Raw genomic sequence first — 57,671 nt, 5'->3', positions numbered from 1 at the left:
ACCGACACCCACCGGATCGCGCAGTCCGTGCGCCGGGTCGTGGGCCGCTGGGTCGCCGAGACCTACCGGCGCAGGCCGATGATCGTGCCGACGATCATCGCCGTCTGACCCGCTGGGGCTGCCTTCGGGCGGCCCCAGTCCCGTTCCGGGCTTGTTTCGTTCGAAGCACTTCCCGCTCGAAACACCCGCGCCCCGCGGTCCCCGCGCCCTGGAACCCCCGAGTCCCGCGGTCCCCGAGCCCCGGAGGCGGCCCGCCCCCGCTCCGGCGCTCGCCGAAAATGTCGTACCCCCCGCGTAGCGTTCAGTTCGGGGGGCCTTCACGACCGGGGGACCCCTGGTCCGCGTGGCGCGGGCAGGTCAGCGCATGGCCGGACGCACCCAGGGCCGGCCAACACGCCGAGCCGGACGCACCCAGGGCCGGTCAGCAGGCTGAGCCGGACGCTCGCCGAGCCTGGCGCACGCTGGGCTGGACGCACGCTGGGCTGGTCAACACGCCGAGCCGGGCGCAAGCAGGGCCAGTCAACATGCCGAGCCGGACCGCACGCTGGGCTGGTCGACTCGCCCCAGCCGGCCGCAGGTTGGGCGTCGCGTACTGGCCCGCACATCGGCCGGCGACACCGTCAGGGTTGGCCGCCCGCTTTGCGGATCCGCGACCGCAGCGCGCGCCGGGCCAGCGGTCCGAGTTCTTCGACGACCTCCACCAGCGCGCCGAGCTGGTCGAGCGCCTCCAGCGCGCTGCCACCGCCCTCGGGGTCGACCCCTTCGTACAGCTCCAGCCCGATGAACGCCGCGGACAGCGCCCGGCTCAGGCTCGGCGGGTCGACCAGGTCGGCCAGCGGCGAGTCGCGCAGCAGCCGGGAGAGGACCGCCTCGATCTCGGTCACCCACAGCGCGAGCCCGTCGGCGGTGACCTTGCCGAGCACGGGGTCGGTCTGCCCGGCGGCCAGCAGCTGCGCCAGCACGGCGACGTTGCCCTCGGCCCGTTCGGTGGCGTGGATCTCCCGGCCCGCCACGAGCAGTTCCCGCAGCGAGCCGACGGTGGCGAACCGGTCCCGGTACTGGGCGACCCGCCGTTCGGTCGTGCGGCGGCAGGCCTCCGCGAGCAGGGCGTCCATGCCGCCGAAGTGGTAGAAGATCAACGCCTGGTTGACGCCCGCCGCCGTCGCGATGGTCCGCGCGGACGTGCCCGCGATGCCGTGGGACCGCAGGGTGCCGATGGCGCTGTCGATCAGCCGGTCACGGGTCTCGGCCCCGCCGCGGCCTCGTGCCCTGGTCTGCGGGACGGCGTCGCTCATGCGTGCCGGTCTACCAGACACCACCTCGCGGTGAGCGCGGCGCCCGTCCCCGCGAGCGCCGCGGCCAGCCCGGCCACGATCCCGGCGTTGAGCTCGGCCGCGACCCACAGGGCGAAGGCCGCCGTCACCGCCATCGCGATCGCGGTCAGCAACGCCTGCGCCCAGGCCAACGACAGCCGCGCCCGCGCCGCTCTGAGCAGGAGCAGCACCGGTACCGACACCACGACGGCCGCCAACGCGGGCACCGCGCCGTACCCGACCCCGAAGACCACCAGCAGCACCGTCGTGGCGGCCGCCCGGCCGACGTCGTCACCGAACCCGCCCGCCTCCGACCACCCCTGCGCCACCGCGGTCAGCCCGACACCCACCGCCACCACCCACCCGAACCACCGCGCGGACGGCGTCCCGTCCGCCGACGTCAGCCGCGTGACGATCATCGCCACCAGCACCACCGGCACCCCGACGACCAGCACCCGCGCGGCCAACGACACCTCCGTCGCCCCGAACAGCACCGTCAGGCACGCGATCACCGCCCCACCCACGACCCCGGTCCCGAGCGCCGCCACGGCGATCCGCACCGCCATCCCCACCGGCCGCGTCCCGACCAAGGTCCACCCGTCACGGGACGGCACACCCACCCCTGCCCGGCTCCCACCGCTGGTCAGCTCCACGGTTCTCTCCTCTGCTCCCGATGTTTGAGCGGTCGCTCAAATCAACGGTAGCGCTAGTTGAGCGATCGCTCAACCAAGGATTCGCGAGAGCACGTCAGGCCATGCCGGCCCAAGCCGCCGCACACGACCCGCTCGCCGAAAAATGTCGTACCCCGCCCGTACCGTGTGCGTCGGGGGATCCTCACGACCAGGGGACCTCTGGTTGCGGCTGGGAGTCGGTCGCGGAAAGTCCGGCGCCGCGAGCCGGGGACGGGTGTCGGCACCGCGAATCGGGCCAAGAGGACGGCTCTGGGGGAGCCGGGGACCGCCGCAACTCGGCGGGCGTGTGGATCAAGCCGCCGCAACTCGGCTGGCGTGTGGGTCAGCCGCGGGAACTGGGCCTGGGAAACCAGCCGCTGCGAGTCGGTCGCCGGGACTTGGGGTCACGCGTGTGGGCCAGCCGCGGGAACTCAGCCCGAAAACCGGCGCCGTGAGTCGATCCCCGTGGCTCGGCCCTTGGAGGTCGGCTGTGCGAACTCGGCCCACGAGAGCCAGGCGCCCGCGAGCCGGGCCGGCCGCGGAAGCTCAGCCGCAGGCGGTGCTGGAGCCCGCCGTGGCGGCCGCCGTCAGCCGGTTCACGATCCGCTCCAGGGCCAGCAGGTCCTCGGCGTCCAAGGTCGCCAGCAGCCCGCGGAAGTGCTCGGTGCCCGCGGCTTCCAGTTCCGCCACGAGGGCGCGGCCCGCTTCGGTAGGCTCGACCAGCCGGACGCGGCGGTCGTGGGGGTCTTCGCGCCGGAGCACCAAGCCCTGGTTCACCAGCCGGTCCACCAGGCCGGTCACCGTCGCGGACCCGACGCCGAGTCCGCGGGTCAGCTCCTGTCCGGACAGGCTGCCGCCCATGGAGAGCATGAGCAGCACCTTGAGCTGCTGCATCGTCAGGTTGACCTGCAACAACGGGTTCGAGTGCGTGGAAGCGACATGTCTTTGCAACCGCCTCTGGGCGTGCACGACCCGGTCGACGAGCTGACCCTTCTCCGCGTCCCGCACCGCCTGAAGGTAACAGCTCGAACAGGGTCGGCTAATCTTTCGCCTCACACTAAATGTCTGTCCCAGGCTAAACGTCTAGCTGGAGTCGCCGCATGACCTCGTTGGCCAGACTGAGCCTCGCCAACCGCGCCTTGGTGGCGTTGGTGGCGGTCATCGCCACCGCGTTCGGGATCTACGCGATCCCGTCGCTCAAGCAGGAGCTGCTGCCCTCGTTGGAGTTCCCGGCCGCCGTCGTGGTCGCGCCGTTCCCCGGTGCCAACCCCGAGCTGGTCGAGGAGCAGGTGGCCAAGCCGATCGAGACCGCCGTGCGCGGCGTCGCGGGTGTCACGGACGTGACCTCGACCTCGCGGGACGGCTCGGCGACCGTGCAGGTGCAGTTCGACTTCGGCCTGCCCGTCGCGGACGTGGTGAACGACCTCCAGCAGGCGTTGACCCGCATCCGCGCGCAGCTGCCGCAGGGCGTCGACCCGCAGGTGATCGCGGGCAGCACGGACAACCTGCCCGCGGTCGTGCTCGCGGTCAGCTCGGACACCGACCAGCGCGAGCTGGCGGACCAGGTGACCAGGACCGTCGTGCCGGAGCTGCAGGCGATCGCGGGTGTCCGCGAGGCCGCGGTGACCGGCGCGCGCAAGCAGAACATCACCATCACGCCGGACCAGGCGAAGCTCGCCGCGGCGAAGGTGGCGCCGACGGCGATCCCGGAAGCGCTGCGCTCCAACGGGATCTCGATCCCGGCGGGCACGCTGACCGAGGCGGACAAGAGCCTGAGCGTCCAGGTCGGCGGCAAGCTGTCCACTTTGGACGAGGTGCGCGAGCTGCGCGTCTCCGGCGCCCGCCTCGGCGACGTCGCCGCCGTCGAGCAGGCGCCCGCGCCCGCAACGTCGATCACCCGCACCAACGGCAAGGACAGCCTCGGCATCTCGATGACGCTGGCGCCGGACGGCAACGCCGTCGCGCTGTCGCACGCGGTGCGCGACAAGCTGCCGCAGCTCGCCGCGACCCTCGGGTCCGGTGCCGCGCTGACGATCGTGTTCGACCAGGCGCCGTTCGTGGAGAAGTCCATCGAGGGCCTCACCTCCGAGGGCGCGCTGGGTCTGCTGTTCGCCGTGCTGGTGATCCTGGTCTTCCTGTTCTCGTTGCGCTCCACCCTGGTCACGGCGGTGTCGATCCCGCTGTCCGTGCTGGTGGCGCTGATCGCGCTGTGGATCGGCGACTACTCGCTCAACGTCCTCACCCTCGGCGGTCTGACGATCGCGATCGGCCGGGTGGTGGACGACTCGATCGTGGTGCTGGAGAACATCAAACGACACCTGTCCTACGGGGAGGACAAGCGGCGCGCGGTGCTCGACGGCGTGCGCGAGGTCGCGGGCGCGGTGACGGCGTCGACGTTGACGACGGTCGCGGTGTTCCTGCCGATCGCCGTCGTCGGCGGCCTGATCGGCCAGCTGTTCTCCGCGTTCGCCATCACCGTCACGGTCGCGCTGGTGGCGTCGCTGCTGGTGTCGCTGACCGTGATCCCGGTGCTGGCGTACTGGTTCCTCAAGCCCGGCAAGGAAGACGGCCCCGAGGCGGCCGAGCGCGAGCGCCGCAACGTCCTGCAGCGGGTCTACGTGCCGATCCTGCGGTTCGCCACCCGCAGGCGCCTGGTCACGGTGCTGATCGCGGTGGCGGTGTTCATCGGCACGCTGGGGCTCGTCCCGTTGCTGCAGACCAACTTCATCGACTCCTCGGGCCAGAACACGTTGAGCCTCAAGCAGGAGATGCCGGTCGGCACGAGCCTCGCGGCCACCGACGCGGCGGCCAAGAAGGTCGAGGCGGTGCTCGGCGACCTCGACGCCGTCGAGACCTACCAGGTCACGATCGGCTCGCAGCAGGGCTTCGCGGCGTTCGGCGGCGGTGGGAACCCGTCCACGGCGTCGTTCTCCATCACGTTGAAGCAGGACACCGACACGCCCGCCGTGGAGGCCGACCTCCGCAAGCGCGCCGAGGCGCTGACCGACGCCGGTGACATCACCGTCGGCGCGGGCGGCGGCGGTGGCGGCTTCAACGCCAACACGGTGGCCGTGTCCGTCACGGCGGCCGACGCGGACGTGCTGCGCACGGCGTCCGACCAGGTCCGCGAGGCCGTGCAGGGCACGTCCGGGCTCACCGACGTGACCAGCGACCTCGGCGACAGCGCCCCGCGCGTCCAGGTCACCCTGAACCGCGCCGCCGCCGGTCCGCTCGGGCTCACCGACGCGGCCGTCGGCCAGTTGGTGTCGCAGGCCTTCCGCGGGACCACGATCACGCAGCTCACCATCGACGGCGAGCTGCAGGACGTGGTGCTGCGCGGCGGCCCGGCGCCCACGGACCTGGAGCAGGTCAAGGGGCTGCCGCTGGCCGGTGGGCTCAAGCTCGGCGACGTCGCCGCGGTGACCCAGGTCGACGGTCCGGTGCAGATCAAGCGGGTCGACGGCGACCGCAGCGTGTCGGTGTCGGCGACCGCGACGGACCAGAACATCGGCGCGGTGACGGCGGAGCTGCAGAAGAAGCTCGACGCCCTGACGCTGCCCGCGGGCGCCGCGTTCAGCATCGGTGGGGTCAGCGCGGACCAGCAGGACGCGTTCGGCGACCTGGGGCTCGCGCTGCTGGTGGCGATCGCGATCGTGTTCCTGATCATGGTGGTGACGTTCCGGAGCCTCATCCAGCCGTTGATCCTGCTGGTGTCGATCCCGTTCGCGGCCACCGGCGCCATCGTGCTGCTGCTGGCCACGGACACCGCGCTGGGCGTGCCCGCGCTGATCGGCGTGCTGATGCTCGTCGGCATCGTCGTGACGAACGCGATCGTGCTGATGGACCTCATCAACCAGTACCGGGCGCAGGGGATGGGGATCCAGGAGGCGGTGATCGAGGGTGGCCGCCGCAGGCTGCGGCCGATCCTGATGACCGCCGCCGCGACGATCTTCGCGTTGGCGCCCATGGCGTTGGGGATCACCGGCAGCGGCGGGTTCATCTCGCAGCCGCTGGCGGTCGTGGTGATCGGCGGCCTGGTCAGCTCGACGCTGCTGACCCTGGTGCTGGTGCCGACGCTGTACACGATGGTCGAGAACACGAAGGCGCGCTTCGGCCGCAAGAAGCCGGTCGAGGCGGACGAGCCCGAGCGGGAGCTGGTGCACAGCGGGTGATCCCACCCGATCTCCGCCGAACGGCCCCGTCCTCACCCGAGGACGGGGCCGTTCGGCGTCCTATCCGCCGGGCGGGCCGACCAGCGCGCGCCACGGGCTGGTGCCGGTCGTCGGGCGGGTCGGGTCGTGGAACCTCGGCAGGTCGGGTTCGTCCAGGCGCAGCGGGACGAGGCCGGTGGTGATGGCGGTCATGATCCGCTCGTGCGCCCGGCGCGCGTCGCCCGGCTTGCCGTCCACCAGGTCCGCCAGGTCCACGGGGGAGCCGAAGTGGACCTTGAGCGCGGGGCGGGTGCGGATGGAGTGCCACCAGGACGTGAGGTAGGGCAGGAAGTCGCGCCAGCCCGCGGGGTGCAGGTTGCCCCAGTACATGGCCTCGTGCGCGCCCCACTGGCTGACGGGGACGACCACCGCGCCGCTGCTCAGGGCTATGCGGGCCACGCCGGTCTTCGCGCGTTCCGGCCACATGCCGGGGTCCAGGGAGATGCGGCCCTCGGGGTACACGGCGATCGGGTCGCCGCCGCGCCGCAGGGCCTCGACGCTGCGCTGCATGGCCTCGCCCGCGTTGGCGGAACGGCGGTCGACGCGGAGGTGGCCGGAGCGCCTGAGGAGCGGGCCGAGCACGGGGGCGTCGAGCAGGCCGCCCGCGAGCATGAAGCGGGGGGCCACGCGGATGCGGCGGCAGGCGGCGACCAGCACGAGCGGGTCGAGGTTGCCGATGTGGTTGGACGCGAGGAGCAGGGGACGGCCGCGCAGTGACGCCGGGATGTCGCCGGTGACCTCGAGCCGTCCGGTCACGCCGACGACGACGCGGTCGACCGCGATCAGCGCGCGCCACAGAAGGGGGGTGGACACGGCGGGGAGAGTACGGCGTGTCGACGGTTCGGCGTCGGCGTTCCGGGCAACCATGAGGCTGGACCTTCTCATGCCCGCTCGGGTGTGCGGCCGCCGGTGACCGCTGTGGTGCCGGTGTGACCGGAATGACTGGTGTGACGAAAAGGAATACGGTAGGGCGCTATGGCGGGCCGGACTGGGACCTCGGGCAAGGGCACGACACGTGGCAAGACCGGGTCGAAGCCCCGGACGAGCACGGCCCGGCCACGTGCCAAAACCGCGGCCCGCAAGCCGCCCGCCCGCAGGCCCGCGCGCGGTCGCGGCTCGTCGTCGGCGGGGCTCGGGCTGGGCCTGGGCAACGCGTGGCGGCTGCTGGGCCGGGGCGTCGGGGGTGTCGTCCGCACCATGGGCCGCACCAAGGACCTCGACCCGGCGCACCGCCGTGACGGTCTGGGCCTGCTGCTCATCGCGCTGGCCGTGATCACCGCCGCGGGCGTGTGGTGGCGGGCGGGCGGCCCGGTCGGCGCGTGGGTCGACGTCGCCGTCCGCAGCTGCGTCGGCAACGCGGCCATCGTGGCGCCGGTGGTGATGCTGGCGATCGGCGTCGTCCTGATGCGCACCGACCCGCAGCCGGAGTCCCGGCCGCGGCTGGTGATCGGCGGACTGCTCCTCGGCATCGCCGTCCTCGGCCTCCTGCACCTGTTGGGCGGCCTGCCGGTCGAGCCCGTCGACCGGCGCACGGCCGGCGGCGCGCTCGGCTACCTCTCGGGCGGCTTCCTGGCGCAGGGTCTGACGGTGTGGGTCGCGGCGCCGCTGCTGATCCTCGTCGGCCTGTACGGCTTGCTGGTGCTCTGGGGCAAGTCCGTGCGCGACGTGCTGGACGGGCTGCGCCCCGGCGACGTCGAGGAGTTCGACGCCGAGGACGACCTCGACGACCTCCCCGAGGAGGGCAAGACCGTCAAGCTGCGCAGGCCCGCGCGCAAGCGCACCGCCGTCGTGCGCGACGACCAGCCCGAGCTGCCGCTGGACGAGGAGGACGAGACCCCGGTCCCGCCGCCGCGCCGCGCACCGGCCGCGCAGGTCAAGGAGCGGGCGCAGGTCGTCGAGAAGGCGCCCAAGGAAGCGCTCGTGTCGCGCGCGGTCGAGGGCGACTACAAGCTGCCGCCGCCGACCGTGCTCAAGCACGGCGACGCGCCGAAGACCCGCAGCAAGGCCAACGACCTCATGATCGAGGCCATCTCCGGCGTGCTGGACCAGTTCTCCATCGACGCCCAGGTCACCGGGTTCACCCGCGGCCCGACGGTCACCCGCTACGAGGTCGAGCTCGGACCGGGCGTGAAGGTCGAGAAGATCACCGCGCTGACCAAGAACATCGCCTACGCCGTCGCCACGGACAACGTGCGGCTGCTCGCGCCGATCCCCGGCAAGTCCGCGGTCGGCATCGAGGTGCCCAACAGCGACCGCGAGATGGTGCGGCTGGGCGACATCCTGCGCGCGCCGAGCACGATGGGCGACAACCACCCGATGCTCATCGGGCTGGGCAAGGACATCGAGGGCAACTTCGTCACGGCGAACCTCACGAAGATGCCCCACCTCCTGGTGGCGGGCTCGACCGGGTCGGGCAAGTCGAGCTTCGTGAACTCGATGCTGGTGTCGCTGCTGGCGCGGGCCACGCCGGACGAGGTCCGGATGATCCTGATCGACCCGAAGATGGTCGAGCTGACGCCGTACGAGGGCATCCCGCACCTGATCACGCCCATCATCACCCAGCCGAAGAAGGCGGCCGCCGCGCTGACCTGGCTCGTGGAGGAGATGGAGCAGCGCTACCAGGACATGCAGGTCAACCGGGTGCGGCACATCGACGACTTCAACCGGAAGGTGAAGTCCGGCGAGATCACCGCGCCGCCCGGCAGCGAACGCGAGTACCGGCCCTACCCCTACATCATGGCGATCGTCGACGAGCTGGCCGACCTGATGATGACCGCGCCGCGCGACGTCGAGGACGCGATCGTCCGGATCACCCAGAAGGCCCGCGCCGCGGGCATCCACCTGGTGCTCGCCACGCAGCGGCCGTCGGTGGACGTGGTGACCGGCCTGATCAAGACGAACGTGCCGTCGCGGCTCGCGTTCGCCACGTCGTCGCTGACCGACTCGCGGGTCATCCTCGACCAGCCGGGCGCCGAGAAGCTGATCGGCATGGGCGACGCGCTCTACCTGCCGATGGGCGCCTCGAAGTCGGTGCGCGTGCAGGGCGCGTTCGTCGGCGACGAGGAGATCACCGAGATCGTCGACTTCGTCAAGAACCAGGCGCAGCCGGAGTACACCGACGGCGTCACGGCGGCGAAGGCCGGGGAGAAGAAGGAGATCGACGCCGACATCGGCGACGACCTCGACGTGCTGATCGCGGCGACCGAGCTGATCGTCACGTCCCAGTTCGGGTCGACGTCGATGCTCCAGCGCAAGCTGCGGGTCGGGTTCGCCAAGGCGGGCAGGCTCATGGACCTGCTGGAGACGCGCGGCGTGGTCGGCCCGTCGGAGGGCTCGAAGGCCCGCGAGGTGCTGATCAAGCCGGACGAGCTGGACTCGGTGCTCTACCTCATGCGCGGCGGCGGCGGACCCGAGTCGGACGACGAGGACTGACCGGTGCGGGGAGGGCCTGCCCGGCCCTCCCCGTCAGCCGGGGACTACCTGGCGAAAGCCGCGGACTTGGCTTCCACGTTGAACTTCGTGACGGCGTCGGCGGTGCTCACCGAGCTGGCGCCGAACTCGCGCACGGCCGCGTAGTACAGGTCCGCGGTCCGGTTGCAGGCCCAGTTGCCCGCGCACTGGAAGTACATGTCGGCCTTGAAGTTGTTGTCGATCCGCAGGCGGCTGGTCTCGTTGAACCGGCCCTGCCTCTTGTAGTTGCGGTACCCGAAGTCGTGGCGCTGGCACGCGGGCAGGAACTTGAACCCGAACGGGTTGTCCGGCGACCACGAGCAGCCGTCGTCGGACCAGTCGAGCTGGTCGGCGTTCGGCCGCTGGGCCTTGAGGGCACTGAACTGCGCCAGGGTCTTGCTGAACAGGTAGTTGTCGGTCACCGCGGCGGCGTCGATGGCCTGGGCGGTACCGGCCCCGATCACCAGCGCGAACACGGCGATGACCGCGGCGACGGTGTTGCGGGACGTGCGGCGCAGGGATGTCGCGAGCAAGGTGGTGCCCCCTCGTGAGTAGGTGTGACGTGGTTCATACCTCTACTCGGGCCACCTATGGCACCCCTATACGGCGGACACCGCTCCAACGACGGGTGAACCTCTCCGTCACCCCCGGCGCACAGGCCCCCACCTCGAAGGGGGTGGCCCGGTGCGGGGAGCGTGCGAGCCGGACCCCTCAGCCGGCTCGACCGCTTCGGACACCCGCACCGGGCAGGAACCTGTCGTGGCTACTGACGTCCGGCGGACCGGTCGGTTGCGCCCGCGCTCAGGCCCGCGCCTCGTCGTGCTCGTCCCCGCGGTCGAGGAACCGGCGGATGGCGGGCTCGTCGGGGGCCTCGGCGGCCAGCTCCGGGTCGACGAGGCGTTCGGCGATGGGCACGGCCTCGTCCACCCAGGCCGGGCGGAAGTCGGCGCCGGGGAGGAGGCCGTGGCGGCCCGCGAACGCCTCCGCGGCCTCGCGGACGGACTCGCGCAGGGTGCCGATGACGACGGTCTCGGCGGTGTAGGTGAGCTCGACGAGCAGGGCCCGGACGCGGTCGAGCTGGTCGTCGTCGCCCGCGGCGAGCTGGGGCCAGAGCTTGCGCTCGAAGATCTCGACGAACTCCGCGGCGATCCTGCCGGTCTCGGCGCGCAGCAGCTCGAACTTGTCCAGCACGTCGTCGCTGGGCAGCCCGATGCCGGTCAGCCGGTTGCCCGCCTCCAGCGCCCACCGCCTGCAGTGCGGCCACCCGTGCCGCCACCGGACCAGCCCGAGCTGCGCCGCGCGCCGCAGCAACCTCGGGCGGACGTCGCCGAGGGGGACGAGCCTGCTGATGTCGCGGACCCGGATGCGCACCCAGTCGTCGGGGCCCTCGGCGTCGCCGACGCCCAGCACGGCGGCGACGCTGGCCCCCTTCTCGCGGGCCGCGACGAGCTCGGCGATGGCGGGCAGGGAGAAGCCCCTGCTCTGGAGGCGCTGCACGAGCGTCAGCCGTTCGAGGTGCGTGTCGTCGTAGTGCGCGACCCGGCCCTGCCTGCGCGGCGGGTGCAGCACGCCCTTGGTCTGGTACATCCGGATGGTGCTGCTCGGCAGGCCCGCGCGGGCCGCCAGCTCGTCGACCGTGAACTGCTCGCCGCTGGGTGAGGACACGCGCCCATGCTGCGCGCCCGCCACTCGCACAGTCAAGACTCTTCTAATGCCAGCTCGAACGGTTAGAGGTGCAGCAGCATCCGCGAGTTGCCCAGCGTGTTCGGTTTCACGTAGGACAGGTCGAGGAACTCCGCGACGCCCTCGTCGACCGACCGCCGGATCTCCTCGTACACCTCGGGCGACACCGGGGTGCCGTCGATCTCGACGAAACCGTGCCGTGCGAAGAAGTCCGTCTCGAACGTCAGCACGAAGATGCGCGACAGCTGGAGCTCGCGCGCCACGGCGACCAGCTGGGCCACCAGCCGGTGCCCGAGCCCCTGGCCCAGCGCCAGCGGGTCGACCGCCACGGTCCGGATCTCGGCCAGGTCCTCCCACAGCACGTGCAGCGCGCCGCACCCGCGCACCACGCCGTCGACCTCGGCCACCCAGAACTCCTGCACGTCCTCGTACAGCGTGACCAGGGGTTTCGCCAACAGCACCTTCCCGACGTACTGGTCGACCAGTGCCTTCATCGCCCGCACGTCGCTGGTGCGGGCCCTTCGCACGACTACGCCACTGCTCACGACCGCTGAATTTAGTGCCGCGCCGGAACTTCGCCGATGTCACGTGTCCCACTGGTGAGGTGGGAGTGAATTCCAGCCAACCCACCCCGGCCGGTTACGCTGGGCCCGTGTCCACTCCCACCACGTCCAAGCGCGTCGCCATGCTCACTCTCGGGTGCGCCCGCAACGAGGTCGACTCGGAAGAGCTCGCCGGTCGGCTGACGAACGGCGGGTGGGAGCTGGTCGACACCGACGGCGGTGACGCCGACGTCGTGGTGGTCAACACCTGCGGTTTCGTCGAGTCGGCGAAGAAGGACTCCATCGACACGCTGCTGGCGGCGTCCGACAGCGGCGCGAAGGTCGTCGCGGTCGGCTGCATGGCCGAGCGGTACGGCGCGGAGCTGGCCTCCAGCCTGCCCGAGGCCGACGCGGTGCTGGGCTTCGACCACTACGCCGACCTGGCCGCCCGCCTGGACGACGTGGCCGCGGGTCGCTCGATCGAGTCGCACAAGCCGGTCGACCGCCGCACGCTGCTACCGCTCACCCCGGTGCAGCGCCCCGCGGCGGCCGCCAAGGACGACGTCCAGGTGCCCGGCCACGGCTGGGGCCCGACGAAGGTCATGCGCAAGCGCCTGGACTCCTCCCCGGTGGCGCCGCTGAAGATCGCGTCCGGCTGCGACCGCCGCTGCTCGTTCTGCGCCATCCCGTCGTTCCGCGGCGCGTTCGTGTCGCGCCACCCCGACGAGGTCGTGGCCGAGGCGCGCTGGCTGGCCGAGCAGGGCGTGCGCGAGCTGTTCCTGGTGAGCGAGAACTCCACCTCCTACGGCAAGGACCTGCCGCGCGAGCTGGGCGGCGGGAGCGCGCTGGACGTGCTGCTGCCCCGGCTCGCCGCGATCGACGGCATCGACCGGGTCCGGGTGTCCTACCTCCAGCCCGCCGAGACGAAGCCCGGCCTGGTGAGGACCATCGCCACCACGCCCGGTGTCGCCCAGTACTTCGACATGTCGTTCCAGCACTCCAGCGAGTCCGTGCTGCGCCGCATGCGCCGGTTCGGGTCCACGGACTCGTTCCTCGGCCTGGTCAAGCAGATCCGCGAGCTGGCGCCCGAGGCTGGCATCCGCAGCAACGTGATCGTCGGCTTCCCCGGTGAGACCGAGGAGGACGTGGCCGAGCTGGAGCGCTTCCTCACCGAGGGCATGCTCGACGCGGTCGGCGTGTTCGGCTACTCCGACGAGGACGGCACGGAGGCCGAGGACCTGCCCGACAAGCTCGACGCCGACACGATCACCGCCCGCGTGACCCGGCTGACCGCGCTGGTCGAGGAGCTCACCACGCAGCGCGCCGAGGACCGGGTCGGCCAGGAGGTGGTCGTCCTCGTCGAGCACGAGGAGGACGACGAGTCCGACTGCGTCGGCCGCGCGGCCCACCAGGCCCCCGAGGTCGACGGCGAGTGCGTGATCATGGACGCCGAGGGGCTGAAGGTCGGCGACATGGTGCGCTGCCTCGTGGACTCCTCCGAGGGCGTGGACCTGGTCTGCACCCCGATCGAGGTCCTCCCGCGCGGCGGTCCCCGATGACCGACGTGGGCGGCGACCCGTCCACGCCCACACCGGTGCCGCTGCTGAACATCGCGAACGTCCTGACGGTCTCGCGGCTGGTCCTGGTGCCGGTGTTCCTGGCGGCGCTGTTCGCCGCCGACGGCCACCAGACGTCCTGGCGGCTGGCGGCGTTCGCGGTGTTCGCGGTGGCGTCGTTCACCGACCACGTGGACGGCAACCTGGCCCGCAAGCACGGGCTGATCACCGACTTCGGCAAGATCGCCGACCCGATCGCGGACAAGGCCCTCACGGGGGCCGCGCTGGTCGGGCTGAGCCTGCTCGGCGAGCTGCCGTGGTGGGTGACGGTGCTCATCGCCGTCCGCGAGATCGGCGTCACGCTGCTGAGGTTCTGGGTCATCCGGCACGGCGTCATCCCGGCCAGCCGGGGCGGCAAGGCGAAGACGCTCGTCCAGATCCTGGCCATCGGCCTCTACGTGCTGCCGCTGCCGTCGTTCCTGAGCCCCGTGGCCACCGTCCTGATGGGCGCGGCCGTGGTGCTGACCGTCGTCACCGGCGTCGACTACGTGATCCGCGCGGTGCGGCTGCGCGCCCGCGGCCGCCGGGCCGTGGCGGGCGCGTGACCGCCCCGGCCACCGTCGTCGCGCTGCTGCGGGAACGCGGCCAGACCGTCGCGACCGCCGAGTCCCTCACCGCGGGCATGGTCACGGCCGCGCTGACGTCCGTACCGGGTGCCAGCGCCGCCGTGCGCGGTGGACTGGTGGTCTACGCGACCGACCTCAAGCACGCGCTCGCGGGCGTGGACGGGGCCCTGCTGGCCGAGCACGGCGCCGTGCACCCCGAAGTGGCCCGCCAGTTGGCCGAAGGCGCGCGGACGCGCTGCGGTGCCGACTGGGGGCTCGGGCTGACCGGGGTGGCCGGTCCGGACCCGCAGGACGGCGTCGGACCGGGCACCGTGCACATAGGTCTGGCCGGCGGGACGGGGACGGAGGTCAGATCGATGACTCTGGGTGGCGATCGTCACGAGATCCGTTCCGCGTCCGTCGACGCGGCCCTCACCCTCCTGCTGGAGGGCCTGACCAGCACTTCCGGGTGAACTCGCGGTGAAAGTCGGTGACCGCGCCGGGAACTCGCGGGCCACGCCACTCGTTCGCCCTTGGCGGACGTGTCCCGAAGTAACTGCCCGTTGTCCGGGTGTATCGGTAACGTGGGGGCACGGCCGGCCGGAAGGAGGCGCGCGATGACCGTGCTGCTACGCGAGGCGATCGGTGATCGGCTCCGCCATGCCCGCACCACCCAACGCCGCACGCTGCGCGAGGTCTCCAGGACCGCCCGTGTCAGCCTGGGGTACCTGTCCGAGGTGGAGCGTGGCCGCAAAGAGGCATCCAGCGAGCTGCTGGCCGCCATTTGCGAGGCGTTGGACCTGCCCCTGTCCGAACTACTGAACCGGGTCGCCAGCGACATGGGCGCCCTGGAGCCGGTGACCAGTCCGGCGGCGCTCACCAAGCGCCCCGAGCCCGCCAAGGCGAGCTTGGAAGCGGGCACCCTGGTGCCCGCGGTGATCGGCAACGACCTGTCCGACCTGCGGCTCCAGCCCGTGCTCAGCCACAGGTTGTCCACGTCGATCAGCCCACCGCGCGGTGCCGTGGTGGCGGCCTGATCCACACCAGCGATCACAGCGCCGAGTCGGGGACACCCCTGCTCGGCGCTGTCGCGTACAACGAGTTGGCCACGCCGGGTGGGGGTTGTCGACCATCCCCGCACGCGACGAGGCAGGATTGACCCGCCGACGACGAAAGTCGCAGGGGTGGTCTCAGGGTGATCCCGGAGATCTCCCCGTGTCGGTGGAAGCAGCGCGGCACAACTGACACGATGGAACCAACACCGGCACCGGGTCGTTGCCAATCACGAGCGCGAGCCAGGAAGTACGGAGAAGGCAGGCGTAGGAGATGGCCAACCCTTTCGTGAAGGCGTGGAAGTACTTCATGGCGTCGTTCTCGTCGAAGATCGACGAGCACGCCGACCCCAAGGTGCAGATCCAGCAGGCCATCGAGGAGGCGCAGCGGCAGCACCAGGCGCTGTCGCAGCAGGCCGCCGCGGTCATCGGCAACCAGCGCCAGCTCGAGATGAAGCTGAACCGCCAGCTCGGTGAGGTCGAGAAGCTCCAGTCGTCCGCGCGCCAGGCGCTGGTGCTGGCCGACGAGGCCAGGGCCAAGGGCGACGAGAAGAAGGCCTCCGAGTTCGAGAACGCGGCGACCATGTTCGCCACCCAGCTCGTCACGGCCGAGCAGGGCATCGAGGACCTGAAGACGCTGCACGACCAGTCGCTGCAGGCCGCCGCCCAGGCGAAGCAGGCCGTCGAGCGCAACGCGATGGTCCTGCAGACCAAGCTCGCCGAGCGCACCAAGCTGCTCAGCCAGCTGGAGCAGGCCAAGATGCAGGAGCAGGTCTCCTCGTCGCTGCGCCAGATGTCCGAGCTGGCCGCACCCGGCAACACCCCCTCGCTGGACGAGGTCCGCGACAAGATCGAGAAGCGGTACACGACCGCGCTCGGCTCCGCGGAGCTGGCGCAGAACTCCGTGCAGGGCCGGATGCTCGAGGTCCAGCAGTCCACCACCCAGATGGCGGGCTCCTCGCGACTCGAGCAGATCCGCGCCTCCATGGGTGGCGGCAAGGTCGCGGGCGAGGTCACCAGCGGTGCGTCCACCAGCGCGGCCGCGAGCATCCAGCAGGAGATCGCCGCGCGCGTGCAGCAGCAGTCGCAGCAGACCCAGCAGCTGCCGCAGCAGAACCCGCCCGCAAGCCAGGGCTGACCGGGGACGTCGATGAGCTACCCGATGGGGCCCCGCAAGAAGACGCCAGGCGAGATAGCCCAGATCGTCACCGGCCAACTGCAGGGCCCCGTCGCGGACCAGGTTCGTCGACGCCTCGAGAACTGGAACAACCCGGTCGCCAAGCTCGACCGGCGGCACAGGCGCGCGGGCCGCGTCATGACCGTCTGGTTCAGCGTCCTCGCGGTCCTCGCCGTCATCGGCCTGTTCACGTTCCTCGGGGTCTTCCCGGTGGGCGTGGGCGTCGGCGCGGCGGTCGGCGGTGCCGTGTTCGGCGTCCTGGCGATCCGCACCGGCGGCAAGATGCGGGAGATCCGCGCCGCCAAGCAGCAGCTCGCCCTGACGGCACCGCCGGTGCGGGTGCCGCTGCCCGCCCGGACGTCGGCCGCCCGGCAGCCGATGGAACGGCTGGACGAGGCGGAGGCGACCCTCGGGGAGCTGCTCCGCCAGCTCGACTCGCCGTCGCTGACGTCGGTGCCCACGGAGTCCGTCGACCAGGCTCGGGCGACCAGCCTGGAGGCCGCCGCCGCGATCCGGTCGGTGTCCGCCCAGCTCCAGGCCGTCGAACGGGCGCGGGACATGGCGCCACCGCTGAACCGGGGGCCGCTGGTCGAGGGCGTCCGCCGCCTGCGCGAACAGCTGGACGAGGGCGTGGACGGCTACTGCGTGCTGGTCGGCGCCGCCGGGAACGCGCTGGCGGCCAGCACCGCGGTGGACCAGCGGCACGCGCTGAACGACGCCACCGACCACCTGGCCGGGCTGGCCTCGGCGCTGCGCGACCTGTCCCGCTAGAGCCCCGGAACCGGCGCCGTCGGGGCGCACCCGGGCAGATCGAGTGATCCACACCCCGGTAGGCTGACACCCGCACATCGACTCGGGACCATCCGTCCCAACCCTTTGCATCACGTTGCGTAGTCAACTTGCGCCCACGTCGTGGTCGGTATGGCAATCCTTAGTGCCTTCGTGTGATTATCAGACCGTTATATAGCCTCATCGGCTACGTGGCGTGGCAGGATTCCAAGGTCGGACAGGGGCGTTCGACGGAGCTGCCGGGAGGGCATTGAGTGGCGTTGTGGACCGTGCACGGCGATGGTCGGGTCACCGACGGTGAAGCCGTAGCAGCGCAGGAGCGGCTGAGCTGGCCGCTCACCGTCGGTTTCGGAGCCCAGCACCTCGTGGCGATGATCAGCGCCACCCTCCTCGTGCCCGCTGTCACCGGTCTGCCCGTCAGCACGACGCTCCTCTTCTCCGGTGTCGGCACCCTGCTGTTCCTCCTGCTGACCCGCAACCGGGTCCCCAGCTACCTCGGCGCGTCGTTCGCGTTCATCGCACCCCTGGTCGCCGCGCGCGAGGAAGGCGTCGCCGCCCAGCTCGGCGGAGTGCTCTCCGCGGGTCTGCTGGTGATCGTGGTGGGCATCGCCGTGAAGGCGCTCGGCGTCCGGCTGATCGACTCGGTGATGCCGCCGGTCGTGAGCGGCGCCGTGGTGATCCTGATCGGCCTCAACCTGTCCCACTCGGCCACCGAGCCGTTCTCCAGGCAACCGCTGCTGGCGGCTGTGACGATGGGCCTGATCCTGCTCGGCGGCATCCTCGGCCGCGGACTGGTGTTCCGGCTGTCCGTGCTGTTCGGCGTGCTCGTCGGATGGGGGCTGGGCGGGCTCCTGGGGTTCATCGCGGACGAGCGGATCCAGGCGCTGCGCACCGCCGCCTGGTTCGGCCTCCCCGACTTCCGGACACCCGAGGTGCGGCCCTCGGTGACCCTGATGTTCCTGCCGGTCGTGATCGTCCTGGTCGCGGAGAACGTCGGGCACGTGAAAGCCGTGGCGACGCTGACCGGGCGGGACCTGGACGGGAGCATCGGCGACTCGATCATCGCGAACGGCGTGTCGACCCTGCTGGCCGGACTGGGCGGCGGCAGCGGGACGACCACCTACTCCGAGAACATCGGGGTGATGGCCGTGACGAAGGTGTACTCGACGGCGGCGTGCGCGTTCGCGGCCTGCGGAGCGGTGCTGCTGGCGTTCTCGCCGAAGTTCACCGCGGCACTGGCGACGATCCCGCCTGGAGTGCTCGGAGGAGCGACCCTGGTGCTGTACGGGGTGATCGGGCTGATCGGGGTCCGGATCTGGATGGAGAACGGGGTCGACCTGACCAACCCGGCCAACGCGATGGTGGGAGGGGCGGCGCTGGTGGCGGGGGTGGGGGACCTGACGATGAAGCTCGGGGACATGGCGATGGGCGGGCTGGTGTGGGGGTCGCTGTTGATCGTGATCCTGCACCCGGTGATGAGGTGGCTTCGGGCGGCTCGGAGGCCTTGAGGGTGGGGTTTCGATACCGGGTATGGGAGGCGTCGTGGGTGTCGCCGCGGTGTCGGTGCGGTGGTCTCCGGAGGTGTCGCTAACCGCGGTCTCCGGGGGTGTCGCTGTCCGCGGTCTTCGGGGGTGTCGCTACAGCTGTCTCCGGGTGCGGTCGGCTTGACTTGGGGCCCCTTTTTTGGGCTTCGTCGGGCGAAAAAGGGCAGGTGGTAGAGCCTGCCCGCCGCCGCAAGTTTAAGCCCAAAAACCCCAAGTCAAGCCGACCGCACTAGCGGACGAGCGCGCTCGCTTCCAGCGTTGTTGGGCAGGTTGTGTGCTACTTCCAACTGGGTTGGGCGGGCAGGTTGTTTGCTGTTTCCAGCTTCGCCTGCCTGCTAGCTGGCGTGGGTGCGCAGGGTTTTGTTGATGGTTCTGATGAGGCCTGGGCCGTGGTAGATGAAGCCGGTGTAGAGCTGGAGGAGGGTGGCGCCCGCGTCGAGCATGCGGAGGGCGTCGTCGGGGGTGGAGATGCCGCCTGCGCCGATGATGGGGAGGGTGCCGTTCGTTTCCTTGCTGATGAAGGAGACGACCTCGCGGGCGCGTTCGGTGAGGGGGCGGCCGCTGAGGCCGCCTGCTTCTGCGGCGAGGGGCTGGTCGGAGGGGGCGAGGCCGGTTCTGGTGAGGGTGGTGTTGGTGGCGATGAGGCCGTTGACCTGGTGGTGGGCGCACACCTCCAGCAGCTCGGCGATGGCGTCGTCGGTGAGGTCGGGGGCGATCTTCACGAGGATGGGTTTGCGGGGGGTGCCGTGGGCGAGGGTGGTGGCGGTGGTGGTGAGTTCGCTCAGCAGCTCCGTCAGCGCGGTCTTGTCCTGGAGGCCGCGCAGGCCGGGGGTGTTGGGGGAGCTGATGTTGATGGCGAAGTAGTCGCCGTGGCGGTAGAGGGCGCGCAGGGAGGTGCAGTAGTCCTCGACGGCGTCCTCGACGGGGGTGACCTTGGACTTGCCGAGGCTGATGCCGAGAGGGGTGCGGAGGGGGCCGAGGCGGTCAAGGCGGGCGGCGAGGGCTTGGGCGCCGGCGTTGTTGAAGCCCATGCGGTTGATGATCGCCTCGCTCTCGCGGAGGCGGAACAGGCGGGGGTGGGGGTTGCCCGGTTGGGGGTGGCGGGTGACGGTGCCGACCTCGACGAAGCCGAAGCCGAGCGCGGCCCAGGCGGGGAGGGCGCGGCCGTCCTTGTCGACGCCCGCCGCTAGGCCGACGCGGTTGGGGAAGCGGAGGCCGAAGGCGGTGTGCTCGTCGCGGACGCCGGTGCTGAACCGGAGTGCGGGGCTGAGCCGGGAGAGCAGGCCGAGGGTGGTCTCGTGCACCCGTTCCGCGTCGCCGCCGTGCATGCGGAACAAGGCCTTGCGGACCACGCGCTCGTAGAGCACCGAACAACCTCCGGGAGTAGACGTCCCGACAACCCTAACCAGCGGGAACGGCCGGTCACCGCGAGGGCGTCGGCTGGCAGCGGGGGCACCAGTAGGAGAGGCGGGCGGTGTGGTCGTCGCCCTGCGTCGCGACCTTGATCCGGGTGCCGCAGCGCCTGCACGGCTTGCCGCCGCGCTCGAACACCCAGTGCTGCCGCCCCCGCCCCAGCTGGCCGGTGGTGCTCTGCTCCGGGTGCCAGGCGTTGGCCAGCAGGAGCTTGCGCGCGAGCCGGACGGCCTCGGCGGGGTCGACGGCGGACACCGGCGCCCACGGGGACACGTGCAGCAGGAAGCAGACCTCGGCCTTGTAGAGGTTGCCCACACCGGCCATGACCCGCTGGTCCAGCAGGGCCGGGCCCAGCTGGCGGTCGGGGGCGGCGGCGAGGGCGCGGGCCGCCTCGGCGGCGTGGGCGTCGGACCAGTCCGGTGCCAGCAGGTCGGGGCCGAGGTGGCCGACGAGCCGGTCCTCCTGGGAGGTGGGGACGAGCTCCAGGTCGTGCAGGGCGAAACCGATGGCGAACCGGTCGTCGACCTCCAGGATCGCCCGCACCTGGTGGGCGGGCCGCTGCCACTTCTGGCCGGGGCGGTAGAGGTGCCAGGCGCCGTCCATGCGGAAGTGGCTGTGCAGGCTCAGGTCGCCGGAGAAGCGGGTGAGCAGGTGCTTGCCGACCGAGCGCACACCGAGCACGGTGCGGCCCGTCAGGTCGTTGGTGACGAGCCGGGGGTGCCGCAGCTCGGCCCGCAGCAGCGTCTTGCCGGCCAGCGCCTCGTCGAGGCGGTGGCCCGCGAGGAAGACCGTGTCACCCTCGGGCACTGCCGGCGAACGCCACTTTCACACCGAAGCCGATGAGCACGGACGCCGTGAGCCGCTCGGTCCACAGCCGCACCCCTGGTCTGGTCAGCACGACGGCCGCGCGGCCCGCGAGCCCCACGACGACGAGCTGCCAGATCTGCCCCACGCCGACGTGGATGCCCACCAGGAGCACCGCCCAACCCGTCGAGCCGGAGTCGGTGGGCAGGAACTGGGGGAGCAGGCTCAGGTAGAACACGCCGATCTTGGGGTTGAGCACGTTCGTGGTGAAGCCGATCCGCAACGCCCGCGGCGGCGTGGTCGGCCGCGTGGCGGCCCGGTCCTCGCCAGCGCGCCCGCGCCACGACCGCCACAGGGCCGAGCCGCCCAGCCACAGCAGGTACAGCGCGCCCGCCCAGCGCAGCACGTCGTAGGCGAACCGGGAGGCGACCAGCAGCGCCGTGAGACCGGCGATGCTCGCCGCGCCCCAGACCAGGCAGCCGAGCGTGGTGCCGAGACCGCCGAACACGCCCGCCCTGCGCCCGCCGCCGAGCACCATGCGCAGCAGCATCATGGTGTCCAGGCCCGGCGTGACCGTGAGCAGCACCGCCGTGGCGGTGAACGCGAGCAGGGCGGCCGGGCTCACGCGTCGACCGCCTCCTGGATCTCCTCGTCGTCGAAGTCCTGGTGCACCGCGCGGCGGCGGCTGCGGCTGACCCGCAGCACCCGTGCCAGCAGCAGGTTGAACGCCAGCGCGACCTCGCGGGCGCCGGGCGTGCCCCACTCGTGGATCGGCATGCACGCGCCCTGCGCCTGCTGGACGGCCAGCCGGTCCGGCAGCGCCACGGGCATCACCAGCGGGCCGAAGATGTCGCGCAGCTCCTCGATGCGGAACTGGTGCTCGTGCGAGCGCGGCCGGACCCGGTTCACCACGACGCCCAGCGGTTGCAGGTCGGCGTTGTTCTCCCGCTCGTTCTGGACGGCCTCGAACGCCCGCTGCACGCCCGCGACCGCGAACATGGTCGGCTCGGTGATCAGCAGCGCGCGGTCCGCGGCGACGAGCGCCGACCGGGTCAGCTGGCCAAGCGACGGCGGGCAGTCGAGCAGCACGAGCTGGTAGGGGTAGTCGTCGTCGCGGTCCTTGATCAGGGTCAGGGCCTCGCGCAGCCTGCCCAGCCGGGTCTGGCCGGGGTCGGGGTGGTTCAGCGACTCCGCGTCCTCGGAACCGGAGAGGACGTCGACGCCCTCGCCCCACGTGCTCGGCGCGACCGCTCTCTCCAGGACCTCGAGGGTGGGTTCCCGCAGGACGTCGTAGATGGACGCCTCGGTCTCGGCGGGTTCCAGGGTCGACGTGGCGTTGCACTGCGGATCCAGATCGATCACCAGCGTCCGCACGCCACGGCGGAGCGCGGCCGAGGCGAGACCGAGCGCCACCGTCGTCTTGCCCACGCCACCCTTGAGGCTCAGCACTGCGACCGTATGCACGGGGTGCAGCCTACGGTCTTTACCAGATCTGTTCCGAACTTCGTCGGCCGCCATCGGTCGGCGTGCGCTGTCGGTACCACGCTCTACGCTCTACGACCATGCGACCGGACGCTGTGCACAGGGTGCTCGACGCCGAGCTGATCGCCGCGCGGGAGCGCCGGGGCGGGGAAGCGCCCAGGGTGCTCGACGTCGGCGGCGGCACGGGCGTGTGGGCGGTGCCCCTCGCCGTGGCCGGCTGCGCGGTCACGGTGATCGAGCCGAGCCCGAACGCGCTGGCGACGCTGCACCGCCGCGCGCGCGAGGCGGGCGTGCCGGACCGCATCACGGCGATCCAGGGCGACACCGACGCGCTGGGCGACCTGGCCGCCGAGGGCGAGGCGGACCTGGTGCTGGGGCACGGGCTGCTGGAGATCGTCGACGACGCCGCCGTGGCCGCCCTGGCCCTCGGAGCCGCCGCCGCCCCCGGTGGCGCGGTGTCCGTGCTGGTGGCGAACCGGTTCGCGGCGGTGCTGCACCGGGCGATCGCGGGCAGGCTGGTCGACGCCCGCAGGCTGCTCGACGATGCCGCCGGTCAGTTGGCCGGGACCAAGGACCCGCTGCTGCGCCGGTTCGACATCGCGGGCCTGGAGGCGCTGGTGCTCGGCGCCGGGCTGAAGGTCGAGCTGCTGCAGGGCTACGGCGTGGTGTCCGACCTGGTGCCGGGCTCTGTGCTGGAGTCGAACCCCGGCGCCGCGGAGGCGCTCGCGGAGCTGGAGCTGGCGGCCGCGACGAGGTCTCCGCTGCGGGACGTGGCGGCGCGACTCCACGTGATGGCCCGTCGCCCAGCGTGACGAAAATTTTCTTTCGTGAATCTTGTGAGGAAAGTGTTATTCGACGACATTGGTACCAGTGAAGGCAGCGGACGTGTCTACGTAGGGATCGGTGGATGGGTTTTCTCGAGGGGTCCCAGGAGCCGGGCGACCCGGTTTTAGGGGAACTCTCCACCCACGACGTCGACCACTACTTCCGGTCGGGCGCGGACGACGCGCACCGGGTCCGGGTGGACATGCTCCTGCACCAGCACTTCCGCGAACGCGGACTCACCGGTGGGGTGTCCCAGATGGTCCTGAACCAGCTGCTCGGCTACGGGCTGGAGTTCGTCAAGGGCCTGGTGCGCTCCGGCGGGATCTTCGCCAGCTCGGGCAAGAACGGCTGGGGCGTCATGCGGCAGAAGGTGCCGCACGACGACGTCGAGGACCTGTCCAGCGAGGTCGTCTGGGACGGCTTCGAGATGTTCCGCGACCGCGGTCTGATCGGCGGCCGCTGGTCGCCCTACGACGGCCTGTCCCTCAAGCAGTACTACTCGAACGCCTGCGTCCTGAGCTTCCCCAACACCTACCGCAGGTGGCAGCGGGGCAGGCGGGAGTGGGTGGACGTCGAGCTGATGGACGCGTGGTCGACGGTCGACCAGCTGCACGGCGACCAGTCCGCCGAGGACACCGTGGTCACGCAGGCGGTGCTGGATTCACTGTTCAAGCACATCGGGCACAGCGACGGCGCGCTGCTGGAGCTCGTGCGCGGCGGGTACAGCCCCGCCGAGATCGGAGAGTTGATGCGGCTCAAGCCCCACACCGTGGAGGTCCGCATCTCGCGGGCGCGCGCGGTGGCCCGCCGTTACCTCAGCCGCGAAGGTGGTCTGTGATGTCGTCGTCCATCGACGTGACCGCCGAGCGGCACCGCAGGATCGTCGACGGGGAGTCCACCCTCGACAGCTCCTCCCTGGGTGAGGCGGGTGCCGCGAGCCTGGCCAAGCGCGCCCACGGCAGCAAGCTCGACGAGCTGGTCGCCCGCGCGGCGACGGTCAAGATCGTGCCCGCGGCGGAGCCCTCGGTCGCCGTGCTCTCCGCGCGCCCGGACGACCTGGCCGCCGAGGTCGCGCTGGCGATCAGCGGCGACCGACCGGCCGTGGAGCGCCTGCTCGGCTCCATCCGGCCGCTCGTGGTCCGCTACTGCCGGGCCAGGATCGGACGCCAGGAGCGCTCGTTCGCCTCGGCGGACGACGTCGCCCAGGAGGTCTGCCTCGGTGTGCTGACGGCCCTGCCGTCCTACCGCGACCAGGGGCGCCCGTTCCTGGCGTTCGTGTACGGCATCGCCGCGCACAAGGTCGCCGACTCGCACCGGGCGTCGGCCCGCAACCGCTCCGAGCCCGTCCCGGACGTGCCGGACGGTCCCGAGCAGGAGGCCGGTCCCGAGCAGCGCGCCATGCGCGGCGAGCTGTCCCGCGAGATGGCGTCGCTGCTGAAGGTGCTCCCCGACAAGCAGCGCGAGATCCTGCTGCTGAGGATCGTCGTCGGCCTGTCCGCCGAGGAGACCGCCGACGCCGTCGGCTCCACCCCCGGTGCCGTGCGCGTGGCCCAGCACCGCGCTCTCACCCGCCTGCGCAAGGTGCTCAGCCCCGAGGACGTCCTGGATCGCGAGTGACCCGCCGCCGCCTTCCGGGTGGCGGGTACGTCCGGTGTCCCGATTTTCGGGTGAATTCACTCTTTCGAGTGGTCCTTACTCACCAATAACGACGTTGTGCATTGTCAGACGCCCGTCCCGGTGGTCGATAGGGGCACAATCCGCACAACTGCGGATCCTTATGGCAATCCATGTCGCAGAATGGCATACTGCTGATGCGCTTCTGGTCAAAGCGTGCGCCTCTATGAGGACGATGTAGTTTCGATACTTATCAGTCTCGGCTTCGTTGTTCTGATGGCGCACGCCCGTTCTACCCCGGTAAGCATTTGAATCCCCTATAGCTGCATTTGCGTGTGGAAATCCAGTGAGGTTGGTCTTCTCCTGCGACATGACATAGGTGAAGACGAAAACATCATCAACGTTGGGACATGTCGATGGGTGGTCTTCTCGAGGAGCCTCGAGAGCCGGGAGTGGACCTGTCGCCCCTGGCGGAGCTGGCCGTCCACGACGTCGCGGACTACCTGGCGCCGGACGTGGACGAACAGCGGCGGTTGAACACGGATGTGCAGATCCACCAGCACTTCCGCGAGAACGGGGTATCCGGTGCGGTGTCGGAACGCCTCTTCCACCAGCTTCTCGGATACGGGCTGGGTTTTGTTACCGCACTCGTCAGGTCGGGGGCCATCTTCGCCGCGGCCCGCAAACGCGGATGGGCGGTGAAGCAGCAGGTGGTACCGCATTTCGAAGTGGACGAACTGGTGAGCGACGTGGTGCTCGACGGTTTCGGGATGTTCTGCGACATCGGAGTCGAGAAGGGCGGCTGGTCACCGCACGACGGCGGCCTGCCTTTGAAGGTGTACTACATCAACGCGTGCCTGCTCAGCTTTCCGAACCGGTACCGGAAATGGCAGCGCGGCAGGCGCGACTGGGAAGGCCTCGAGCTGATGGAGGCCTGGTCCACCGTGGACCGCTTGTTCACCGAGCGCTCCGCGGAGGACGTGGTCGTCGCGCACGCGGTGGTCGACTCGCTGTTCAAGCACATGGGCGAGAACGACAAGGCCCTCCTGGCGCTCGTCCAGGACGGCTACACGGCCGCGGAGATCGGCGACATCCTGCGGATCAAGACGCACGCGGCGGAGGTCCGCATCTCCAGGGCGCGCGCGACGGCTCGCCGGTACCTGAACCGTGATGGGGGGCTGTAGGCGATGAGGGACCTGGAAGAAGACATCTCGAGTGGTAGGCACCGGCGTCTGGTCGACGTCGAGGGAGCGGTGGGGGGCTCGTCCTTGGGAGCATCGGGTGCGTCGCGCCTGGCCGAACGCGGGCAGGGCCCGGTGCTGGACGCGCTGGTGGCCCGTGTCGCGGTGAAGACCGCACCGGCCCCGGAGCCGTCCGCGGCGGTGCTGTCCACCCGCCCGGAGGACCTCTCGGAGGTCGTGACGCTGGCCATGGCCGGCAACCGGAAGGCCGTCGAGCGCCTGCTGACGTCCATCCGCCCGCTGGTAGTCCGCTACTGCCGGGCGAGGATCGGACGGCAGGAGCGCTCGTTCGCCTCGGCGGACGACGTGGCGCAGGAGGTGTGCGTCGGGGTGTTGACGGCGCTGCCCACCTACCGCGACCAGGGCCGTCCGTTCCTGGCGTTCGTGTACGGCATCGCCGCGCACAAGGTCGCCGACGCCCACCGCGCCTCGGCCCGCAACCGGACCGAACCGGTCTCCGACGTCCCGGACGCCCCGGAGACCGAGGCCGGTCCGGAGCTGCTGGCCATGCGCGGCGAGCTGTCCCGCGAAATGGGCGAGCTGCTCAAGGTGCTGCCCGACAAGCAGCGGGAAATCCTCCTGCTGCGGATCGTCGTGGGCCTTTCCGCGGAGGAGACCGCGCAGGCCATCGGTTCCACTCCGGGCGCGGTCAGGGTCGCGCAGCACCGCGCTTTGACAAAACTGCGGAAAACCATGCCGCTCGACAAGCTGAGGTAGGAGGCGGCGGTTTTCCCTTCGGGGGGCCGCCGATCCGCAGAAAAAGGGTCAATGCCTCCACCGGGTGACCGCCACCACTTCTTCGGGGGACGACTCGGCGAACAGCGCCAATTCCCCTCGCCTGACGTCGGCGATGGTCGCGGCGAATTCCACCCCGAAAGCCCCGACGAGCACCTGGTCGCTTTCGAAGGCGTCGACGGCCTCGCCCAGTGACAACGGCAACCGCGGCACGCCCTCGATCGTCGCCGGATCCACGCCGTGCGGATCCGGCAACGCGGTCCCCTCCGTCAACCCGGCCAATCCGGCACTCAAAACGCCCGCGACTACCAGATAGGGATTGGCCGACAGGTCGAACGACTTCACCTCGAGATTCGCGGACTCCCCGCCTATCAACCGCAACGCCGTTTCGCGGTTCTCCACACCCCACGCGGCGTAAGGGGCGGCCCAATGGGAGGGCACCAACCGCAGATAGCTCGCGACCGACGGCGACCCGATCGCGCACAACCCCGGCAGGTGCGCCAACACCCCGGCCGTGAACCCCTCGGCCTCGCGGGAAAGGCCGAACCGCCCGCCGCCCGCGAACAGGTTCTCCTCGCCCCGCCAGAGGCTCACGTGCAGGTGCCCGCCGTTGCCCACGCCGCCCACGGCCACCTTCGGCGAGAACGACGCCCGCATCCCGTGCCGCGCGGTGACGGCCCGGATCGTCTCCTTGACCAGCACCACCGTGTCCGCGGCCCGGACCGGGTCGGTGGGCGCCGTGGAGACCTCGAACTGGCCCGCCGCGTACTCGGGGTGGAACTGGAGCACCCGCACCCCCTGCTCGGCCAGCGCCGTGAGCAGGGCGACGCAGTAGTCGGACACCTCGACCTGCCGGGTGTGCCCGTAGGCGGGGCCCTCGGTGGCCGGGGTGAAGTCGTCGCCCGGCCGTCCCACGACCCACTCGACCTCGAACCCGGCCCGCGCGGAGAACCCGTGCTCGGCGAGCCTGTCGACCGCGGTCTTCGCCAGCCCCCGCTGGTCCAGCTCGTACGGGCGGCCGTCCTGGTGGAACCGGTCGCCCGGCGCCCACGCCCACCCCGGCTGCCCGGCCAGGACGGTGAGCCGGTCGAGGTCGGGCCGCACCCGCAGGTCGCCGACCGGGCCACCGACGTACCGGCCGTCGACGATCGTGTCCTCCAGCAGGAACACGTCGAACACCGGCGACGCGCCGAGGCCGTGGACGGCGGCGTTCGGGAGCTCCGCCGTGGGCACGGACTTCACCCGCGTGATGCCGCTGTTGTCGACCCAGGTCACGGCGACGGCCACCACGCCGCGCCCGGCGAGCTCGGAAGTGTCCATGCGCACATGCTGCTACAACGGGCGGATGCTGCCCTTCGTCGCGGACCTCAGGCTGGTCGACCACCACTGCCACGGCGTGCTGCGCGCCGACGTGGACCGGACGGGGTTCGAGGAGCTGCTGACCGAGGCCGACCACGTGAGCCCGCTGGGCACCAGCCTGTTCGACTCCTCGATCGGGCTCGCGGTGCGCCGCTGGTGCCCGCCGGTCCTCGACCTGGAACCGCACGCGTCCGCCGAGGACTACCTGTACCGGCGGCGATCGCTCGGCGCGGCCGAGGTGAACCGGGCGTTCCTGATGGCCGCGGGCGTGGGGACCTACCTGGTCGACGGCGGCCTGTCGCCGGAGCTGCTGCTGCCGCACGCCGAGCTGGCCGCCGTGACCGGGGCGGAGTCCTTCGAGGTCGTGCGGCTGGAGCTGCTGGCGGAGCGGGTCGTGGCCGCCGGGTGCACGGCGGCGGGCTTCGCCGACGCCGTCCGGACCGCGTTGGACGCCTCGGACGCGGTGGGCGCGAAGTCGATCGCCGCCTACCGGGTCGGGCTGGCGCTGCGACCGGAGCGGCCGTCGGAGCCGGAGGTCGCCGCCGCGGCGGGCCGGTGGCTGGCCCGCGGCGGCCGGTGCGCCGACGAGGTGGTGTCCCGGTTCCTGGTGTGGGAGGCGCTCGACCGGCGGCTGCCGGTGCAGTTCCACGTCGGCTACGGCGACTCCGACGCCGACCTGCACCGCTGCGACCCGCTGCTGCTCACGGACCTCCTGCGGGCCACCGCGGGGCTCGGCGTGCCGGTGATGCTGCTGCACAACTACCCGTTCCACCGCAACGCCGGGTACCTCGCGCAGGTGTACCCGCACGTGTTCGTCGACCTCGGCCTGGCCACGCACGGCGTCGGCCACCAGGCGGGCCGCCTGCTCGCGGAGGCGCTGGAGGTGGTGCCGTTCGGGAAGTTCCTGTTCTCGACCGACGCGTACGGTCTGCCGGAGCTCTACCACCTGGGCGTGCTGCTGTTCCGGCGCGCGTTGTCGGACTTCCTGTCGGCGGCGATGGCGTCTGGTGACCTCGTCGAGGCCGACGCGGTGCGCATCGCTCGCCTGATCGGGCACGAGAACGCGCGCCGGGCGTACCGGCTGGACTAGACTCTCGAACTACTGTTCGATCAACTCGGCGAGGTGGGTGTTGGGGCGGAGCGCGAACCTGCCGCGCGGCCTGGTCGAGCGCTTCGTCGCGCGCGACGGGCGGTGGCCGGACGACACCGGCTGCCCGATGCTGCACGTCGACATGGACGCGTTCTACGCGGCCGTGGAGATCAGGGAGCGGCCCGAGCTGCGGCACAAGCCCGTCGTGGTCGGCGGTGTCGGCAACCGCGGGGTCGTGTCGTCGGCGAACTACATCGCCCGCGAGTTCGGCGTGCGGTCCGCGATGCCGACGGCGCACGCCCGCAGGCTGGCGCCGCACGCGGTGTTCCTGCCGCCCAGCTTCGGGCTGTACCAGGAGACCTCGCGCGGGGTGATGGCGATCTTCCGCGACATCTCGCCGCTGGTCGAGCCGCTGAGCCTGGACGAGGCGTTCATCGACGTCAGCGGCGCGCTGCGGCGGATGAACGCGACCTCGGGGGCGATCGCCGCGTTGATCAGGACGCAGGTGGAGGAGGCCTACGGCATCACCTGCTCGGTGGGGGTGGCGCCGACGAAGTTCCTGGCCAAGCTCGCGTCCGGCATGTGCAAGCCGGACGGGTTCATGGTCGTGCCGAAGGTCGCGGTGCTCGACTTCCTGCACCCGCTGCCGGTGTCGGCGCTGTGGGGCGTGGGCAAGCGGACCGCCGAGCAGCTCGACCGGGTCGGGCTGGAGACGGTCGGCGACATCGCGGCGACCCCGTTGCCCCGGCTGCGCAAGGTCCTCGGGGTCGCGCTGGCCGAACACCTGCACGCGCTGGCGCAGGGCCACGACGACCGGCCCGTGGTGCCGGAGTCGAAGGAGAAGTCGATCGGCGCCGAGGAGACGTTCGAGGTCGACCACTTCGACCGCGACCTGCTCAAGCGGGAGCTGCTGCGGCTGTCCGAGCGGTCGGCGAGCCAGCTGCGCGCCAAGGGGCTGCGCAGCCGGACGGTGTCGATCAAGGTGCGGTTCTCGGACTTCTCCACGATCACCCGGTCCCGCACGCTGCGGGTGCCGACGGACCTGACGCACGAGGTGTACGCGACCTCGTGCTCGCTGCTCGACGACCACGTGCCCGAGGGGGCCGTGCGGCTCATCGGGGTGCGGCTGGAGCAGCTCGTGGAGGACGAGAGCGGCGAGCAGCTGATGTTCGACGCCCCCGAACGCGGGTGGCGCGAGGCCGAGCAGGCCGCCGACCAGGCCAGGTCCAAGTTCGGCCTCGGCGCGATCCGGCCCGCGTCGCTGCTGGGCGCGCAGCCCCGGCGCTCCGGCGCGACGGAGCCGAAACCGGACCGCTGAGCCGTCCGTTCGGGTTGCGAATGGTCCGGTTCGGTGCGTTTTCGGCGATCACCGGTGCACCCTGTGGGCATGGAATCCGAGGTGGCGCGCTTCTGGGGTCTGCTCGACCCGGTCGGGCACGCGCTGCTGGAGTCCGTCGGCACCGTCCGCGGGTACGAGCCGGGTGCCGTCATCTGCCACCAGGGCGAGCCGTCGCAGCACGTCCTCGTCGTGCGCGGAGGGCTGTTCCGGGTGACCGCCACGTCGTCGAGCGGGCACGAGAAGGTGCTGGCCGTGCGCGGGCCGGGGGACATCGTGGGGGAGCGGTCGGCCGTGGACGGGCTGCCGCGGTCGGCGACCGTGCGGGCGCTGGGGGAGGCGTCGGCGCTGGTGATCCAGCCGCTGCGGTTCACCGAGCTGTGCAAGCGGCAGCCCCACATCGCGTGGGCCGTGCTGACCGTCGTGGTGTCGCGGCAGCGCGACGCGGACCGGCAGCGGATCCAGTTCAGCGGGACCGCCACCCAGCGCGTGGCCGCCGTGCTGCTCGACGTGGCCCTGCACCGCGGGGTGGGGTCGGCGGGCGCGGTCGCGTTGAGCCAGGAGGAGCTGGCCAGCACCGCGGGGACGTCGCGCGAGTCGCTCGTCCGGGTGCTGCGGCTGCTGCGCGAGCAGGGGATCGTGAGCACGGGCAGGCGGCGCATCGACATCCTGGCGCCGGACCGCCTCTACGAACTGGTCGGCTGAGCCCGTCCTTCTGCGGCACCTGACGCGGAACGACCCCCGGAACCGCACTACAAACAGGGGAGTCATCCAAGTAGGGGGTCCAACGACATGAACAGGCAACTGATCGAGAGGCTGGCCACCAGCGTCGTCTTCACCGCGGTCCAGGTAGGGGCCATGGCCGTGATCCTGGTGCGGCTGCACGTCTCCGGAGTGCTGGCCGCGGCCACGGCGTTCGTCATGGCGGGGGCCTTGATGGCGGTGCACGACGCGTGGGGCGACGTCCGGGCGGCTCGGAGGGGGGCTCGTGGGGCCGTCGGGTCCACCGAGTCGGCCGAGTCGTCCGGCTCCGCCGAGGGACTCGCCGGGATGCCCTCGGCCGCCCAGGAGCAGGACCTCGTCAAGTCGTGACCCCCGAGTTGTCCACAGGGCGGAGGGTTGTCCACAGATCGACCGGACCCGGTGGACCGAGGGGTGGGTCCGGTCGATCGTGGACGCATGCGAAACACGAACCGCACGCTGATCGACCTCGACGCCCTCGCCACCCTGTTCCACCACGGCATCGCCAGGGCGCACGACCTCATCCAGCTCGGCCTGTCCACCGCGCTGCTGCACCACCGCTGCCGCCCCGGCGGCCCCTGGCAGCACCTGCTGCCCGGCATCCTGCTCCTCACCCCGACCCGCCCGTCCAGACCGCAGCGCATCCAGGCCGCCCTCACCTACGCCGGACACCAGGCCCTGGTGACCGGCCTGGACGCCCTGCACCTGCACGGCATCCACACCATCCCCGCCACGGGGCCCATCCACGTCCTCGTCCCGCTCCACCAGCAACCGGACATCCCGGTCGACCTGCGCATCACCCGCACCAGAACCATGCCGAAACCCACCCTGCGCAAGTCCTTCCTCACCGCCCCACCCGCCCGCGCCCTGTCCGACGCCGCCGAACACCTCCCACCCCGCACCCTCACCCCGCTGATCGCCGCGACCCTCAAGTCCGGCGTCTCCCCCACCGCCCTCCGCACCCGCGGCAGCCCACCCCTGACCGCCGCCCTCGCCACCTTCCCCTTCCCCCAACCCCGCCGCCGCTGACCGGTGGGGCTGGGTCGGGGGTGACCGGGATGGCGGGCTGGGGTGACCGGGCGGGGTGACCGGGCGGGGTGACCGGGCGGGGTGACCGGGCGGGGTGACCGGGCGGATGGGGGTGACGGGCTGGGGTGACCGGGGTGGCGGGCCAGGGTGGTGGGCCGACGGCCAACTGGTCGGGCGCGGGGCCGGTTCGGGGTTGGCTGGTCTTGCGCGGACAGGCTCTGGGTCGAGTGGTCTGGTGGGGTCCGACTCTGGGCTGGCTGCTTCGGGATGGGCTGGGCTGGTTCGGGATGGGATCAGTTCGGTGCCGCCGGGCAGGGGCGGAAGGCCGGGGTGGCGGGCCGACGCCTGGCTGGCCGGGCGTGGGACCGGTTCGCCATTGGCTGGTCTGGTGCGGACTGGCTCTGGGCTGGGCGGGATCAGTTCGGTGCCAGCCGGGCAGAGGCGGAGGGCTGAGGGAGCGGGCCGACGGACGGCCAGCCGGGCGTGGGACCGGTTCGTGATTGGCTGGCCTGGTGCGGTCCGGCTCTGGGTTGGGCTGGGCTGGCTGGTTCGGATGGGATCAGTCCGGTGCCAGCCGGGCAGGGGCGGAGGGGCCGGGTGGCGGGCCGACGGCTGGGCTGGTTGGGCGCGGGCCGGTTCAGGGTTGGCCGGGTAGGGGGGGTGGATTCGGGCCGGGCCGGTTCGAGTTGGTCGGCTGGTCGGCGTGGACCGGTGGCGGGGTGGTTGGTCCTGGCGACTTGGGCGGTGTCGGTCTTGGCTGCTTGGTCATCCGTTCGGTCAGGCGCGGCTGTGGCCGATCGGGTCCCGATCTGCTTCCGACTTCCGAGCCTCGGCATCGAGATTCCGGGTTGGCGCGTCCACAGCTTCGGCCCTGCCGACAGCGCGGGGTGTTCCAGCTGTCCGCTCGGCTTTCCCGCGTGGGCGACTCGAAGGTCTGGACATCAAGCCCTCCGGTCGTGATCGGTGTGCCGGAGGTGGACAGATCGGTTGGGCTGCCGCCGGATTCGGTGGTCGTCAAGGGGTGTGGTGGGTCTCGTCAGGTCGGTGCGGGAGGTGGTTCGGGCACGGAGAGGTGGTTCGGCGATCACAATTTTTCCGGGACGGGCCGTTGTACCGCCATCAGGGTGACTCGTACACCTGAGGTCGGTAGTCGTACCCGTTGGGCGGTTTTCAAGGCGCCAGGAGGGCTGCACCTGCAGGAATGCGGTTACGAGGCGTTCCGGTAGGTGGTCTGCGCGTCACCTCACGGTGGTCTGACCGTTGACCCGTGAGGATGATGGTGACAGAACCAACCGCTTGAGGGCCCAGACTGGGTAGTCGCCGGGCTCTGCGGATCGTATCCTGGGGGATGACGCCCCCAAGGGGGGCGTCCGCCGGGACCGGCGGCAACCGTGAACACCCGGCGCCCGCGACCGCTGTGCCGGAGGAGGAGCCATGCCACTCTCCGAGCACGAGCAGCGACTGCTCGACCAGATCGAGCGCGCGCTCTACGCCGAGGACCCGAAGTTCGCATCCACTGTGCGCGGTGCCAAGCTGCGCAGGCCGTCCCGACGGCGTCGTATCCAGGGCATCGCTTTGTTCGCCGTGGGTGTGGCGCTGCTGGTCACGGGTGTGATGTTGCCGAAGCTCGCTGGTATCCCGGTGGTGAGCGTGGTCGGCTTCCTGCTGATGTTCTTCGGCGTGTTGATCACCCTGACGACACTTCGTCGCGGTGATCAAGGTGCCGAGGAGACGGATCAGGAAGGCAGCCGGCCCAGCCGCAGCCGCAGCTCGTTCTCACAAAAGATGGAAGAACGTTTCCGTCGACGCTTCGAGGACGAGTAGAACTCCGAACCGAAGATTTGCGCCGCGGCCTGCCCCTGAGGGGGTGGGCCGCGGTGTGTTTGTGGGGTGGTTGGTGCCTCGACGTCGGTATGGGAGGCCGGTGTGTCTCGCCCGGTGTCGGTGCCGTGGTCTCCGGGGGTGTCGCTACAGCTGTCTCCGGGTGCGGTCGGCTTGACTTGGGGCCCCTTTTTTGGGCTTCGTCGGGCGAAAAAGGGCAGGTGGTAGAGCCTGCCCGCCGCCGCAAGTTTAAGCCCAAAAACCCCAAGTCAAGCCGACCGCACTAGCGGACGAGCGTGCTCGCTTCCAGCATCGTTGGGCGACTTGTGTTCGCTCCCAGCTGGGCTGGGTGGTTGGTCATCTTGGTTCGCATGTGCCTTCTAAAAAGGTCTGCCGCCACCCTGTGGGACGGGTGGCGGCAGACCTTTGGTGGTGTTGGGCTTGGTCTAGCTTTCCGGGTCTTCTGGTGCGGTGGGGTGCAGTACTGAGCGGGGGAGGACCTTGGCGCGGAGGGCGAGGGGGGCGTTGCGGTTGAGGCTGCGGCGGACGTCGTCGACCGCGCGGGGGAGTTGTGGGTCGGCTTCGGGGTGGCCGCTGTACCAGGAGCGTTCGATGGCGCCGACGACGGAGCGGAGGCCGTCTCGGCCCTGTTCGTCGAGGTTGTGGGCGCGGGCCATGCGGCGGGCGGCTACGCGGACGGTTTCGGTGGGGGGGATGCGGGTGCCGCGGTCCACGGACTCGGCGATGAGCTCTTCCCAGGCGGCGTTGGCGGCTTGGGAGCCGAGGCCGGCGATGGAGTGCAGGCGGTTGCGGCGGCGGACGGCGCGGATGCCGTAGGGGGCCGCGGCGAGGCCGAGGAGGAACAGGGGGACGGCCAGCCACCAGGAGAACAGGGCGATGGCCAGGACGATGGTGAACGCCCAGCAGACGGCGGCGGCGGCCGCCACGGCGGGGCGGGCCCAGGGTTGTTTGGACAAGGGGGCCAGGAAGGCGGTGCCGTTCTGCATGAGGAGCAGCAGGGCGGTCAGCAGGGCGGCCAGTGCCGAAGCGACGACGAGCGTGATCCAGTGCCAGCGCGGGGTGACCTCGACCGGGGTGGTGTCGGCGAGGGCTTGGGCGTTGAGCTCGGCGGAGGAGGAGCTGGAGGTCGTGGTCTCGGTGGGGGCCGTGGTGGTCGTGGTGTCGCCCTCGTCGGGGAGCTGGGCCTGGCCGTCGGTGCCGGTGCCGCTGATGTAGGCCGGGACGACGCCGCGGCCGTCGGTGAGCGGGGTCGGGTCGAAGACGGTCCAGCCGACGCCCGCGAAGTAGATCTCCACCCACGCGTGCGCGTCCAGGCTGGTGATCGTCTTGTAGTCGTCGGTCTTGTACCCGCTGGTGAAGCCGAGCGCGACGCGGGTGGGCAGGCCGATCGTGCGGGCCATCACGGCCATGGCGGCGGAGTACTGCTGGCAGTAGCCGGTCTTGCCGTTGAACACGAAGTCGACCAGCGCGTCGGCGTTGGTGTCGCCCTCGGTCTTGGTCGAGTACTTGAAGCCCTGCGTGCCGTCGGTGAAGTACTTGTACAGCGCGGTGGCCTGGTCGAACTTGGTGGTCGAGCCCTTGGTGATCTGCCTGGCCAGCTGCGCGATGCTCGGGTCGATGCCGTCGACCTTGAAGTACACCTGGTCGACGTCGTCGGCGCTGCCGTTGGCGCGGCGCAGGTCGTCGGCCGACGGGGCGGTGAGCACCGTCTCCAGCGTGTACGGGTCCGCCTTGTGCTTGCGGGGGCTGTAGACCATGCCGCGCGCGGAGTCCCAGCGCCAGGTGCCGTCGGTGTTGGTGATCTTGCGCGGCCTGCCGTAGGTGGGCAGCCACACGTCGTTCCAGCCGACCGGGTCGATGTCGACGCGGGTGGTCTCGCCGCCGCCGGGGTCGCCGGGCTGCGGGGGCAGGTCGCCCTGGGCGGGGCTGCCCTCGGACAGGGCGCCGCCGACGGTCCACTCGCCGTTGTTGGGGTCGTACTGCTGCAGCGTCATCGCCCGCAGGTACGCCGACTCGGGCAGGCCGCGGACGTGGAACAGCTCCCTGGTCTCACCCTGGTTGAGCATGCCGCGCAGCTCGGTCATCGGCTTGAGGCCGAGCCCGTCCGCGCCGCCGCCGACGGAGTTGCCCGCACCGGGCAGCCTGCCGACGGTGCCGATCAGGGTGAACGTGGCCCCGGCGAACACGGCGATCACCACGGCCATGCCCGCCACGGCGGTCGCGGCGCCGCCGGAGCTGCTGCCCCCGCCGCCGCTCATCCGCCCGCGCCACGCCTCGTGCCGGTGCTGGCCGTCGACCACCAGGAGCAGCGCGAACGCCGCCGCGCCCAGCACGAACGTCCACAGCGGCAGCATCTCGTCGGCCAGCGACGCGGGCACCGCGAACACGCAGAGCAGCACCAGCCCGGACGCGGCGGGAGCCGCGGCGCCGACGGCGAGCGTGTCGACGAGGACCGCGACCAGGCCGATCGCGAGCATGATCAGGCAGCGCATCGCCGGGCTGTCGGAGACCGGCGGGATGCCCGTCTGCACCTCGGTGATCGAGTTGCCGAGCACCGACCACAGGTCCTCCAGGGACTGCGGGCCGGGCAGCGCGACCAGCACGCCGGTGCGGGTGAAGATCGTGACCAGCAGGCAGACGAGCGCGAAGATCTGGCCGATGCCGACCAGCGGGGCGGGCATCCGGAACGCGCGCAGCACCAGCCCGGTGCCGCTGACCACGGCGACCGCGACCAGCACGTAGAAGATCCACAGGCCGCCCGACACGACGCCGGAGAGCGCCGTCGCCGAGCACACCACCGCGAGAGCGGCGACGGCCGGTGTCACCGAGGTCGTCCAGTTGCCCGACTCGACCGCTCGCCCCGCCATCAGCCCACCTCCGTGCGCACCACGGGGCCGCGGTTGCCCGCGCTGTGGCACAGCTCTTGCCAGACCTGGTTCATCGGGCTCGCGGGCTTGGCGATGGAGACGCCCCAGCCCGCGATGTGCAGCAGCCGCTCGGCCTCCGAGACGTCCGGCGCCGGGTCCTCCGTCGGGCCCGCCCACTCGGCGACGTCGAGCAGCACGGCCAGGCTGCGCATGCCGCGCGGCCGGTAGCGGACCAGCCCGTCGATCACGGCCGGGGTGCACGCGCCGAGGACGGCGATGACCTCCTGGCCCGCGCCGGGGTCGATGCCCGCGGCGAGCTCACGGCGGTGCGAGGGCTGCAGCGCGGCGAGCGAGTCGAGCACCACGGCGTCGCTGTGGCCGCCGTCGCCGGAGCCGCCCGCGAGGACGCGGCCGTCCTCGGCGACGAGCTTGACCTGGTGGCCGAAGCGGTGCAGGTGCAGGCAGATGCTGGCGGTCATGGACACGGCCCACTCGAGGCTCGCGCTGGGGCCGCTGCCGCGGTGCGCGGTGAGCCGGTGGTCCAGCAGCACGGTCGTCCCGCCGCGCCACGGCCGCTCCTCGACGCGCACCATCAGCTGGTCGCGGCGGGCGGTCGAGCGCCAGTGCACCTTGCGCAGGTCGTCGCCGTGCCGGTACTCGCGGACGATCGCGTCGTCCTCGCCCTGGCCGCTGCGCAGCCGGATCGAGCCGTCGTCGCCCGCGCCCATGCCGGAGCCGCTGGGCAGCCCGTTCAACGAGGTCACCCTGGGCACCACGACCAGCCTGCTGCGGCCCGCGAGCTCGCGGTCGTACTCGACCAGCCCGAACGGGTCGGTCACCCGCGCCATCAGCGGGCCCACCTGCTGGATGCCGCGCATGACGGGCTTGAGCGGGTAGCGCAGGGCGGTGGCGGTGCTGCGCGGCAGCCGCTCCACCACGAACCGCGGCCTGCTGCCCAGCGCGTACGGGACGTTGTCCTCCAGCAGCAGCCCGCCGGTCGGCAGCCTGCCGGTGCTGCGCAGCTCGACGCGCACCTCGGTGGCGGAGCCGACCGGGACCCGGCTGGGGTAGAGGAAGCGGGCCGCGTGCAGGCCGATCCGGGCGCGGGTGGCCAGCCACGCGGCCAGCAGCGGCAGCGCGACCACGAACGCCGACACGCGCAGCAGGTCGCGCTCGTTCAGGACCAGGGCGCACAGCCCGGCCGCGAACCCCGCGGCGAGCAGGCAGCGGCCGCGGGTCGTCAGGCCGGAGAGGGCTCCACGCATCTCAGCGGTTCGTCCCTGCCTGCTGGTTGTACTGGCCGTTCGGCGTCGCCTGCGGCACGGGGACGCGCTGGAGCAGCGCGCGGACGAGGTCGGCGGGCGACCGGCGGGCGGCCTGCGCCTCGGCGGTGAGCACCAGCCGGTGGGCCAGCACGGGCACCGCGACGGCGTGGATGTCGTCCGGGACGACGAAGTCGCGGCCCGCCAGCGCCGCCTGCGCGCGGGCGGCGCGGACCAGGTGCAGCGTGGACCGCGGCGAGGCGCCCAGCCGCAGCTCGGGAAGCCTGCGGGTGGCCGAGACCAGCTCGACGGCGTACTTGCGGATCTCCTGCGACAGGTGCACCCGGCGGACCGTCTGCACCAGCTTGAGGATCTGCGCGGCGTCCGACACGGGCCGCAGCTCGTCCATCGGGTTGTTGCCCGCGTGCTCGTCGACCATGGCCAGCTCGGCGGCCGGGTCCGGGTACCCGATGGAGACGCGCGCGGTGAACCGGTCGCGCTGGGCCTCCGGGAGGGCGTAGGTGCCCTCCATCTCGATCGGGTTCTGGGTCGCGATCACCATGAACGGGGCACCGAGCGGGTAGGTCTTGCCGTCGACGGTGACCTGGTGCTCCTCCATGCACTCCAGCAGCGCGGACTGGGTCTTGGGGGAGGCGCGGTTGATCTCGTCGCCGACCACGATGTTCGCGAACACCGGCCCCGGCCGGAACTCGAACTCGTTGCCCTGCCGGTTGTAGATCGACGAGCCGGTGATGTCGCTGGGCAGCAGGTCCGGGGTGAACTGGATGCGGCTGACCGTGCAGTCGATCGACCGGGCGAGCGCCTTGGCCAGCGACGTCTTGCCGACGCCCGGCACGTCCTCCACGAGCAGGTGGCCCTCCGACAGCAGGGCGACCAGGGAGACCCGGACGACGTCCGGCTTGCCGACCAGGACCTTCTCCACGTTCGCGGCGATCCGCTGGACGGCCGTGTGCAGCTCGCCCAGCACGTCGTCAGGTCGTGTGCTGGGGCTGTGGGCGCCGCCGGGCACCGCGCCGCCCGCGGTCGGCGCACCCTGTCCGAACGTGCGGTCCGGTAGTGCTGCTGGCTGGGTACTCGGGGTCACTCGACCTCCTGGAGCGGGGCTGCCCGCGACCGGTGCACGGAATGGGCAAGCGTTTCACGCAGTGTGTCAAACCGGGGCGAAGTGCCCTACCCCCGATTCGACAGAGACCTGACGCTGGATAGGACGTGCGGCGTTGCACGGTGGTTCATTTTCCCCTGCCGCCACCTTCCCCCACCGCCGCCTCCACTTTCCCCCACCAGAGGGGTACCTGAACCCTTTTCGGGCCGTTTCACTGGTCCATCCGAGTGGCAAATCGGGCCTTCTGACTCACTCTGGGAGGTGGTGGTCGCCTCCGTCCCCCACCACGCGCCAGGCTCGCCGCAGGGCTTCTACCTGCATAAACGTATCGCGGGTCTCTTCGGAAACACTCGTTTCAGCGTTGACTGTGGTGAAAAGTGGGGTACTGTGGCGCCCGGTGGGGCTGACGGGGGCTCCACTGCCGGTCGGAGTCTGGTCGGCAGGGAGGTGGAGGTGCCATGTTCCTCGGCACGCACCTCCCCAGGCTGGACGACAAGGGTCGGCTGACGCTGCCCGCGAAGTTCCGGGATGCGCTAGCGGGGGGTGTCATGGTCACCAAGGGCCAGGACCACTGCCTCTTCGTGTTCCCGCGAGCCGAGTTCGAGCAGATGGCCAACAAGGTCGCGAGCGCCTCCTTCACCAACGAGTCCGTCCGCGCCTACCAGCGCTACCTGTTCGCCAGCACGGACGAGCAGCGGCCCGACGGCCAGGGCCGCATCTCGATCGTCCAGGAGCTGCGCAACTACGCCGGGCTGACCAAGGAGTGCGCGGTCATCGGCGCGGTCAACCGGTTGGAGATCTGGGACTCCCAGGCCTGGCAGCGCTACCTCGAGGCCCATGAGGGCAGCTACGCCGAAGCGCGGGAGGAGGTCCTCCCTGGCGTCTTCTGATCGGCCGTGAGTTGCACGACGTGGTTCGGGTGCCGTGAGGCCTCGGTCCGCTCGGCTTTCGGCCCTGGCGCACCTTCCCCGGCGCCAGGTTCGACGGGCGGGCGGGGACCTGACGACACCCGACCTCCACGTTGTGGCGGTCTTTCACGAAGCAAGGGAGGGGGCTTGAGATGGCGGAGCGACCACGGCACGTCCCAGTGCTGCTGAACCGCGTCCTCGAGCTGTTCGCCCCTGCCCTGGCCGACCGGCCCGCCGTGCTGGTGGACACCACCCTCGGCCTCGGCGGCCACGCCGAGGCCCTGCTGCGGGAGCACCCGCGGCTCACCCTCGTCGGGCTCGACCGCGACCCGCAGGCCATTGAGCTGTCGAGCAAGCGGCTCGCGGACTTCGGCGACCGCGTCAAGTTCGTCAACGTCACCTACGACCGCATCGCGGAGGCGGTGGACGACCTCGGCTACCGCCACGTCGACGGGGTCCTGATGGACCTCGGCGTGTCCTCGCTCCAGCTGGACGCGGAGGACCGCGGGTTCGCCTACTCCAGGGACTCGCCGCTCGACATGCGGATGAGCGCGGGCACCGGCCAGACCGCGGCGGACGTGCTCAACACCTACCCGCCCGGCGACCTGGTCCGGATCCTGCGCGACTACGGCGAGGAGCGGTTCGCCAAGAAGATCGTCAGCTCGGTGGTGCGGGAGCGCGAGCGCGAGCCGTTCACCACCAGCGGGCGGCTCGTCGAGCTGCTCTACGCGGCCGTGCCCGCGGCGACGCGGCGCACCGGCGGCCACCCGGCCAAGCGGACGTTCCAGGCGCTGCGCATCGAGGTCAACGAGGAGCTGGAGTCGCTGCGGCTCGCGCTCCCCGCCGCGCTGTCGGTGCTGGGCGTCGGCGGCCGGATCGTCGTCGAGGCCTACCAGTCGCTCGAGGACCGGATGGTGAAGCGCGCGATCGCCGACCTGTCCGTGTCGCGCAGCCCGCAGGGGCTGCCGGTGGAGCTGCCGGGCTACGGGCCCGAGTTCAAGCTCGTCACCAAGGGTGCCGAGCTGGCGAACGAGCAGGAGATCGAGGAGAACCCGCGGGCCGCCCCGGTGCGCCTGCGGGCCGCAGAACGGATCAAGGAGGCGTCATGACCGCACCGGCTCGAGTGGGCGGTACCTCTCCTGATCCGCGTCCCCGGCCCCGCCCGGAGAAGCCGCGCGAGCGGGCGCTCAAGGCCGTGCCGCCGTCGGCGGCGGGTGCCGCGCGCTCCCGGTCCGCCGCTACCGAGCGCGCCTACGCCCGCCGCGCCCAGCGCAACCAGAACCTGCGCGGCGGGGCGAGCACGCCGCAGCGCGCGGTCAACCCGGTGGCCAAGGCGCCGTTCGTGATCATGGTGATGGTCGTCCTGATCGCGGGTCTCGCCGCGATCATGTGGCTGTCCACCCAGGCCGCCGCGGACTCCTACCGCCTCCAGGAGGCGCACAACGAGGCCACGCGGCTGTCGCTGCGGGTCGAGCAGCTGCGCCAGGAGGTCGCGCTCGCCGAGTCGCCGACCAAGCTCGCCGAGGCCGCGGCCAAGCTCGGGCTGGTGCTCGCGGGCGACCCGGCGAAGCTCAAGCAGCTCCCGGACGGCACGGTCGAGGTGTACGGCAAGCCCTCGGCGGTCGAGGCCCCGCCGCCGCCTGCCCCGCCTGCTCCGTCCGTGCCGCCCGCGTCCTCCACGCCTCCGGCCACGCCCACCTCGGCGCCGCCGCCGCCCGCCGACCCGCAGAACCAACAGCCGCCAGTGGTGCCAGGAGGTTAGTCATGCCGGGGCCCAGCAGCGGCAGGCAAGCGCGACGTCCGCTGTCGGTACGGGCGACGCGCCCGGCCAAGCGGCGCGGAGCCAACAGCCGCGTCCGCCTCACCGTCGGTCGGCTGCTGCTCGTCGGCGCCCTCCTGCTGGCGGGGATCAGGCTCGTGCAGGTGCAGGGGTTCGAGGCGGCCGCGCTGTCGCTCAAGGCCGAGCAGCAGCGCGCCACGCCGCAGGACATCCCGGCCGAGCGCGGCGCCATCCTGGACCGCAACGGCAACCAGCTCGCGTTCAGCATCGAGGCGCGGTCGCTCTACGCGGTGCCGCAGCTGATGCGCAAGAACTGGGCGGACGACCTCGCGAAGAACCCCAAGCTGGGCAGCTTCGAGGACCGGGTCAAGGCCATCGCCGCGGTGTTCCAGCAGGTCCTGGGCACCGAGGTGAACGGGCAGAAGACCGACGAGAAGACCATCGCCGACCTGCTGCTGCGCGACACCACCTACATCGAGCTGGTGGACAACGTCGAGCCGGAGAAGGCGGCGGCGATCCGCAAGCAGTTCAACGAGATCGGCTCCGAGTACCGGGCCGTGCGGGTCTACCCGAACGGCAGGCTCGCGTCGAACATCGTGGGCGCGGCGAACTGGCGCAAGGACATGCAGCCCGCCGCGACGCACGGCCAGCTCGGCCTGGAGAGCTCGCAGGACAACCTGCTCGCGGGCCGCAACGGCCGCCGCGTGGTGGACACCATCCAGGGCGGCGACATCGTGATCCCCGGCCCGGACCGCGACCGCGAGCTGGAACCGGCGACACCGGGCAAGAGCCTGGAGCTGACGCTCGACATCGACACGCAGTACGTCGTGCAGAACATGGTCACCGACTACACCGCCAAGAGCGGCGCCAAGAGCGGCTCGGCGGTGGTGCTGGACAGCAAGACCGGCGAGATCCTGGCGATGGCGAACGACCAGACGTTCGACCCGCGCGACTTCGGCAAGGCCACCGAGGACGAGAAGCGCAACATCGCGGTCACGTCGGTGTTCGAGCCGGGCTCGGTGAACAAGATCGTCACGGCCGCGGGCGCGATCGAGGACGGGCTGTACAAGCCGGACGAGGTCCTCACCGTGCCGGGCAGCATCCAGGTCGCCGACCGCAGGATCAACGACGCGTGGCCGCACGGCGACACCGACATGACGTTCACCGGCGTGTTCGCCAAGTCCTCCAACGTCGGCACGCTGATGGCCGCGCAGAAGATCGGCCAGGACAAGTACGCCGAGCTGCTGCGCAAGTTCGGGCTCGGCAAGCGCACCGGGTCCGGGCTGACCGGCGAGGAGGCCGGTCTGGTGCCGCCGCGCAACCAGTGGTCCGGCTCCACGTTCGGCAACCTGCCGATCGGCCAGGGCCTGAGCATGACGCTGCTGCAGATGACCGGGATGTACCAGACGATCGCGAACGACGGCCTCCGGATCCCGCCGCGCATCATCCGGGCCGAGGTCGACGACAAGGGCACCCGCAAGGAGACCGAGAAGCCCGAGGGCGTCCGCGTGGTGAGCCCGGAGACCGCGAAGACGGTGCGGAACATGTTCCGCGCGGTCGTGCAGGACGCGCCGGGCCAGACCGGCACCGGTCGGGCCGCCGCGCTGTCGGGCTACCAGATCGCGGGCAAGACCGGCACCGCGCAGCAGATCGACGACACCGGCCACTACAGCAACTCGCTGTACTGGATCACCTTCGCCGGCATCCTGCCCGCGGACAACCCGCGCTACGTCGTCGGCATCATGCTCGACGGTCCGACCGGCACGCAGTTCAGCGCCTCGGCCGCCCCGCTGTTCCACGACATCGCGTCCTACCTGTCCCAGCGCTTCCAGGTGCCGCTGTCGGCCGAGCAGTCGCCGGTGGTCACCCTCACGCCGTGACACGGGACGTGATCCGCGTCCCAGCGAGCGGGATGTGAGGACTGCTCGGTCTGCCGGGGGTCGGCGGGCGTGACCGGATCTCCCCGATCCGCCGGTCCGCGGTCCGATCCGGACACCGGGATGAACGGTGCGCCGGGTGCAACCCGACGGGTGGGTCGCACGTCCGAAGTGCTGTGGTGCCGGGGTTGTCGGTGGACGCCGACCTCGCGGCGGTCGGCGGGCAAGGGGCCCGGCGGCGTTGTTTCCGGTCTGGACGCAGGCGTGTCCACCTTGGACCACCCGACGGTCGGAGAGTTCGATCTTGCCTGATCATCCCCCGAACGCGCAGGCGCCGGTCGGACACGCTCCGTGCGCCGGTAGCCTTCCGCGCGTGCCTGCCAAGCTCCAGGGCAAGGTCGCGACCGCCCCGCCTCGCCCTTCCCGCATCCAGCCTGTCGCCGTGTCCGAGCTCGCCTCGGTGGTCGACGCGCACCTGACCACGCCCACCTACGCCCACGTGCGGGTGAGCGGCGCGACGCTGCGCGCCCAGCACGTGGTCCCCGGAGACCTGTTCGCCGCCCTGCCGGGCGCGCGGGCGCACGGAGCCGACTTCGTCGAGGGCGCGCTGGCCGCGGGTGCCGCCGCCGTCCTCACCGACGAGGCCGGCGCCGAACGGCCCGCGCTGCGCGACGCCCGCGTGCCGGTGCTGGTGCACCCGGACCCGCGCGGGGTGCTCGGCCTGCTGGCCGCCCGCATCTACGGCCACCCGTCCACGAAGCTCGCCGTCTGGGGCATCACCGGCACGTCCGGCAAGACCACGACCAGCTACCTGGTCGAGTCCGCGCTGCGCGCCGCGGGCCACCGCACCGGCCTCATCGGCACGGTCGAGACCCGCATCGCCGGTGAGCGCCTGGACAGCGCGTTCACCACCCCCGAGGCGCCCGACCTGCAGGCGCTGCTCGCCGTCATGGTCGAGCGCGAGGTGCTCGACGTCGTGATGGAGGTGTCCAGCCACGCCCTCGACCTCGGTCGGGTCGCGGGCACCGAGTTCGCGATCGGCGCGTTCACCAACCTGTCCCAGGACCACCTGGACTTCCACCCGGACATGGAGGACTACTTCCGGGCGAAGGCGCAGCTGTTCGACGGCCGCGCCCGCACCGAGGTCGTCTGCGTGGACGGCGAGTGGGGCCGCAGGCTGGTCACGCCGGACACGATCACCGTCGCGATGACGACCGACGCCGCCTGGACCGCGGGCGAGGTGACCGTCACGCCGACCGGCGAGCAGTCGTTCACCGCGCACGGCCCGGACGGCGTCGAGCTGCCGATCGCGCTGCGGCTGCCCGGCACGTTCAACGTCGCCAACGCCCTGCTGGCCATCGGCTGCCTGCACGCCGCCGGGGTGGCCACCGCGGACATCCAGGAGGGCCTCGCGGCCGTCCAGGTGCCGGGGCGGATGCAGCGCGTGGACGAGGGCCAGGCGTTCACCGCCGTCGTCGACTACTCGCACAAGCCCGCCGCCGTCGCGCTGGCGCTCGACGCCGTGCGCAAGCAGGTGCGGGGCCGGGTCATCGTGGTGCTGGGCTGCGGCGGCGACCGCGACACGGCCAAGCGCCCGCTGATGGGCGAGGAGGCGACCCGGCGCAGCGACCTGCTGGTCGTGACCGACGACAACCCGCGCAGCGAGGACCCGGCGGCCATCCGCGCGGCCATGCTGGCGGGGGCGCTCGCGGTGCCCGACGCCGAGCGTGGTGAGGTCGTGGAGATCGGCGACCGCGGTGCCGCGATCCGGCACGCCGTCGCGCAGGCCCGTCCCGGCGACGTCGTCGTCATCGCGGGGAAGGGCCACGAGACCGGCCAGGAGGTCGCGGGTGTGATCCAGCCGTTCTCGGACGTGGACGCGCTCGCCGACGCGATCAGGGGAGCCCGCAAGTGATCCAGCTCAGCCTCGCCGAGATCGCGACGATCGTCGGTGGGACCGTGCACGTGCCCGAGGACCTGCTCGCCGGGGCGAGCGCGGAAGCGGTCGCGAGCTCCGCCGTCGTCACCGGCTCCGTCGAGTTCGACACCCGCAAGGTCGGGCCCGGCAGCCTGTTCGTCGCGCTGCCCGGCGTCCGGGTCGACGGCCACGCGTTCGCCGCGGCCGCCGTCGAGGCCGGGGCGGTCGGCGTGCTGGCCGCCCGCGAGGTCGACGCCCCCGCGGTGCTCGTCCCGCCGGTCGACGACGCGCACACCCGCTCGGTGGCGCTGACCGGCGACACCGACGGCTCCGGCGCCGCCGTGCTGGCGGCGCTGGCGAAGCTGGCCCGGCACGTGACCGACGTGCTGTCCGCCAAGGGCCTCGCGGTCGTCGGCGTCACCGGCTCGTCCGGCAAGACGTCGACCAAGGACCTCATCGCCCAGCTCCTGGAGCACCTCGGCACGACGGTCGCGCCGCCCGGCTCGTTCAACAACGAGCTCGGCCACCCGTGGACCGTCCTGCGCGCGGCGGAGGACACCCGGCACCTCGTGCTGGAGCTGTCCGCCCGCGGCCCCGGCCACATCGCCGCGCTGTGCCGCACCGCGCCGCCGCGGATCGGCGTCGTGCTCAACGTCGGCACCGCGCACCTGAGCGAGTTCGGCTCGCAGGCGGCCGTGGCGAAGACCAAGGGCGAGCTGGTCGAGGAGCTGCCCGCCGACGGCGTGGCGATCCTCAACCTGGACGACCCGCTGGTGACCGCCATGGCCGAGCGCACCGGGGCGCGCGTGGTGTTCGTCGGCCAGAACCCGGCGGCCGACGTGCGCGCCGAGGACGTGGAGCTGGACGACCAGGCCCGCGCGCGCTTCACGCTGGTGACGGCGGAGGGCAGCGCGCCGGTCGAGCTCGACCTGCACGGCGCCCACCACGTCGGCAACGCGCTCGCCGCGGCGGCCGTGGCACTGGAGCTGGGCGCCACGACCGCGCAGGTCGCCGACTGGCTCTCCACCGCCCAGCGGCGGTCCGACCGCCGCATGGAGGTCACCACCCGGCCCGACGGCGTGACCGTGCTCAACGACTCCTTCAACGCCAACCCGGAGTCGATGAGCGCCGCGCTGAAGACCCTCGCCACCATGGCGCGCGCGGGCAACCCCAGGCGACGCGCCTGGGCCGTGCTCGGCGTCATGGGCGAGCTGGGGGACAACACCGTCTCCGCGCACGACGAGATCGGGCGCTTGGCGGTCCGCTTGGACATCAGTCGTTTGGTTGTGGTCGGCGAGCAGGCGAGGCCGATGCACCAGGGCGCGAACCTCGAGGGTTCGTGGGGAGAGGAGTCGGTGCTGGTGCCGGACGTCGAGGCGGCGATCGCGCTACTGCGCGAGGAGCTGCGGGGAGATGACGTTGTGCTGGTGAAGGCATCGAAGGCCGCCGCGTTGTGGCGGGTCGCGGACGCGCTGCTGGAGGCGGGGACCAAGTGAAGAGCATCCTGATCGCGGCGGCCATCGCGCTGCTCGTGTCGATCATGCTGACCCCGTACCTGATCAAAGTCTTCTCCCGGCAGGGGTTCGGCCAGGAGATCAGGGAAGAGGGTCCGCAGAGCCACAAGACCAAGCGCGGCACGCCGACCATGGGCGGCGTGGCGATCCTGGTCGCGATGTGGGCCGGGTACCTCGGCGCGCACGCGGTCAACGCCATGTCGGACTCCGCGCAGGGGCAGACGCCCAGCGCGTCCGGCCTGCTGGTGCTGATGCTGACGACGTCGCTCGGCCTCGTCGGCTTCCTCGACGACTTCATCAAGATCCGCAAGCAGCGCAACCTGGGCCTGAACAAGACCGCGAAGCTGGTCGGCCAGTTCGTCGCCACCATCATCTTCGCGATCCTGGTCATGCAGTTCGCCAACCGCGAGGGCATCACGCCCGCGTCGGTCAACCTCTCGTTCGTCCGCGACATCTCGGTGGTGTCGTTCGGCGTCGTCGGCTTCGTGGTGTTCTGCTACGCCGCGATCTCCGCGTGGTCCAACGCCGTGAACCTCACCGACGGCCTCGACGGCCTCGCGGGCGGCAGCTCGGCGATGGTGTTCGGCACCTACGTGGTGATCAGCTTCTGGCAGTTCCGCTACAACTGCTCCACCTCGCCGCTGGCGGGCTGCTACGACGTGCGCGACCCGCTGGACCTCGCGCTCGTGGCCGCGGCCGCGATGGCGGGCTGCATCGGCTTCCTGTGGTGGAACGCGGCCCCGGCCAAGATCTTCATGGGTGACACGGGTTCCCTCGCGCTCGGCGGTCTGGTGGCCGGCCTGTCCATCGCCACCCGCACCGAGCTGCTGATGGTCGTCATCGGCGGCCTGTTCGTCGTCGAGGCGCTGTCGGTGGTGCTGCAGGTCGCGGTCTTCCGCACGTCCCGGCGGAGGCTCTTCCGGATGGCGCCGTTCCACCACCACTTCGAGCTCGCGGGCTGGGCCGAGACCTCCGTCATCATCAGGTTCTGGCTGCTGGCCGGGATCTGCTGCATGCTCGGGCTCGGCCTGTTCTACAGCGAGTGGCTGACCGCGGTCGGGAGCTGAGAATCCGGTGACCACCTTCCTGGACGGCAAGCACGTCCTGGTGGCGGGTGCGGGCGTGACCGGCCGCTCCGCCGCCGAGGCCCTGTTGGCCGCGGGCGCGCAGGTGACCGTGACCGACGGCTCGGCCGACCGGCTGCTGGCACTGGAGACGCTGCTGTCCGGCGTCGCCCTGGTGCCCGGCCTCACCGAACCGCCGCAGGGCACCGACCTGGTGGTCACCAGCCCCGGCTGGCGGCCGGAGAGCCCGCTGCTCGCCGCCGCCACGGCCGCGGGCGTCGAGGTCATCGGCGAGGTCGAGCTGGCGTGGCGGATGGCCGCCGAGCTGGCCGACCCGCCGGTGTGGCTCGCGGTCACCGGCACCAACGGCAAGACGACGACCGTGGGGATGCTGGAGTCGATCCTGCGCACCGCGGGCATCGACGCGGTGGCGTGCGGCAACGTCGGCCTGCCCGTCGTGGACGCGCTGCTGGCGGGGCACCGGGTGCTGGCCGTCGAGCTGTCGAGCTTCCAGCTCTACTGGTCGCCCTCGGTCCGCCCGCTCGCCGGCGTGCTGTTGAACCTGGCCGAGGACCACCTCGACTGGCACGGCGGCATGACCGCCTACGCCGAGGCGAAGGCACGGGTGCTGTCCGGCGACGTGGCGATCGGCGGCGTCGACGACCCCGTGGTCGCCGCACTGCTCAAGGCCGCGCCCTCCGTGCGGCACATCGGTTTCACGCTGCACGAGCCGGTCGCGAACCAGCTCGGCGTCGTGGACGGCGTGCTGGTCGACCGGGCGTTCGACACCGACGAGCAGCTCGTCGAGGCCGACCTCGTCCGCCCCGCCGGCCCACCCGGACTGGCCGACGCGCTCGCCGCCGCCGCGCTCGCACGGGCGTACGGCGTCTCCGCCGACTCGGTCCGCCAGGGACTCCTGAACTTCCGGCCCGGCGCCCACCGCGCGGTGCGGGTCGCCGAGTCCGAGGGCGTCACCTACGTCAACGACTCCAAGGCCACCAACCCGCACGCGGCCATCGCCTCGCTGCGCTCGCACCCGAGCGTCGTGTGGCTGGCCGGTGGGCTGCTCAAGGGCGCGTCCGTCGACGAGCTGCTCGCCGCCGAGGCGCACCGGCTGCGCGGCGTGGTGCTGTTCGGCGAGGACCGCGAGGTCATCGCCGCCGCACTGGCCCGCCACGCGCCCACCGTCCCGTGCGCCGTCGTCGACGCCACCGACCGCGACGCCATGACCTCCGTCGTGCACGCCGCCAGGGAGCTCGCCAAGCCCGGCGACACCGTCCTCCTGGCCCCGGCCGCCGCGTCGATGGACATGTTCACCGACTACGCCCACCGCGGCCACGCCTTCACCGAGGCCGTGCTGGACCTGGTGGAGCACGAGCGGTCGCGCGCCTGACCGATGTGGGAACGGCGTGAGGTTCCGGTCCCGGATGGGGGCGGGATCCGGTCACCACTAGGATTTGGCGCATGATCGCCGTCGCGGACCTGCGACACGCTGCGCATGTCCGCCGGTCGGCGTGCCCCGCGGGAGACCATGGGCGCATGACTGCGGTGGTGCGCGCGTGACGGTGGTGGACCGGCCCACGGCCGCGGTGAAGGCCGCGAAGCCCAGGCGCCGGGTGGTCGGGGTGAAGGGGTCGCTGACGGCGTGGTTGAGCCGTCCGCTGGCGGATTTCCACCTGCTGCTGGCGATCTTCGGTCTGCTGACCGCGATCGGGCTGGTGATGGTGCTGTCCGCGTCGGTGCCCGGCGAGGTCGCGGTCGGGGCGTCGGCGTACTCGGTGTTCCAGAAGCAGCTGACCTACGTGGCCGTCGGAGCGGTGCTGTTCTGGGTGGCCATGCGGATCCCGCTGCGCCAGGTCCGGCACCTGAGCACGATGGCGATGCTCGTCTGCGTGCTGCTGCTGGTGCTGGTGCTGACGCCGCTGGGCACGGACATCAACGACACCCGCTCGTGGTTCGTGATCGGGCCGGTGTCGTTCCAGCCCGTGGAGGCGGCGAAGCTGGCGCTGGCGCTGTGGGGCGCGCACGTCCTGGTGACCAAGCGCGCGCTGCTCAACCAGTACCGGCACCTGCTCGTCCCGGTGGTGCCGGTGGCGCTGGGCGTGTTCGCGCTCGTGATGCTGCAACCGGACCTCGGCGGCACGATCACGCTCGGCGTGGTGCTGCTGAGCCTGCTCTGGTTCGTCGGCGCCCCGATGCGGGTGTTCGGCGTGCTGCTGCTCGGCGCCGTCGGCGGCGCTCTGGTGCTGGCGATCGGCGCGACCTACCGGTTGGCGCGCGTGCTGTCGTTCCTCGACCCGGAGGCCGACCCGCTGGGCGCGGGACTCCAGGCGCAGCAGGCGGAGTACGCGCTCGCCGAGGGCGGGCTGTTCGGCAAGGGGCTGGGGCAGGCCAGCTCCAAGTGGGACTACCTGCCCAACGTGCACAGCGACTTCATCTTCGCGGTGATCGGCGAGGAGCTCGGGTTCCTGGGCTGCGCCATGGTCCTCGGCCTGTTCGCGATGCTCGCCGTGGTGGGGCTGCGCATCGCCGCGCGCAACACCGACCCGTGGATCCGGATGGTCGCGGCGACGCTGACGGTGTGGCTGGTCGCGCAGGCCGCGATCAACATCGGCTACGTCGTGCGGCTGCTCCCGGTCACCGGCATCACCCTCCCCATGATCTCCTCCGGCGGCACGTCCGTGGTGACCACCATGGTCGTGTTCGGGCTCCTCGCCAGCTGCGCGCGGCACGAGCCGGAAGCGGTGTCCGCGTTGCGGCACATCGGTCCCGGCCGGGTCGGCGGTGTGCTGCGGCTGCCCGCGCCGGAGGCGTACAAGCCGCCGCCCAAGCGCAAGCCGGTGCGCCCCTCGACGCCGCCGCGCGCGCCGGGCAGGCGGGCCGCCGCGCCGCAGCCGCCGGACGAACGCCGGATGGCGGGCAGGTCCGCGCCGCCGTCGGAGTACCGTCGCCGCGAATCGCGCAAGGCGACCCAGGACCGATCCGCCCGCACCCGCAGAACCGGTCGTGACGGGCGTTAAGCAGCCACACCTTCGTGCAGTCGAACTAGGAGGAAACGCGTGACGGGGCAGGACCGGGTTCCCCAACGGGGCGGACCATGCGTGGTGGTCGCCGGAGGCGGCACCGCGGGGCACATCGAGCCCGCACTTGCCCTGGCCGACGCGGTCATGCGGCTGCGGCCGGACGCGCGGGTGATCGCGCTCGGCACCGAACGCGGCCTGGAGTCGAAGCTGGTGCCCGCCAGGGGCTACCAGCTCGAGCTCATCCCGCCGGTGCCGATGCCGCGCAAGCCGACGCCGGACCTGCTGAAGCTGCCGCTGAAGGTCCGCGACTCGGTGCGCCGCACCAGGGAGATCCTGGACCAGTACCACGCGGACGTCGTGGTGGGCTTCGGCGGTTACGTCTCGCTGCCCGCCTACCTGGCCGCCCGCGGCCGGGTGCCGATCGTGGTGCACGAGGCGAACGCGAAAGCGGGGCTGGCCAACAAGGTCGGCGCCAAGTTCGCCGCGCGCGTCGCCGCCGCCGTCCCGGACTCGGGGCTGGCCGACGCCGAGATCATCGGCATCCCGCTGCGCCAGTCGATCACCGGGCTGAACCGGATGGCGCTGCGCGCGCAGGCCCGGCAGTACTTCGGCCTGCACCCGCACGCCCCGACGCTGCTGGTGTTCGGCGGTTCGCAGGGCGCGCAGTCGCTCAACAAGGCCGTGTCCGGTGCCGCGTCGGCGTTCGCCTCGGCGGGCATCGGCGTGCTGCACGCGCACGGCCCCAAGAACACCCTCGCGGTGCAGTCGATGGCGGGCGGCCCGGCGTACGTCCCCGTGCCGTACCTGGAGCGGATGGACCTCGCCTACGCGGCGGCCGACGCGGTGCTGTGCCGCTCGGGCGCGATGACCGTGGCCGAGGTGTCCGCGGTCGGGCTGCCCGCGGTGTTCGTGCCGCTGCCGATCGGCAACGGCGAGCAGGCGCTCAACGCCGGACCGGTGGTGTCGGCGGGCGGTGGCCTGATGATCATGGACGCCGACCTGACGCCGGAACGGGTCGTCCGCGACGTCGTACCGCTGATGGCCGACCGGGCCCGGCTGGCCGCGATGAGCAACGCCACGCTCGGCACCGGCCGGCGTGAAGCCGACGAGGTGCTGGCCAGGATGGTTCTCGAGGTGATCAACAAGTGAGCGCACTGCAGCGGGTGCACCTGGTCGGCATCGGCGGCGCGGGCATGAGCGGCATCGCCCGCATCCTGCTCGCCCGCGGCGGCCAGGTCTCCGGGTCGGACGCCAAGGACTCGCGGACCGTGCTCGCGCTGCGCGCGCAGGGCGCCTCCGTCGCGGTCGGCCACGACGGCAAGAACCTGGACCAGCTCGAGGGCGGTCCGACGGCGGTCGTGGTGTCCACCGCGATCCGCGAGGACAACCCGGAGCTGGTCGAGGCGCGCGAGCGCGGCGTCACGGTGCTGCGCCGGGCCGAGGCGCTGGCCGCGCTGATGCTCGACCACCGGGTCGCCTGCGTGGCCGGGACGCACGGCAAGACGTCGACCACGTCGATGCTGACCGTCGCCCTGCAGCACTGCAGGCTCGACCCGTCGTTCGCGATCGGCGGCGACCTCAACGAGTCCGGCGCCAACGCCCACCAGGGCACCGGCGGCGTGTTCGTGGCCGAGGCCGACGAGAGCGACGGCTCGTTCCTGTTCTTCTCGCCGTCGGTCGCGGTGGTGACCAACGTCGAGGCGGACCACCTGGACCACCACGGCACCGTCGAGGCGTACGTGGCCGTGTTCGACTCCTTCCTGGAGCGCATCGAGCCCGACGGCGTCCTCATCGCCTGCGTCGACGACCCCGGCGCGGCCGCGCTGGTCGAGCGCGCGGGCAAGCTCGGCATCCGGGTCCGCCCGTACGGCCGGACCGCGTCCGGGAAGGGGTCGGCGAAGCTCGTCGGCTTCCGCCCGCACGGCGGTGGCGGGATGGCGACCGTGGAGCTGGACGGCGACGACCCGCACGCGGGGTCGGACGAGGGCAGCGGTCCCGTCACGGTCGAGGTGCAGGTGGCCGTTCCCGGCGAGCACATGGCGGCCAACGCCCTCGCGGCGCTGCTCGCCGGTCTGGAGCTGGGTGCGGAGCGCGACGGGCTCCTGGAGGGCCTGGCGGCGTTCGGCGGCGTCCGGCGGCGGTTCGAGTTCAAGGGCCGCGAGGCGGGCGTCCGCGTGTACGACGACTACGCCCACCACCCGACCGAGGTCGCCGCGCAGCTCGCGGCCGCCCGCCCGATCGCGGGCGACGGCAAGCTCGTCGTCGTGTTCCAGCCGCACCTGTACTCGCGCACCCGCACGTTCGCCGTCGAGTTCGGCACCGCGCTGGGCCTCGCGGACGAGGTCGTGGTGCTCGACGTCTACGGCGCCCGCGAGGACCCGGAGCCCGGTGTCACCGGCGGGCTGGTGGCCGAGGCCGTGCCGCTGCCGCCCGGCCAGGTGCACTACGAGCCGTCGTTCGACCGCGTCCCGGCACTGGTCGCCGGGATCGTCGGCGAGGGCGACCTCGTCGTCACCATGGGCGCGGGCGACGTCACGATGCTCGGCCCGGAGATCGTGAGCGAGCTGGGGCAGAAGGCATGAGCACTCCGGTTCGCGGTCGACCGCCCCGGACCGCCGGGACGAGCTCGGCCGCGGACCGGGCCCGCGCCCGCAGGGCCCGCCGGGTCCCCGGCCGGGTCACCCGGCGCCAGGTGCGGCGCAGGCGCGCGGTGGCGCTGCTCGTCCTGCTCACGGTCGTCGGCCTGGTCGTCGGCGTGTTCTTCACCCCGATGCTCGGCGTCCGCGAGGTCGACGTGCGCGGCGCCAAGGAGCTGACGGTCGACCAGGTCAAGGCCAAGGCCGCGATCGAGCCCGGCTCGCCGATCGTCCGCGTCGACGTCCACGGCATCGCTGACCGCGTCCGCGCCCTGCCCCGCGTCGAGTCCGTCGAGGTCGCCAGGAGCCTCCCCGGCACCGTCCGGCTCACCATCGTCGAACGGTCGCCCGTCGCGTTCGTGAAGTCCACCGACGGGGTCCACCTCGTCGACGCCTCGGCGAAGGACTACGCGACCGTGGCGCAGCCCCCGATCGGCCTGCCGGAGCTGCTCCTCGCGGTCGACGCCCAACCCGCGCTGAAAGCCGCGGTCGGGGTGCTCACCCAACTGCCGGAAGCGGTGAAGGCCGAGGTCCAGACGATCGGCGCGCAGACCGGCGCCGATGTGAAGCTGGCCCTGTCGGGTGGGCGCGAGGTGCGGTGGGGCAGCCTCGCCGACACCCAGCGCAAGGCCGCCGTGCTGGCCGTCCTGCTCACCAGGGACGGCTCCGTGTTCGACGTCTCCAGCCCGGAGCTGCCGACCGTGTCCTGAGGCCGGTTCTCGACCCGGCTGGGGCGGAAATCTGTCGTCCAAGCGGTGAGCGGACGTCGACAATCCACCCATGACCACACCCGACCCGCGGTTCGACTTCCGGATGACGGGGCCCGAGCGCGCCCAGCTGGCCGACTTCCTGGACTTCCAGAGGGCCACGATCGTGTACAAGTCGACCGGGCTGACCGACGAGCAGGCCCGCCGGTCGGTGCTGCCGTCGCCGCTGACGACGGTGGCCGGGATCGTGAAGCACCTGAGGTGGGTGGAGGCGTACTGGTTCGAGTCGGTGCTGCTCGGCAAGCCGGACGCCGCGCCGTACAGCGACGCGGATCCGGACGCCGACTGGCGGGTCGGGACGGGCGAGACGATCTCCGGATTGCTGAACGACTACGCTGCGCAGTGCGAAGTGAGTCGCGGGATCGTCGCGGACCTGGACCTCGACCACGAGGTTCCGTTCCGCGACAAGGGCACAGTTTCCGTGCGCTGGGTGTTGATCCACATGGTCGAGGAGACCGGTCGGCACGCAGGGCACGTGGACGTGGTGCGCGAGCTGCTGGACGGTCTGACCGGCGAGTAGTGGTAGCGCACAGTGCTGATAGGTGCCGCGGCCTACGGCGTGGCCGCTGGACTGTCGCATCCCTGGTGCATACCGTCCAGCAACAACATACGGGGTTGACATAACTCTGGACCTCTGGTTGAGGTCGAGGGTTTCAATCCGGGTGGAGGTCCTTCCGGGCTGACCCGGCGACCACCATCCCAGCTTATGAGCACGAACACGATCAGGAAGGCGGATCCGATGACGCCCCCGCACAACTACCTCGCGGTGATAAAGGTCGTCGGTATCGGTGGAGGCGGCGTGAACGCCGTCAACCGCATGATCGAGGTCGGGCTCAAGGGCGTCGAGTTCATCGCGGTCAACACCGATGCACAGGCACTGTTGATGTCCGACGCCGACGTCAAGCTGGACATCGGCCGCGAGCTGACCCGCGGACTCGGCGCCGGCGCCAACCCCGACGTCGGCCACAAGGCCGCCGAAGACCACCGCGAAGAGATCGAAGAGGTCCTCAAGGGCGCCGACATGGTGTTCGTGACCGCCGGTGAAGGCGGCGGCACGGGTACCGGTGGCGCGCCCGTCATCGCGGCGATGGCCCGCAAGCAGGGCGCGCTGACGATCGGCGTGGTCACCCGCCCGTTCTCCTTCGAGGGGAAGCGGCGGGCCAAGCAGGCCGAAGAGGGCATCCAGCAGCTGCGCAACGAGTGCGACACGCTGATCGTGATCCCGAACGACCGGCTGCTCCAGCTCGGCGACATCGGCGTGAGCCTGATGGACGCGTTCCGCTCCGCGGACGAGGTGCTGCTGTCCGGTGTCCAGGGCATCACCGACCTCATCACCACCCCCGGTCTGATCAACCTGGACTTCGCCGACGTGAAGAGCGTCATGTCCGGGGCCGGCTCGGCCCTGATGGGCATCGGCTCGGCCCGCGGCGAAGGCCGGGCGGTGACAGCCGCGCAGAAGGCGATCAACTCGCCCCTGCTGGAAGCGTCGATGGAAGGCGCCCACGGGGTGCTGCTGTCGATCGCGGGCGGATCGGACCTCGGGCTGTTCGAGATCAACGAGTCGGCCTCGCTGGTCCAGGAGGCCGCCCACCCGGACGCGAACATCATCTTCGGAACGGTGATCGACGACTCCCTCGGCGACGAGGTCCGGGTCACGGTGATCGCGGCCGGGTTCGACTCGGGCGGACCGACGCACAAGAAGCTCGAACCCCAAGTGCTGAGCAGCCCGCAACGGGGAACGGTCGTGACGGGGCAGTCGGGGCAGGTGAGCCCGCCCGCACCGGTGGAACAGGCACCGCCACCCCCGCCTGTGGTACCGCCGCGGCCGACGTCCGTGCCGGTGCAGGGGCAGGGGCAGCCGGTGCAGAGCACCGGGGCGTTCCAGACGCCGCAGCCGACGATGCCGAGGACGTTCTCGCAGAGCAACCTGCCGAATCAGCACGGGACGGGGTCGTCGTTGCCGAGTCGGCCGATGCCGGTGACGGATGATCCGGATGATGAGGTGGACGTGCCGCCGTTCATGCGGAGGTAGGTTCGGGTTGGGTTTTGGGTTGGGTTGGGTGAAGGGCCCCTCGCTTGTGCGGGGGGTCTTTTGCGTGGGTGGGGGTGTGGGGTGTTTGGGGTGTGAAGGTCGGCTGGTGGCTCCTCTTGAGGTTCGGCTCCGGCCCTCTCACCCTGCGAGTTCGGCTCTCGGCCCTCCCACCCCTGGGAAGCCCGGCCCCCGGCGCGCGATTGTCTCAATGCTTGATCTTGCTTGTCAAGACGGTGAAGCTGTCTTGACAAGCAAGATCAAGCAGGAGGGCGCTGTGGATCGGGGGCAGAGGGGAAGTCTGGCTTCGCCAGCATCAGGCTGCGCCTGACCAAGCATCCTCGGCTTCGCCGTTGGACGGGGCATCCGCGCTTCGCGGCGGACAGGGCATCGGCTGGCGCCGACGAGGCCCCAGGCGCTTCGCGCCGGATGCGCGCTGGCGGGCTGCGCCCATCGTGGGCGGGGTGGGTGGGGTTGGTGTGGGTGTGGGTGTGGGTGGGTTTGTGGGTGGGTTTGCTGGCGTCTGGTTGGTCTGCCGCGTGGAAAGCTGTGGGGGTGCGTATTCGTCGAGTGCTGACCACCCGTGAAGGTGGCGTGTCCGTGGCGCCGTATGAGTCGTTCAACCTCGGTGATCATGTGGGGGATGAGCCGGCTGCTGTTGAGGCGAACCGCAAGCGTTTGGCGGCGGGGATCGGGCTTGAGCCGGAGCGGTTGGTGTGGATGGAGCAGGTGCACGGGCGGACTGTGACGGTGGTGGACGGGCCGTTGGGGGAGGCTGCTGAGGCGACTGACGCGTTGG

Annotated in this window: 51 protein-coding genes (2 of these 51 only partly in view); 36 read left to right on the top strand and 15 right to left on the bottom strand. The window is 71.6% G+C overall.

Features of this window, described 5'->3' with window-relative positions; translation table 11 throughout:
* Window positions 1-108: the end of a ribonuclease J gene (locus CLV43_RS15840; RefSeq protein ID WP_106187922.1), read on the top strand. 1,572 nt of this gene lie to the left of the window's left edge; 108 of the gene's 1,680 nt are visible here — the last part of the coding sequence; the start codon falls outside the window, past its left edge; its stop codon occupies window positions 106-108.
* Window positions 109-620: 512 nt separating this feature from the next.
* Here CLV43_RS15840 and CLV43_RS15835 read toward each other — a convergent pair.
* The 3 genes from CLV43_RS15835 to CLV43_RS15820 all read right to left on the bottom strand — a co-directional run bounded on the left by CLV43_RS15835 (window position 621) and on the right by CLV43_RS15820 (window position 2,992).
* Window positions 621-1,295: a TetR/AcrR family transcriptional regulator gene (locus CLV43_RS15835; RefSeq protein ID WP_106187921.1), complete on the bottom strand. Its 675-nt coding sequence runs from the start codon at window positions 1,293-1,295 to the stop codon at window positions 621-623.
* A complete protein-coding gene (locus CLV43_RS47100; RefSeq protein ID WP_146174778.1) occupies window positions 1,292-1,966 on the bottom strand; it encodes a hypothetical protein in 675 nt (224 codons plus the stop codon). The genes CLV43_RS15835 and CLV43_RS47100 overlap by 4 nt, the downstream gene beginning before the upstream one ends.
* Before the next feature lie 564 nt (window positions 1,967-2,530).
* Window positions 2,531-2,992 carry a MarR family winged helix-turn-helix transcriptional regulator gene (locus tag CLV43_RS15820; protein ID WP_106187918.1) on the bottom strand — a complete coding sequence of 154 codons (462 nt, stop codon included), beginning with the start codon at window positions 2,990-2,992 and terminating at the stop codon, window positions 2,531-2,533.
* A 92-nt stretch (window positions 2,993-3,084) separates the two neighbouring features.
* Between CLV43_RS15820 and CLV43_RS15815 the strand changes: the two genes are divergently transcribed.
* Window positions 3,085-6,156 carry an efflux RND transporter permease subunit gene (locus CLV43_RS15815; protein ID WP_106187917.1) on the top strand — a complete coding sequence of 1,024 codons (3,072 nt, stop codon included), beginning with the start codon at window positions 3,085-3,087 and terminating at the stop codon, window positions 6,154-6,156.
* Between the two features lie 60 nt (window positions 6,157-6,216).
* On the opposite strand, the gene CLV43_RS15810 is transcribed toward CLV43_RS15815, so the two are convergent.
* Complete coding sequence (locus CLV43_RS15810) at window positions 6,217-7,062, bottom strand: lysophospholipid acyltransferase family protein (protein WP_425445756.1); 846 nt, start codon at window positions 7,060-7,062, stop codon at window positions 6,217-6,219.
* A 108-nt stretch (window positions 7,063-7,170) separates the two neighbouring features.
* Between CLV43_RS15810 and CLV43_RS15805 the strand changes: the two genes are divergently transcribed.
* Window positions 7,171-9,627 carry an FtsK/SpoIIIE family DNA translocase gene (locus CLV43_RS15805; protein WP_170155853.1) on the top strand — a complete coding sequence of 819 codons (2,457 nt, stop codon included), beginning with the start codon at window positions 7,171-7,173 and terminating at the stop codon, window positions 9,625-9,627.
* A gap of 44 nt (window positions 9,628-9,671) precedes the next feature.
* On the opposite strand, the gene CLV43_RS15800 is transcribed toward CLV43_RS15805, so the two are convergent.
* The 3 genes from CLV43_RS15800 to CLV43_RS15790 all read right to left on the bottom strand — a co-directional run bounded on the left by CLV43_RS15800 (window position 9,672) and on the right by CLV43_RS15790 (window position 11,873).
* Window positions 9,672-10,178, bottom strand: coding sequence for a phospholipase (locus CLV43_RS15800; RefSeq protein WP_342749779.1), 507 nt, complete (start codon window positions 10,176-10,178; stop codon window positions 9,672-9,674).
* A 268-nt stretch (window positions 10,179-10,446) separates the two neighbouring features.
* Window positions 10,447-11,310, bottom strand: coding sequence for a MerR family transcriptional regulator (locus tag CLV43_RS15795; RefSeq protein WP_106187916.1), 864 nt, complete (start codon window positions 11,308-11,310; stop codon window positions 10,447-10,449).
* A gap of 62 nt (window positions 11,311-11,372) precedes the next feature.
* Window positions 11,373-11,873 (bottom strand): amino-acid N-acetyltransferase, encoded by a 501-nt coding sequence (locus CLV43_RS15790; protein ID WP_106187915.1) that lies wholly within the window; start codon window positions 11,871-11,873, stop codon window positions 11,373-11,375.
* Between the two features lie 140 nt (window positions 11,874-12,013).
* Between CLV43_RS15790 and rimO the strand changes: the two genes are divergently transcribed.
* From rimO to CLV43_RS15755, 7 genes are all read left to right on the top strand, one after another.
* Window positions 12,014-13,429 (top strand): 30S ribosomal protein S12 methylthiotransferase RimO, encoded by a 1,416-nt coding sequence (gene rimO / locus CLV43_RS15785; protein ID WP_106188260.1) that lies wholly within the window; start codon window positions 12,014-12,016, stop codon window positions 13,427-13,429.
* The gene (gene pgsA, locus CLV43_RS15780; RefSeq protein ID WP_106187914.1) at window positions 13,426-14,031 is read left to right on the top strand and encodes a CDP-diacylglycerol--glycerol-3-phosphate 3-phosphatidyltransferase; all 606 of its coding nucleotides are present in this window, start codon (window positions 13,426-13,428) and stop codon (window positions 14,029-14,031) included. The genes rimO and pgsA overlap by 4 nt, the downstream gene beginning before the upstream one ends.
* Window positions 14,028-14,504 (top strand): CinA family protein, encoded by a 477-nt coding sequence (locus tag CLV43_RS15775; RefSeq protein WP_106187913.1) that lies wholly within the window; start codon window positions 14,028-14,030, stop codon window positions 14,502-14,504. Before pgsA ends, CLV43_RS15775 begins: the two co-directional genes overlap by 4 nt.
* Before the next feature lie 144 nt (window positions 14,505-14,648).
* Complete coding sequence (locus CLV43_RS15770) at window positions 14,649-15,068, top strand: helix-turn-helix domain-containing protein (RefSeq protein WP_106187912.1); 420 nt, start codon at window positions 14,649-14,651, stop codon at window positions 15,066-15,068.
* 289 nt (window positions 15,069-15,357) lie between these two features.
* Complete coding sequence (locus tag CLV43_RS15765; protein WP_106187911.1) at window positions 15,358-16,221, top strand: PspA/IM30 family protein; 864 nt, start codon at window positions 15,358-15,360, stop codon at window positions 16,219-16,221.
* Between the two features lie 12 nt (window positions 16,222-16,233).
* Window positions 16,234-17,031: a phage shock envelope stress response protein PspM gene (gene pspM / locus CLV43_RS15760; protein WP_106187910.1), complete on the top strand. Its 798-nt coding sequence runs from the start codon at window positions 16,234-16,236 to the stop codon at window positions 17,029-17,031.
* Window positions 17,032-17,303: 272 nt separating this feature from the next.
* On the top strand, window positions 17,304-18,557 hold the full coding sequence (locus CLV43_RS15755; protein ID WP_106187909.1) for a uracil-xanthine permease family protein: 1,254 nt from the start codon (window positions 17,304-17,306) through the stop codon (window positions 18,555-18,557).
* Window positions 18,558-18,928: 371 nt separating this feature from the next.
* Here CLV43_RS15755 and CLV43_RS15750 read toward each other — a convergent pair whose 3' ends face one another.
* From CLV43_RS15750 to CLV43_RS15735, 4 genes are read right to left on the bottom strand one after another with little or no spacing between them, the layout of a single operon-like run.
* A complete protein-coding gene (locus tag CLV43_RS15750) occupies window positions 18,929-19,960 on the bottom strand; it encodes a quinone-dependent dihydroorotate dehydrogenase (protein WP_106187908.1) in 1,032 nt (343 codons plus the stop codon).
* 55 nt (window positions 19,961-20,015) lie between these two features.
* Window positions 20,016-20,813 (bottom strand): DNA-formamidopyrimidine glycosylase family protein, encoded by a 798-nt coding sequence (locus CLV43_RS15745; RefSeq protein WP_106187907.1) that lies wholly within the window; start codon window positions 20,811-20,813, stop codon window positions 20,016-20,018.
* Window positions 20,800-21,435 (bottom strand): LysE family translocator, encoded by a 636-nt coding sequence (locus CLV43_RS15740; protein ID WP_106187906.1) that lies wholly within the window; start codon window positions 21,433-21,435, stop codon window positions 20,800-20,802. The genes CLV43_RS15745 and CLV43_RS15740 overlap by 14 nt, the downstream gene beginning before the upstream one ends.
* A complete protein-coding gene (locus CLV43_RS15735) occupies window positions 21,432-22,274 on the bottom strand; it encodes a ParA family protein (protein WP_245886491.1) in 843 nt (280 codons plus the stop codon). Before CLV43_RS15735 ends, CLV43_RS15740 begins: the two co-directional genes overlap by 4 nt.
* A gap of 98 nt (window positions 22,275-22,372) precedes the next feature.
* On the opposite strand from CLV43_RS15735, the gene CLV43_RS15730 reads away from it, so the two are divergent.
* The 5 genes from CLV43_RS15730 to CLV43_RS15710 all read left to right on the top strand — a co-directional run bounded on the left by CLV43_RS15730 (window position 22,373) and on the right by CLV43_RS15710 (window position 26,689).
* Window positions 22,373-23,104, top strand: coding sequence for a class I SAM-dependent methyltransferase (locus tag CLV43_RS15730; RefSeq protein ID WP_106187904.1), 732 nt, complete (start codon window positions 22,373-22,375; stop codon window positions 23,102-23,104).
* 95 nt (window positions 23,105-23,199) lie between these two features.
* The gene (locus CLV43_RS15725; protein ID WP_106187903.1) at window positions 23,200-23,955 is read left to right on the top strand and encodes an RNA polymerase sigma factor; all 756 of its coding nucleotides are present in this window, start codon (window positions 23,200-23,202) and stop codon (window positions 23,953-23,955) included.
* A gap of 194 nt (window positions 23,956-24,149) precedes the next feature.
* Window positions 24,150-24,734, top strand: a complete 585-nt coding sequence (locus tag CLV43_RS15720; protein ID WP_211304396.1) for a sigma-70 family RNA polymerase sigma factor — start codon at window positions 24,150-24,152, stop codon at window positions 24,732-24,734.
* 512 nt (window positions 24,735-25,246) lie between these two features.
* Window positions 25,247-25,915, top strand: a complete 669-nt coding sequence (locus CLV43_RS15715) for an RNA polymerase sigma factor (protein ID WP_146174777.1) — start codon at window positions 25,247-25,249, stop codon at window positions 25,913-25,915.
* A gap of 201 nt (window positions 25,916-26,116) precedes the next feature.
* Window positions 26,117-26,689, top strand: a complete 573-nt coding sequence (locus tag CLV43_RS15710; protein ID WP_211304395.1) for a sigma-70 family RNA polymerase sigma factor — start codon at window positions 26,117-26,119, stop codon at window positions 26,687-26,689.
* A 48-nt stretch (window positions 26,690-26,737) separates the two neighbouring features.
* Here CLV43_RS15710 and CLV43_RS15705 read toward each other — a convergent pair whose 3' ends face one another.
* Entirely contained in the window at window positions 26,738-28,027 is a 1,290-nt protein-coding gene (locus CLV43_RS15705; RefSeq protein WP_106188258.1) for a glutamine synthetase family protein, read from the bottom strand.
* 25 nt (window positions 28,028-28,052) lie between these two features.
* Here CLV43_RS15705 and CLV43_RS15700 point away from each other — a divergent pair, with 25 nt between their 5' ends.
* The 6 genes from CLV43_RS15700 to CLV43_RS15675 all read left to right on the top strand — a co-directional run bounded on the left by CLV43_RS15700 (window position 28,053) and on the right by CLV43_RS15675 (window position 34,086).
* Window positions 28,053-29,156, top strand: coding sequence for an amidohydrolase family protein (locus tag CLV43_RS15700; protein ID WP_106187900.1), 1,104 nt, complete (start codon window positions 28,053-28,055; stop codon window positions 29,154-29,156).
* A 40-nt stretch (window positions 29,157-29,196) separates the two neighbouring features.
* Window positions 29,197-30,474 (top strand): DNA polymerase IV, encoded by a 1,278-nt coding sequence (locus tag CLV43_RS15695; protein WP_106188257.1) that lies wholly within the window; start codon window positions 29,197-29,199, stop codon window positions 30,472-30,474.
* 69 nt (window positions 30,475-30,543) lie between these two features.
* The gene (locus CLV43_RS15690) at window positions 30,544-31,197 is read left to right on the top strand and encodes a Crp/Fnr family transcriptional regulator (RefSeq protein ID WP_245886487.1); all 654 of its coding nucleotides are present in this window, start codon (window positions 30,544-30,546) and stop codon (window positions 31,195-31,197) included.
* Window positions 31,198-31,284: 87 nt separating this feature from the next.
* Window positions 31,285-31,584: a hypothetical protein gene (locus CLV43_RS15685; RefSeq protein WP_106187899.1), complete on the top strand. Its 300-nt coding sequence runs from the start codon at window positions 31,285-31,287 to the stop codon at window positions 31,582-31,584.
* Between the two features lie 87 nt (window positions 31,585-31,671).
* Window positions 31,672-32,262: a hypothetical protein gene (locus CLV43_RS15680; RefSeq protein ID WP_106187898.1), complete on the top strand. Its 591-nt coding sequence runs from the start codon at window positions 31,672-31,674 to the stop codon at window positions 32,260-32,262.
* A gap of 1,434 nt (window positions 32,263-33,696) precedes the next feature.
* A complete protein-coding gene (locus tag CLV43_RS15675; protein ID WP_106187897.1) occupies window positions 33,697-34,086 on the top strand; it encodes a DUF3040 domain-containing protein in 390 nt (129 codons plus the stop codon).
* 443 nt (window positions 34,087-34,529) lie between these two features.
* Here the strand turns inward: CLV43_RS15675 and CLV43_RS15670 are convergent, their stop codons facing one another.
* Genes CLV43_RS15670 through CLV43_RS15660 form a run of 3 tightly spaced genes read right to left on the bottom strand, consistent with a single transcriptional unit; the run spans window position 34,530 to window position 39,338 of the window.
* On the bottom strand, window positions 34,530-36,971 hold the full coding sequence (locus CLV43_RS15670; protein WP_106187896.1) for a transglutaminase TgpA family protein: 2,442 nt from the start codon (window positions 36,969-36,971) through the stop codon (window positions 34,530-34,532).
* Entirely contained in the window at window positions 36,971-38,236 is a 1,266-nt protein-coding gene (locus CLV43_RS15665; RefSeq protein ID WP_106187895.1) for a DUF58 domain-containing protein, read from the bottom strand. The genes CLV43_RS15670 and CLV43_RS15665 overlap by 1 nt, the downstream gene beginning before the upstream one ends.
* A gap of 1 nt (window position 38,237) precedes the next feature.
* On the bottom strand, window positions 38,238-39,338 hold the full coding sequence (locus CLV43_RS15660; protein ID WP_106187894.1) for an AAA family ATPase: 1,101 nt from the start codon (window positions 39,336-39,338) through the stop codon (window positions 38,238-38,240).
* A 476-nt stretch (window positions 39,339-39,814) separates the two neighbouring features.
* Here CLV43_RS15660 and mraZ point away from each other — a divergent pair, with 476 nt between their 5' ends.
* From mraZ to pgeF, 15 genes are all read left to right on the top strand, one after another.
* Complete coding sequence (gene mraZ / locus CLV43_RS15655) at window positions 39,815-40,246, top strand: division/cell wall cluster transcriptional repressor MraZ (protein WP_106187893.1); 432 nt, start codon at window positions 39,815-39,817, stop codon at window positions 40,244-40,246.
* Window positions 40,247-40,416: 170 nt separating this feature from the next.
* Entirely contained in the window at window positions 40,417-41,373 is a 957-nt protein-coding gene (gene rsmH, locus CLV43_RS15650) for a 16S rRNA (cytosine(1402)-N(4))-methyltransferase RsmH (RefSeq protein ID WP_106187892.1), read from the top strand.
* Window positions 41,370-42,026, top strand: a complete 657-nt coding sequence (ftsL, locus tag CLV43_RS15645) for a cell division protein FtsL (protein WP_211304377.1) — start codon at window positions 41,370-41,372, stop codon at window positions 42,024-42,026. Before rsmH ends, ftsL begins: the two co-directional genes overlap by 4 nt.
* Before the next feature lie 2 nt (window positions 42,027-42,028).
* A complete protein-coding gene (locus CLV43_RS15640) occupies window positions 42,029-43,924 on the top strand; it encodes a peptidoglycan D,D-transpeptidase FtsI family protein (protein ID WP_106187891.1) in 1,896 nt (631 codons plus the stop codon).
* A gap of 370 nt (window positions 43,925-44,294) precedes the next feature.
* Complete coding sequence (locus CLV43_RS15635) at window positions 44,295-45,836, top strand: UDP-N-acetylmuramoyl-L-alanyl-D-glutamate--2,6-diaminopimelate ligase (protein ID WP_106187890.1); 1,542 nt, start codon at window positions 44,295-44,297, stop codon at window positions 45,834-45,836.
* Window positions 45,833-47,335, top strand: coding sequence for a UDP-N-acetylmuramoyl-tripeptide--D-alanyl-D-alanine ligase (locus tag CLV43_RS15630; RefSeq protein ID WP_106187889.1), 1,503 nt, complete (start codon window positions 45,833-45,835; stop codon window positions 47,333-47,335). Before CLV43_RS15635 ends, CLV43_RS15630 begins: the two co-directional genes overlap by 4 nt.
* Complete coding sequence (gene mraY, locus CLV43_RS15625) at window positions 47,332-48,420, top strand: phospho-N-acetylmuramoyl-pentapeptide-transferase (RefSeq protein WP_106187888.1); 1,089 nt, start codon at window positions 47,332-47,334, stop codon at window positions 48,418-48,420. Before CLV43_RS15630 ends, mraY begins: the two co-directional genes overlap by 4 nt.
* A 7-nt stretch (window positions 48,421-48,427) precedes the next feature.
* Entirely contained in the window at window positions 48,428-49,810 is a 1,383-nt protein-coding gene (gene murD / locus CLV43_RS15620) for a UDP-N-acetylmuramoyl-L-alanine--D-glutamate ligase (RefSeq protein ID WP_211304376.1), read from the top strand.
* 166 nt (window positions 49,811-49,976) lie between these two features.
* The gene (gene ftsW, locus CLV43_RS15615; RefSeq protein ID WP_106187887.1) at window positions 49,977-51,437 is read left to right on the top strand and encodes a putative lipid II flippase FtsW; all 1,461 of its coding nucleotides are present in this window, start codon (window positions 49,977-49,979) and stop codon (window positions 51,435-51,437) included.
* 39 nt (window positions 51,438-51,476) lie between these two features.
* Complete coding sequence (murG, locus tag CLV43_RS15610; protein ID WP_106187886.1) at window positions 51,477-52,589, top strand: undecaprenyldiphospho-muramoylpentapeptide beta-N-acetylglucosaminyltransferase; 1,113 nt, start codon at window positions 51,477-51,479, stop codon at window positions 52,587-52,589.
* Between the two features lie 44 nt (window positions 52,590-52,633).
* Window positions 52,634-54,022, top strand: coding sequence for a UDP-N-acetylmuramate--L-alanine ligase (gene murC / locus CLV43_RS15605; RefSeq protein WP_245886588.1), 1,389 nt, complete (start codon window positions 52,634-52,636; stop codon window positions 54,020-54,022).
* Window positions 54,019-54,786, top strand: coding sequence for a cell division protein FtsQ/DivIB (locus tag CLV43_RS15600; protein ID WP_106187884.1), 768 nt, complete (start codon window positions 54,019-54,021; stop codon window positions 54,784-54,786). Before murC ends, CLV43_RS15600 begins: the two co-directional genes overlap by 4 nt.
* A gap of 70 nt (window positions 54,787-54,856) precedes the next feature.
* Window positions 54,857-55,363 (top strand): DinB family protein, encoded by a 507-nt coding sequence (locus CLV43_RS15595; protein ID WP_106187883.1) that lies wholly within the window; start codon window positions 54,857-54,859, stop codon window positions 55,361-55,363.
* Between the two features lie 219 nt (window positions 55,364-55,582).
* Window positions 55,583-56,875, top strand: a complete 1,293-nt coding sequence (gene ftsZ / locus CLV43_RS15590; RefSeq protein ID WP_106188254.1) for a cell division protein FtsZ — start codon at window positions 55,583-55,585, stop codon at window positions 56,873-56,875.
* A 552-nt stretch (window positions 56,876-57,427) separates the two neighbouring features.
* Window positions 57,428-57,671, top strand: partial view of a peptidoglycan editing factor PgeF gene (pgeF, locus tag CLV43_RS15585; RefSeq protein WP_106188253.1) — the start only. 464 nt of this gene lie beyond the right edge of the window; only the first 244 of its 708 coding nucleotides appear in the window; its start codon is at window positions 57,428-57,430; the stop codon falls past the right edge of the window.

It is taken from the genome of Umezawaea tangerina, from assembly GCF_003002815.1.
Taxonomy (GTDB): Bacteria; Actinomycetota; Actinomycetes; order Mycobacteriales; family Pseudonocardiaceae; genus Umezawaea; species Umezawaea tangerina.
Note: the sequence above shows the minus strand (reverse complement) of the source record. Positions and strands in the feature narration are given on the sequence as shown.

Coding starts and splice junctions, on each gene's coding strand:
- CLV43_RS15835 (WP_106187921.1), bottom strand. CDS start 1,295: ATGAGCGACGCCGTCCCGCAGACCAGGGCACGAGGCCGCGGCGGGGCC.
- CLV43_RS15815 (WP_106187917.1), top strand. CDS start 3,085: ATGACCTCGTTGGCCAGACTGAGCCTCGCCAACCGCGCCTTGGTGGCG.
- CLV43_RS15810 (WP_425445756.1), bottom strand. CDS start 7,062: ATGGTTGCCCGGAACGCCGACGCCGAACCGTCGACACGCCGTACTCTC.
- CLV43_RS15805 (WP_170155853.1), top strand. CDS start 7,171: ATGGCGGGCCGGACTGGGACCTCGGGCAAGGGCACGACACGTGGCAAG.
- rimO (WP_106188260.1), top strand. CDS start 12,014: ATGCTCACTCTCGGGTGCGCCCGCAACGAGGTCGACTCGGAAGAGCTC.
- pgsA (WP_106187914.1), top strand. CDS start 13,426: ATGACCGACGTGGGCGGCGACCCGTCCACGCCCACACCGGTGCCGCTG.
- CLV43_RS15770 (WP_106187912.1), top strand. CDS start 14,649: ATGACCGTGCTGCTACGCGAGGCGATCGGTGATCGGCTCCGCCATGCC.
- CLV43_RS15765 (WP_106187911.1), top strand. CDS start 15,358: ATGGCCAACCCTTTCGTGAAGGCGTGGAAGTACTTCATGGCGTCGTTC.
- pspM (WP_106187910.1), top strand. CDS start 16,234: ATGAGCTACCCGATGGGGCCCCGCAAGAAGACGCCAGGCGAGATAGCC.
- CLV43_RS15730 (WP_106187904.1), top strand. CDS start 22,373: ATGCGACCGGACGCTGTGCACAGGGTGCTCGACGCCGAGCTGATCGCC.
- CLV43_RS15725 (WP_106187903.1), top strand. CDS start 23,200: ATGGGTTTTCTCGAGGGGTCCCAGGAGCCGGGCGACCCGGTTTTAGGG.
- CLV43_RS15705 (WP_106188258.1), bottom strand. CDS start 28,027: ATGGACACTTCCGAGCTCGCCGGGCGCGGCGTGGTGGCCGTCGCCGTG.
- CLV43_RS15700 (WP_106187900.1), top strand. CDS start 28,053: ATGCTGCCCTTCGTCGCGGACCTCAGGCTGGTCGACCACCACTGCCAC.
- CLV43_RS15690 (WP_245886487.1), top strand. CDS start 30,544: ATGGAATCCGAGGTGGCGCGCTTCTGGGGTCTGCTCGACCCGGTCGGG.
- CLV43_RS15685 (WP_106187899.1), top strand. CDS start 31,285: ATGAACAGGCAACTGATCGAGAGGCTGGCCACCAGCGTCGTCTTCACC.
- CLV43_RS15680 (WP_106187898.1), top strand. CDS start 31,672: ATGCGAAACACGAACCGCACGCTGATCGACCTCGACGCCCTCGCCACC.
- CLV43_RS15675 (WP_106187897.1), top strand. CDS start 33,697: ATGCCACTCTCCGAGCACGAGCAGCGACTGCTCGACCAGATCGAGCGC.
- CLV43_RS15670 (WP_106187896.1), bottom strand. CDS start 36,971: ATGGCGGGGCGAGCGGTCGAGTCGGGCAACTGGACGACCTCGGTGACA.
- CLV43_RS15665 (WP_106187895.1), bottom strand. CDS start 38,236: ATGCGTGGAGCCCTCTCCGGCCTGACGACCCGCGGCCGCTGCCTGCTC.
- mraZ (WP_106187893.1), top strand. CDS start 39,815: ATGTTCCTCGGCACGCACCTCCCCAGGCTGGACGACAAGGGTCGGCTG.
- rsmH (WP_106187892.1), top strand. CDS start 40,417: ATGGCGGAGCGACCACGGCACGTCCCAGTGCTGCTGAACCGCGTCCTC.
- ftsL (WP_211304377.1), top strand. CDS start 41,370: ATGACCGCACCGGCTCGAGTGGGCGGTACCTCTCCTGATCCGCGTCCC.
- CLV43_RS15640 (WP_106187891.1), top strand. CDS start 42,029: ATGCCGGGGCCCAGCAGCGGCAGGCAAGCGCGACGTCCGCTGTCGGTA.
- murC (WP_245886588.1), top strand. CDS start 52,634: ATGAGCGGCATCGCCCGCATCCTGCTCGCCCGCGGCGGCCAGGTCTCC.
- CLV43_RS15600 (WP_106187884.1), top strand. CDS start 54,019: ATGAGCACTCCGGTTCGCGGTCGACCGCCCCGGACCGCCGGGACGAGC.
- CLV43_RS15595 (WP_106187883.1), top strand. CDS start 54,857: ATGACCACACCCGACCCGCGGTTCGACTTCCGGATGACGGGGCCCGAG.
- ftsZ (WP_106188254.1), top strand. CDS start 55,583: ATGACGCCCCCGCACAACTACCTCGCGGTGATAAAGGTCGTCGGTATC.